At 40.5% G+C, this 54339-nt stretch carries 53 protein-coding genes, 5 tRNA genes, 1 pseudogene and 1 riboswitch (1 of these 60 cut by a window edge); of the genes and pseudogenes, 46 read left to right on the top strand and 13 right to left on the bottom strand.

Features of this window, described 5'->3' with window-relative positions; all coding sequences use genetic code 11:
- Window positions 1-134 precede the first annotated feature (134 nt).
- The 13 genes from D1B33_RS13420 (at window position 135) to D1B33_RS13360 (ending at window position 10849) form a co-directional block, all read left to right on the top strand.
- A tRNA-Glu gene (locus D1B33_RS13420) sits at window positions 135-209 on the top strand.
- Window positions 210-246: 37 nt separating this feature from the next.
- A tRNA-Val gene (locus D1B33_RS13415) sits at window positions 247-322 on the top strand.
- A gap of 13 nt (window positions 323-335) precedes the next feature.
- Window positions 336-419: transfer RNA gene (locus D1B33_RS13410), tRNA-Tyr, on the top strand.
- A 4-nt stretch (window positions 420-423) separates the two neighbouring features.
- Window positions 424-498, top strand: a tRNA-Gln gene (locus tag D1B33_RS13405).
- A gap of 257 nt (window positions 499-755) precedes the next feature.
- On the top strand, window positions 756-1661 hold the full coding sequence (gene rocF, locus D1B33_RS13400; RefSeq protein ID WP_118876907.1) for an arginase: 906 nt from the start codon (window positions 756-758) through the stop codon (window positions 1659-1661).
- Between the two features lie 161 nt (window positions 1662-1822).
- Window positions 1823-2386, top strand: coding sequence for an RNA polymerase sigma factor SigW (gene sigW / locus D1B33_RS13395; protein WP_118876906.1), 564 nt, complete (start codon window positions 1823-1825; stop codon window positions 2384-2386).
- A 12-nt stretch (window positions 2387-2398) separates the two neighbouring features.
- Window positions 2399-3013, top strand: coding sequence for a zf-HC2 domain-containing protein (locus D1B33_RS13390; protein WP_118876905.1), 615 nt, complete (start codon window positions 2399-2401; stop codon window positions 3011-3013).
- A gap of 518 nt (window positions 3014-3531) precedes the next feature.
- On the top strand, window positions 3532-4371 hold the full coding sequence (gene cdaA, locus D1B33_RS13385; protein WP_118876904.1) for a diadenylate cyclase CdaA: 840 nt from the start codon (window positions 3532-3534) through the stop codon (window positions 4369-4371).
- On the top strand, window positions 4364-5572 hold the full coding sequence (locus D1B33_RS13380) for a CdaR family protein (protein WP_118876903.1): 1209 nt from the start codon (window positions 4364-4366) through the stop codon (window positions 5570-5572). The genes cdaA and D1B33_RS13380 overlap by 8 nt, the downstream gene beginning before the upstream one ends.
- A gap of 91 nt (window positions 5573-5663) precedes the next feature.
- Window positions 5664-7016: a phosphoglucosamine mutase gene (gene glmM / locus D1B33_RS13375; protein WP_118876902.1), complete on the top strand. Its 1353-nt coding sequence runs from the start codon at window positions 5664-5666 to the stop codon at window positions 7014-7016.
- Window positions 7017-7439: 423 nt separating this feature from the next.
- The gene (locus D1B33_RS13370) at window positions 7440-7964 is read left to right on the top strand and encodes a type 1 glutamine amidotransferase domain-containing protein (RefSeq protein ID WP_118876901.1); all 525 of its coding nucleotides are present in this window, start codon (window positions 7440-7442) and stop codon (window positions 7962-7964) included.
- Between the two features lie 590 nt (window positions 7965-8554).
- Complete coding sequence (gene glmS / locus D1B33_RS13365; protein ID WP_118876900.1) at window positions 8555-10360, top strand: glutamine--fructose-6-phosphate transaminase (isomerizing); 1806 nt, start codon at window positions 8555-8557, stop codon at window positions 10358-10360.
- A 180-nt stretch (window positions 10361-10540) separates the two neighbouring features.
- Window positions 10541-10849: a hypothetical protein gene (locus D1B33_RS13360; protein ID WP_118876899.1), complete on the top strand. Its 309-nt coding sequence runs from the start codon at window positions 10541-10543 to the stop codon at window positions 10847-10849.
- Between the two features lie 328 nt (window positions 10850-11177).
- Here the strand turns inward: D1B33_RS13360 and D1B33_RS13355 are convergent, their stop codons facing one another.
- Window positions 11178-11468, bottom strand: coding sequence for a hypothetical protein (locus tag D1B33_RS13355; protein WP_118876898.1), 291 nt, complete (start codon window positions 11466-11468; stop codon window positions 11178-11180).
- An 879-nt stretch (window positions 11469-12347) separates the two neighbouring features.
- Here D1B33_RS13355 and D1B33_RS18785 point away from each other — a divergent pair.
- A complete protein-coding gene (locus tag D1B33_RS18785; protein ID WP_267897054.1) occupies window positions 12348-12482 on the top strand; it encodes a hypothetical protein in 135 nt (44 codons plus the stop codon).
- A gap of 44 nt (window positions 12483-12526) precedes the next feature.
- On the opposite strand, the gene nagZ is transcribed toward D1B33_RS18785, so the two are convergent.
- A complete protein-coding gene (nagZ, locus tag D1B33_RS13350; RefSeq protein ID WP_118876897.1) occupies window positions 12527-14302 on the bottom strand; it encodes a beta-N-acetylhexosaminidase in 1776 nt (591 codons plus the stop codon).
- A gap of 142 nt (window positions 14303-14444) precedes the next feature.
- A pseudogene (locus tag D1B33_RS13345) lies at window positions 14445-14669 on the bottom strand (serine hydrolase); the annotation flags it as partial.
- A 377-nt stretch (window positions 14670-15046) separates the two neighbouring features.
- Between D1B33_RS13345 and D1B33_RS13340 the strand changes: the two are divergent.
- A tRNA-Ala gene (locus tag D1B33_RS13340) sits at window positions 15047-15118 on the top strand.
- Window positions 15119-15368: 250 nt separating this feature from the next.
- A complete protein-coding gene (locus D1B33_RS13335; protein WP_118876895.1) occupies window positions 15369-15662 on the top strand; it encodes a hypothetical protein in 294 nt (97 codons plus the stop codon).
- Window positions 15663-15794: 132 nt separating this feature from the next.
- Here D1B33_RS13335 and D1B33_RS13330 read toward each other — a convergent pair whose 3' ends face one another.
- Complete coding sequence (locus D1B33_RS13330) at window positions 15795-16625, bottom strand: glycerophosphodiester phosphodiesterase (protein ID WP_118876894.1); 831 nt, start codon at window positions 16623-16625, stop codon at window positions 15795-15797.
- Between the two features lie 334 nt (window positions 16626-16959).
- Between D1B33_RS13330 and D1B33_RS13325 the strand changes: the two genes are divergently transcribed.
- The 3 genes from D1B33_RS13325 to D1B33_RS13315 are packed head-to-tail and all read left to right on the top strand — an operon-like array spanning window position 16960 to window position 19059.
- Window positions 16960-18255: an arsenic transporter gene (locus D1B33_RS13325; protein ID WP_118876893.1), complete on the top strand. Its 1296-nt coding sequence runs from the start codon at window positions 16960-16962 to the stop codon at window positions 18253-18255.
- 39 nt (window positions 18256-18294) lie between these two features.
- Window positions 18295-18717 carry an arsenate reductase (thioredoxin) gene (gene arsC / locus D1B33_RS13320; protein WP_118876892.1) on the top strand — a complete coding sequence of 141 codons (423 nt, stop codon included), beginning with the start codon at window positions 18295-18297 and terminating at the stop codon, window positions 18715-18717.
- 36 nt (window positions 18718-18753) lie between these two features.
- On the top strand, window positions 18754-19059 hold the full coding sequence (locus D1B33_RS13315) for an ArsR/SmtB family transcription factor (RefSeq protein WP_118876891.1): 306 nt from the start codon (window positions 18754-18756) through the stop codon (window positions 19057-19059).
- 81 nt (window positions 19060-19140) lie between these two features.
- Here D1B33_RS13315 and D1B33_RS13310 read toward each other — a convergent pair whose 3' ends face one another.
- On the bottom strand, window positions 19141-20757 hold the full coding sequence (locus D1B33_RS13310; RefSeq protein ID WP_118876890.1) for a mechanosensitive ion channel: 1617 nt from the start codon (window positions 20755-20757) through the stop codon (window positions 19141-19143).
- 161 nt (window positions 20758-20918) lie between these two features.
- On the bottom strand, window positions 20919-21887 hold the full coding sequence (locus D1B33_RS13305) for a DMT family transporter (RefSeq protein WP_118876889.1): 969 nt from the start codon (window positions 21885-21887) through the stop codon (window positions 20919-20921).
- A gap of 139 nt (window positions 21888-22026) precedes the next feature.
- On the opposite strand from D1B33_RS13305, the gene D1B33_RS13300 reads away from it, so the two are divergent.
- The 4 genes from D1B33_RS13300 (at window position 22027) to D1B33_RS13285 (ending at window position 28315) form a co-directional block, all read left to right on the top strand.
- The gene (locus tag D1B33_RS13300) at window positions 22027-22896 is read left to right on the top strand and encodes a LysR family transcriptional regulator (RefSeq protein ID WP_118876888.1); all 870 of its coding nucleotides are present in this window, start codon (window positions 22027-22029) and stop codon (window positions 22894-22896) included.
- A gap of 47 nt (window positions 22897-22943) precedes the next feature.
- Window positions 22944-25283 carry a helix-turn-helix domain-containing protein gene (locus tag D1B33_RS13295; RefSeq protein ID WP_118876887.1) on the top strand — a complete coding sequence of 780 codons (2340 nt, stop codon included), beginning with the start codon at window positions 22944-22946 and terminating at the stop codon, window positions 25281-25283.
- A 342-nt stretch (window positions 25284-25625) separates the two neighbouring features.
- Entirely contained in the window at window positions 25626-27041 is a 1416-nt protein-coding gene (locus tag D1B33_RS13290; protein WP_118876886.1) for an MFS transporter, read from the top strand.
- Between the two features lie 86 nt (window positions 27042-27127).
- Window positions 27128-28315: an amidohydrolase gene (locus D1B33_RS13285; protein WP_118876885.1), complete on the top strand. Its 1188-nt coding sequence runs from the start codon at window positions 27128-27130 to the stop codon at window positions 28313-28315.
- A gap of 63 nt (window positions 28316-28378) precedes the next feature.
- Here the strand turns inward: D1B33_RS13285 and D1B33_RS13280 are convergent, their stop codons facing one another.
- Complete coding sequence (locus D1B33_RS13280) at window positions 28379-28693, bottom strand: spore coat protein (RefSeq protein WP_118876884.1); 315 nt, start codon at window positions 28691-28693, stop codon at window positions 28379-28381.
- Between the two features lie 21 nt (window positions 28694-28714).
- Entirely contained in the window at window positions 28715-28918 is a 204-nt protein-coding gene (locus D1B33_RS13275) for a spore coat protein (RefSeq protein ID WP_118876883.1), read from the bottom strand.
- 246 nt (window positions 28919-29164) lie between these two features.
- On the opposite strand from D1B33_RS13275, the gene D1B33_RS13270 reads away from it, so the two are divergent.
- The 13 genes from D1B33_RS13270 (at window position 29165) to D1B33_RS13210 (ending at window position 38911) form a co-directional block, all read left to right on the top strand.
- A complete protein-coding gene (locus D1B33_RS13270) occupies window positions 29165-29779 on the top strand; it encodes a TetR/AcrR family transcriptional regulator (RefSeq protein ID WP_233549483.1) in 615 nt (204 codons plus the stop codon).
- Between the two features lie 17 nt (window positions 29780-29796).
- Complete coding sequence (locus D1B33_RS13265) at window positions 29797-30621, top strand: substrate-binding periplasmic protein (RefSeq protein ID WP_118876881.1); 825 nt, start codon at window positions 29797-29799, stop codon at window positions 30619-30621.
- 17 nt (window positions 30622-30638) lie between these two features.
- On the top strand, window positions 30639-31280 hold the full coding sequence (locus D1B33_RS13260) for an amino acid ABC transporter permease (protein ID WP_118876880.1): 642 nt from the start codon (window positions 30639-30641) through the stop codon (window positions 31278-31280).
- A 17-nt stretch (window positions 31281-31297) separates the two neighbouring features.
- A complete protein-coding gene (locus D1B33_RS13255; RefSeq protein WP_118876879.1) occupies window positions 31298-32044 on the top strand; it encodes an amino acid ABC transporter ATP-binding protein in 747 nt (248 codons plus the stop codon).
- A gap of 55 nt (window positions 32045-32099) precedes the next feature.
- Window positions 32100-32525: an OsmC family protein gene (locus D1B33_RS13250; RefSeq protein ID WP_118876878.1), complete on the top strand. Its 426-nt coding sequence runs from the start codon at window positions 32100-32102 to the stop codon at window positions 32523-32525.
- Between the two features lie 75 nt (window positions 32526-32600).
- Entirely contained in the window at window positions 32601-33050 is a 450-nt protein-coding gene (locus tag D1B33_RS13245; RefSeq protein ID WP_118876877.1) for a GNAT family N-acetyltransferase, read from the top strand.
- 125 nt (window positions 33051-33175) lie between these two features.
- A complete protein-coding gene (locus D1B33_RS13240; RefSeq protein WP_118876876.1) occupies window positions 33176-33313 on the top strand; it encodes a YjcZ family sporulation protein in 138 nt (45 codons plus the stop codon).
- A gap of 457 nt (window positions 33314-33770) precedes the next feature.
- A riboswitch (cobalamin riboswitch) is annotated at window positions 33771-33954 on the top strand.
- 162 nt (window positions 33955-34116) lie between these two features.
- Window positions 34117-34341, top strand: coding sequence for a glutaredoxin family protein (locus tag D1B33_RS13235; protein ID WP_118876875.1), 225 nt, complete (start codon window positions 34117-34119; stop codon window positions 34339-34341).
- Entirely contained in the window at window positions 34338-34718 is a 381-nt protein-coding gene (gene nrdI, locus D1B33_RS13230; RefSeq protein WP_118876874.1) for a class Ib ribonucleoside-diphosphate reductase assembly flavoprotein NrdI, read from the top strand. The genes D1B33_RS13235 and nrdI overlap by 4 nt, the downstream gene beginning before the upstream one ends.
- Window positions 34693-36453 carry a class 1b ribonucleoside-diphosphate reductase subunit alpha gene (gene nrdE, locus D1B33_RS13225; protein WP_118876873.1) on the top strand — a complete coding sequence of 587 codons (1761 nt, stop codon included), beginning with the start codon at window positions 34693-34695 and terminating at the stop codon, window positions 36451-36453. The genes nrdI and nrdE overlap by 26 nt, the downstream gene beginning before the upstream one ends.
- A gap of 281 nt (window positions 36454-36734) precedes the next feature.
- The gene (locus D1B33_RS13220; protein WP_325049475.1) at window positions 36735-37112 is read left to right on the top strand and encodes a hypothetical protein; all 378 of its coding nucleotides are present in this window, start codon (window positions 36735-36737) and stop codon (window positions 37110-37112) included.
- On the top strand, window positions 37100-38074 hold the full coding sequence (nrdF, locus tag D1B33_RS13215) for a class 1b ribonucleoside-diphosphate reductase subunit beta (RefSeq protein ID WP_118876872.1): 975 nt from the start codon (window positions 37100-37102) through the stop codon (window positions 38072-38074). Before D1B33_RS13220 ends, nrdF begins: the two co-directional genes overlap by 13 nt.
- 264 nt (window positions 38075-38338) lie before the next feature.
- Window positions 38339-38911: a MerR family transcriptional regulator gene (locus D1B33_RS13210; RefSeq protein ID WP_118876871.1), complete on the top strand. Its 573-nt coding sequence runs from the start codon at window positions 38339-38341 to the stop codon at window positions 38909-38911.
- A gap of 69 nt (window positions 38912-38980) precedes the next feature.
- On the opposite strand, the gene D1B33_RS13205 is transcribed toward D1B33_RS13210, so the two are convergent.
- On the bottom strand, window positions 38981-39757 hold the full coding sequence (locus D1B33_RS13205; RefSeq protein WP_118876870.1) for a 3-hydroxybutyrate dehydrogenase: 777 nt from the start codon (window positions 39755-39757) through the stop codon (window positions 38981-38983).
- A gap of 36 nt (window positions 39758-39793) precedes the next feature.
- A complete protein-coding gene (locus tag D1B33_RS13200) occupies window positions 39794-41080 on the bottom strand; it encodes a GntP family permease (protein WP_118876869.1) in 1287 nt (428 codons plus the stop codon).
- A gap of 149 nt (window positions 41081-41229) precedes the next feature.
- On the opposite strand from D1B33_RS13200, the gene D1B33_RS13195 reads away from it, so the two are divergent.
- The 5 genes from D1B33_RS13195 (at window position 41230) to D1B33_RS13175 (ending at window position 44973) form a co-directional block, all read left to right on the top strand.
- Window positions 41230-42657 (top strand): GntP family permease, encoded by a 1428-nt coding sequence (locus D1B33_RS13195; protein WP_118876868.1) that lies wholly within the window; start codon window positions 41230-41232, stop codon window positions 42655-42657.
- Between the two features lie 146 nt (window positions 42658-42803).
- Complete coding sequence (locus tag D1B33_RS13190; protein ID WP_118876867.1) at window positions 42804-43757, top strand: bile acid:sodium symporter family protein; 954 nt, start codon at window positions 42804-42806, stop codon at window positions 43755-43757.
- Window positions 43758-43898: 141 nt separating this feature from the next.
- Window positions 43899-44132 (top strand): hypothetical protein, encoded by a 234-nt coding sequence (locus tag D1B33_RS13185; RefSeq protein ID WP_118876866.1) that lies wholly within the window; start codon window positions 43899-43901, stop codon window positions 44130-44132.
- 80 nt (window positions 44133-44212) lie between these two features.
- Window positions 44213-44641, top strand: coding sequence for an SRPBCC family protein (locus D1B33_RS13180; RefSeq protein WP_118876865.1), 429 nt, complete (start codon window positions 44213-44215; stop codon window positions 44639-44641).
- Entirely contained in the window at window positions 44641-44973 is a 333-nt protein-coding gene (locus tag D1B33_RS13175; RefSeq protein WP_118876864.1) for an ArsR/SmtB family transcription factor, read from the top strand. Before D1B33_RS13180 ends, D1B33_RS13175 begins: the two co-directional genes overlap by 1 nt.
- 64 nt (window positions 44974-45037) lie before the next feature.
- On the opposite strand, the gene D1B33_RS13170 is transcribed toward D1B33_RS13175, so the two are convergent.
- The gene (locus D1B33_RS13170; protein WP_118876863.1) at window positions 45038-45283 is read right to left on the bottom strand and encodes a hypothetical protein; all 246 of its coding nucleotides are present in this window, start codon (window positions 45281-45283) and stop codon (window positions 45038-45040) included.
- A gap of 133 nt (window positions 45284-45416) precedes the next feature.
- Between D1B33_RS13170 and D1B33_RS13165 the strand changes: the two genes are divergently transcribed.
- The gene (locus D1B33_RS13165; protein WP_118876862.1) at window positions 45417-46256 is read left to right on the top strand and encodes a DUF2268 domain-containing putative Zn-dependent protease; all 840 of its coding nucleotides are present in this window, start codon (window positions 45417-45419) and stop codon (window positions 46254-46256) included.
- 824 nt (window positions 46257-47080) lie between these two features.
- Here D1B33_RS13165 and D1B33_RS13160 read toward each other — a convergent pair.
- A complete protein-coding gene (locus D1B33_RS13160) occupies window positions 47081-49645 on the bottom strand; it encodes a M14 family zinc carboxypeptidase (protein WP_118876861.1) in 2565 nt (854 codons plus the stop codon).
- A gap of 427 nt (window positions 49646-50072) precedes the next feature.
- Between D1B33_RS13160 and D1B33_RS13155 the strand changes: the two genes are divergently transcribed.
- From D1B33_RS13155 to D1B33_RS13140, 4 genes are read left to right on the top strand one after another with little or no spacing between them, the layout of a single operon-like run.
- Window positions 50073-51227: a betaine/proline/choline family ABC transporter ATP-binding protein gene (locus tag D1B33_RS13155; RefSeq protein ID WP_118876860.1), complete on the top strand. Its 1155-nt coding sequence runs from the start codon at window positions 50073-50075 to the stop codon at window positions 51225-51227.
- Window positions 51224-51868 (top strand): ABC transporter permease, encoded by a 645-nt coding sequence (locus D1B33_RS13150; RefSeq protein WP_118876859.1) that lies wholly within the window; start codon window positions 51224-51226, stop codon window positions 51866-51868. The genes D1B33_RS13155 and D1B33_RS13150 overlap by 4 nt, the downstream gene beginning before the upstream one ends.
- A complete protein-coding gene (locus tag D1B33_RS13145; protein ID WP_118876917.1) occupies window positions 51868-52782 on the top strand; it encodes an osmoprotectant ABC transporter substrate-binding protein in 915 nt (304 codons plus the stop codon). The genes D1B33_RS13150 and D1B33_RS13145 overlap by 1 nt, the downstream gene beginning before the upstream one ends.
- A gap of 17 nt (window positions 52783-52799) precedes the next feature.
- Entirely contained in the window at window positions 52800-53471 is a 672-nt protein-coding gene (locus tag D1B33_RS13140) for an ABC transporter permease (protein WP_472926578.1), read from the top strand.
- Between the two features lie 49 nt (window positions 53472-53520).
- On the opposite strand, the gene D1B33_RS13135 is transcribed toward D1B33_RS13140, so the two are convergent.
- On the bottom strand, window positions 53521-54339 hold the 3' portion of the coding sequence (locus D1B33_RS13135) for a manganese catalase family protein (protein WP_118876857.1). Its footprint extends 36 nt past the window's final position; the window shows 819 of its 855 coding nt (coding positions 37-855); its start codon lies off the right edge, out of view; the stop codon is at window positions 53521-53523.

The following is a 54339-nucleotide window of genomic DNA, read 5'->3' as shown; positions in this document are numbered from 1 at the left end:
GAGTCCTACCTTCGGAGCCATTTTTTTGCCCAAAATTACATCGTTCAATATTTTTTATAAAAGTTTTTCTAAAATAGTTGCTTTTATAATTATATGATGGTATTATAAATCTTGTCTTGTTTGAGACTTTCTTAGGCCCGTTGGTCAAGTGGTTAAGACACCGCCCTTTCACGGCGGTAACACGGGTTCGAATCCCGTACGGGTCACCAATTAAATTTTCTTATTGATTGCACTTAACTTGATTATGGAGGATTAGCTCAGCTGGGAGAGCACCTGCCTTACAAGCAGGGGGTCGGCGGTTCGAGCCCGTCATCCTCCACCATAAGTGTTAATCTGGAGGGGTAGCGAAGTGGCTAAACGCGGCGGACTGTAAATCCGCTCCTTCGGGTTCGGCGGTTCGAATCCGTCCCCCTCCACCATTTTTGGGGTATAGCCAAGCGGTAAGGCAGCGGATTTTGATTCCGTCATGCCCAGGTTCGAATCCTGGTACCCCAGCCATTTCTCTTATTAATCATCAATTATATTACATAGTAAAACCCCCTTCCTCGAAATATGAGGTAGGGGGTTCTTTTATATTGATAAAAGATAATAATCTTCTATGTTTACATTATGCCCTCGCTCAATCCCTCTCACACACGATGCCATAAGCAGGTTCCCATATTCCCTGATCATGAATAAATATTCAAATGATTGTTAGGTTGAGCCAACTAGCCTGGTCAAGATAGAATATAATTAATTGACAGAGGAGGGTAATGATGGAAAAGAGGAAAATATCGATAATTGGGGTACCATCGGATTATGGGCAGCATCGCCGTGGGGTAGACATGGGGCCAAGTGCCATTCGTTATGCGGATGTATCCGAAAGGTTGGAAAGCTTAGGTTATCATGTCAAAGATGAAGGCGATATACTCGTAAAAAAAGAAATTAAGAATTCTCAATCAAATACTAACTTGGAAAATTTAAACGAAGTTTTGGAAGTCTGTACGCAACTTTCTATTAAAATAGAAGAAGTGCTTGACCAAGGGAGATTTCCACTTATCTTAGGAGGCGACCATAGCATTGCTATCGGGACGCTTGCAGGATTAACAAAGAAGTATACTAACTTGGGAGTCATTTGGTATGATGCGCATGCAGATTTAAATACTCCTGATACCTCGCCTTCTGGAAATATTCATGGAATGCCTTTAGCTGTGGGTATGGGATTAGGAGATGAGCGCTTAGTTCAATTAGGTGGTTTAGGAGCGAAAATTAAACCAGAAAATATTATTATTATCGGTGCTCGTTCAGTTGATCCTGGAGAACGGAACCTTATTAAGGAAAAAGGCATTAGGGTGTATACAATGCACGAAATCGACCGCTTGGGAATGACGAGAGTAATAGAAAACTCAATTGCCTATTTAAAAGAGCGTCAGGTGGATGGGGTACACCTTTCGTTGGATCTAGATGCGCTGGACCCCTTATATACACCGGGGGTAGGCACACCGGTTCCAGGAGGCATTACATATAGGGAGAGCCACTTAGCCATGGAGCTGTTGGAGGAAGAACAAATGATTACCTCGGCTGAATTTGTTGAAGTGAATCCGATCTTGGATGAACGCAATAAAACTGCTGATACAGCTGTTGCTTTAATGGGTTCATTATTCGGTGAGAAGCTCGTTTAGTGTTTCCCCTCCGAGGTTCTAGTCGTAACCTTATAATAGAAAGGAAGTAGCGGAAATTCCAGATTATTTTTAACGTTTTAAATTTTATATTTTAGGATGAAACTTTTTCTGCGATGTCACGTAAATAATATGAAGCCTTAAAGGTGGAGAGGAAAATATAAATGGATGCGTTAGTGAACAAAAGAATAAAGCAAGTGCTAAAAGGCGATCAAAGCGCATTTTCAGATATTGTGAACCTCTACCAGCACAAGTTATATCAAATATGTTACCGTATGCTGGGCAATCAACAAGAAGCTGAAGATATTTCACAGGAAGCATTTGTTCGAGCATACATCAACCTTCATACATTTGATCAAAAAAGGAAATTTTCGACCTGGCTTTACCGAATTGGCACGAACCTTTGCATTGATCGAATACGAAAAAAGAAGCCCGACTATTACCTGGATGCAGAAGTGGCGGGTACCGATGGGTTGAATATGTATTCACAAATTGCATCTAAAGAGCAATTGCCCGAAGAAACGGTTCAGCAATTGGAGCTGCAAGATCGAATTCAGTATGAAATCGGCAGATTGCCGGATAAATATCGCTCAGTCATTGTTTTGAAGTATATAGAAGAATTATCTCTGCAAGAAATAAGTGAAATATTGGATATGCCTTTAGGAACGGTTAAAACAAGAATTCATAGAGGGCGTGAAGCGCTTAGAAAGCAACTTAGTAATTTGTAGGAGGGTGAAGGCATGAGTACGTGTCCACAATACATTGTTGACTATATGCACGAATACTTGGATGGCGATATAAGTCGTGAACATGAACAGCAGCTGAAGAATCATTTACAAGTGTGCTCTGACTGTCGGCAGCATATGCATGAATTAAGTGACACGATTGCTTTTGTTAAAAGCGCAGCACATATTACGGCCCCTCCGTATTTTGAGGAGAAAGTAATGAAGCGTCTGCCAAAAGAAAAGAATCGAGTAGGGATTCAAAAATGGTTTAGACGACATCCAATCATTATAGCTGCAGCTGTGTTCTTTTTATTTATGAGTGCAGCGTTGGTCAGCAGTTATCCAAATGACGAATTTTCGGTAACCACACAACCGAATTTAATTGTAAATGGCCAGACCGTGATTGTTCCGGAAGGCGAAGTCGTCAAAGGTGACATAGTTGTAAAAAATGGAGACTTAGTAATTGAAGGAGAAGTTGATGGGAATGTAACCGTTATTAACGGCGGCCAATATATGGCTTCTACTTCCGTTGTCACAGGCCAAATAAAGGAAATTGATGAAGTCTTTGAATGGCTATGGTTTGAAATGAAAGACATGGCAAATGATTTCAAAGCTTTATTTGAAGAATAGAGTGTGGAAACAGTTAGGAATGCCTAAAAAGTTGAGCGCAAACTTTTTAGGCATTTCTTTTGCTTGGAAAAGAATCTGCAGTTCAATTAAATCTGCCTGGGCGTATTGGTAAGCTCGATAAAACTCTCGTCACAAATTAAACATTTATTGAATAAAGTTTAAGGCTACTTGTATTTCTTGAAGTAAGCTTTAGATGAGCTAGTATGGTATACTTAATACTATTCATTAGCGTTTGCAGATTTCTCATTGGGGAAATATTAGATGGGTAGATTTTTAATGGGCATCGTTCTATTATTGTTGATTACCCCTGATGCAATCGGCTATGGTTTCCATTCATTTTTTCTAAAGAATGCAAATGAATACTGAAATATGTAAGCAATGTTATTCGATTTTCGCTGCATTTGCGGAAATCGAATCTTTCTAATAAAAGCAAGAAATGTATATTTTCCATTCTGCGGAATAACGTCCGTATATTAACGATATAAATGAAATAGCAAGGAAAAAGTGGGGGATGCCACGTGCAAATGATTGAACAATTTACGGACATTATGCCTGTAAATATTGTATTTAGCATTTTAGATGTACTTTTAGTTTGGTACGTAGTATATAAATTATTAACCCTCATTAAGGGAACGAAGGCCGTTCAGTTATTAAAAGGGATTTTCGTCATTATCCTAGCAAGGTTTGCTACGGTTATATTTGGGTTGGATACCCTCGGTTGGCTGCTGCAAGAAGTAATCGATTTCGGTTTTTTAGCAATCATTATTATATTTACCCCCGAAATTCGCCGAGCTTTAGAGCAATTGGGGAGGGGCAAACTGTTCCAGCGATCCACTGGCCAGCTGGAAGATGAGCAAACCCGGTTGATCGAAGCAATGAAAAAAGCTGTAAGCTATATGGCGAAACGGCGTATTGGAGCCCTTATTTCAATTGAAAATGAAACAGGGCTAACAGAGTATATAGAGACCGGTATAAAGTTAAATGCAGACCTTACATCGGAGCTGCTCATCAATATTTTTATCCCGAATACACCGCTTCATGATGGAGCTGTCATTATCCAAAAAGATAAAGTCATATCCGCCGCCTGTTATTTGCCGCTGTCGGAAAGTTCCTTTATATCAAAAGAGCTGGGTACGCGCCATCGCGCTGCAGTAGGCTTGAGTGAAGTAACGGACGCTGTTACGATTGTCGTATCCGAGGAAACGGGAGCTGTTAGTTTGACTAGAAACGGCAACTTATATCGCAATCTGTCCATAGAGGAGTTCGAGACACAATTAAGGAAATTATGGTTCGGACCTGTACAAGATTCGGATGCGGCTTCTAAGTGGACCTCTTGGAGGGGGAAAAAGAATGAATAAACTATTTGATAGTTATTGGGCTCTGCGTATAACTGCATTAGTTTTAGCTCTATTATTATTCTTCTATGCCAAAGCCCAGATGGATGTAGGACAAACTTCGACAACAAATCCGCAAATGGATATTATAACCGACGTGCCTCTTGAAGCTTATTATGATAAGGAAAATTTAATTGTTTCCGGTCTCCCTGAAACAGTGGATGTCACAATTGAAGGACCTATGCAGATAGTATTAAAAACGAAGCTGGCAAAAGACTTCACCGTGTTTGTTGACTTAAATCAATTGCTGATCGGAGAGCATAGGGTTGAAATCAAACACGAAAACTTTTCGGATAAACTGGATGTATCGATTGATCCAAAGGTTTTGGATATCGTAATTGAGGAAAAAGTAACAGAAGAAGTTAAGGTAGAGCCTGAACTCAATAACCAGATGATCGCAGAAGGTTACGAATTGGTAGGGATGTCGGCAGAGCCAAGTACCGTATTGGTAACAGGGGCAAAAAGCATTATTGATAGTATTAGTTATGTGAAAGCAACCATCAACGGCGAGGATGAAATAAACGAATCCTTTAAGAAAGAAGCAACAGTAAAGGTTCTGGATAATAACCTAAATAAATTGGATGTACTGATTGAACCTGCAACGGTGGATATATCCATTGATGTAAGGCCTTATAGCAAAGAGATTCCCATCGTATTAAGGCAAAAAGGAAAGCCGAAAGACGGTGTGGTGATTAGTAGTTTGGTAGCACAAACCAAACAGGTGGAAGTGTTTGGGCCGAAGTCTGTGATTGACCCACTCACAAGATTAGAAGTAGAATTTGATATATCGGATATCGACGAGTCCGGTACGTATAAGGTGAAGGTGCCTTTACCTAATGGAGCTTTTAAACAATCTCCTGAAACCATAGAGGTACAAGCCCAAGTTATAAAAACTGCTACTGAACCTGAAGCAGACTCGGATGCCGAAGAAGAGCCGGTAGAGGAGACAAAGCCAGCCAATAGTCCGGTTTCTAACTCAAAACCCAGTTCAGATAAGAGCCCAGTAAAGAATTCGAAACCTAATTCCGATACCAAAACAGATTCAGGATCGGAATCGCCTCAACCTGAAGCAGGAGAACCAAAAGTTGAAGAACCAGCTCCACAGGAGGAAAAACAAGCAGAAGAAGAAGAAATACCTGTAGAAGAAGAGAAAACTTTACAATAACATTCTAAACAATTAGATTGTTCCAACGTTTTAACTTTTATAAGAAATTGTATGAAGTATGGAATGTCTAGCATTGAAGGAGAGAATAGTAATGGGAAAATATTTCGGTACAGATGGCGTGCGTGGTGTTGCCAACTCAGAGTTAACGCCTGAATTAGCATTTAAACTAGGACGTGTTGGGGGATACGTACTAACAAAACATAATACAGAACGCCCTAAAGTGATTGTGGGTCGAGATACACGTATTTCAGGACATATGCTTGAAGGGGCTTTAGTAGCCGGTCTTCTATCAATTGGGGTAGAAGTAATGCGGTTAGGTGTCATTAGCACGCCAGGTGTAGCCTATCTTACACGCGTTATGAACGCTGATGCAGGAGTAATGATTTCAGCTTCTCATAATCCCGTTGCTGATAATGGCATTAAATTTTTCGGTCCGGACGGATTTAAGTTATCGGATGCACAAGAAGAAGAAATCGAAAATTTCCTGAATGTTAAGGAGGATACATTGCCACGCCCAATCGGAGGAGATTTAGGATCCGTAAGCGATTACTTCGAAGGCGGCCAAAAATATCTTTCTTATCTGAAACAAACAGTTGATGAAGACTTCCTTGGTATCCATGTTGCTTTGGATTGTGCACACGGCGCAACTTCCCAATTGGCAACACATTTATTTGCGGACCTTGAGGCAGATATTTCTTCAATGGGTTCATCGCCGAATGGCTTGAATATCAATGATGGAGTAGGTTCAACACATCCCCAAAAACTTGCTGAGCTTGTGTTGGAGCGAGGTGCAGATGTTGGATTGGCCTTTGATGGCGACGGCGACAGATTAATTGCTGTCGATGAAAAAGGAAACCTGGTTGATGGTGACCAAATTATGTTCATCATTGGCAAATACTTGAACAGCAAAGGTCGATTGAAGAAAAATACAATTGTCTCAACAGTCATGAGTAACCTAGGCTTCTACAAAGCAGTAGAGGAAAATGGCATGGCAAGTGTGAAAACAGCTGTTGGTGATCGCTATGTTGTTGAAGAAATGCGTGCAAACGACTATAACCTAGGTGGCGAACAATCCGGACATATTGTGTTCATGGACTTTAATACAACAGGCGATGGATTGCTTACTGCGATTCAATTAGTCAATATCATGAAGGCAACAGATAAGCGTTTATCCGAATTGGCAGGCGAAATGACCATCTTCCCACAACGCTTGGTCAATGTGCGTGTAGTGGATAAGCATGCAGTCGTGCAAAATGAAAAAGTTGCTGATGAGATTGCAAAAGTAGAAGCAGCAATGAATGGAAACGGCCGTGTATTGGTTCGTCCTTCCGGCACGGAGCCTTTGGTTCGTGTCATGGTGGAAGCAGCCACGGAAGAAGAATGTGAAAGCTATGTAAACCGCATTGCAAGCGTGGTACGCGAACAGATGGGGTTAACGGAATAACTTGAAAAGCGGAGGCGGCTCGTCCAGCTCCGAAAGAAACTGGCCGACAACAACGCCACATCGTGTGGCAGATGTTTTTTGCGCGAAAGCGAAGCGACAGCAGCACGTGTTTCAACTGTACCGAAAGCGGCAGCGACAGGTACATTGTCGGCACTTGCACATCCTGTGCGGCGGAGACTTCCGAGTAGCATGCATTGCATGCGTGGGAGGAAGTCGAAGTTTCGGAGGAGCTAGCCGCTGCAGCTAGACAACAGAAAAGCTAGCATTGGCGTTCGCAGCTGGACACCATTCAAAAATGTAAGCCAGTGAACTTTTGATCAACAACAGACAAAAGTTTGCTGGCTTTTTTATGCTGCGCTCTATTTTTATAGTTTATTTGCTTCATAAACGGGAAATAGTAATGTGGAAAGGAGTGCTGTTAGAATGGCAAAAGTTGCGACATTAATTACTGATATGTTTGAGGACATTGAATTTACAAGTCCAAAGGAAGCATTGGAAGAAGCAGGTCATACGGTTGTAACGATTGATACTGAAGGAAACAAGGCAATTAGAGGCAAACAAGGTGAAGCGCGTGTTGAAATCGATCATGGTATCGATGATGTAAAGCCGGATGACTTTGACGCCCTATTTATTCCTGGTGGGTTTTCTCCCGATATTTTACGTGCCGATGATCGCGTAGTAGCCTTTGCAAAGAAATTCATGAGTGACATGAAACCGGTCTTTGCGATTTGCCATGGCCCACAATTATTGATTACGGCAAGATCTCTGGATGGCCGTGACATTACTGGCTATAAATCCATTCGCGTCGACTTGGAAAATGCCGGAGCAAAATACCATGACGAAGAAGTATTTGTATGCCAAAAGCAACTTGTTTCTAGTCGTGAACCTAAGGATTTACCAGCATTCAATCGAGAAATCGTCAATTTATTAAAAGAAAAGGAACTATAACCGTTCTTTGTTGTAAGCTAACAAGTAGTAACTCTCCGCTAGAGTTATAACTCAGTTACTCTGGCGGAGAGTTTTTGTTTACAAAACCCCTTCTTACATAGAGGAATCAGCTTGTCATGATTAATTTGCTATTTGAAAGTAGTATAAACGCATGGATAATTGACGATTTGAGGCATATTCTGTATGATGAAAGTGCTTGAAAATTCGATTTGAAAAATATTCCATTTATTTTCAAGCAAGCGCAGGCAAATGGAGGGGTATTGTGCGCTATATAAGAAAAAAGGAAAACAATCAAAGCGCCTGAGCTAAGGAAATTGGACGAAACAATCCTTAGTTGACGAGGTGGAGGATAATCGAACATTCGGCGGATACCTCCCGATCGCATGCCCGGTCGATACTTTCGTTTTAAAGCAAAAAAGTGATTTTTTGGACAGAAAAACGAAAAGGCAAATAACTAAAAAGCAATACAAAGAGATGGCTTAAAAGGGACAGATGCATTAGTCAGAATTCATCCTTTCCTTAGGTAAGCTCTATTTTCTCATTGTTAATTATGGACGTTTTTGTATTGCTTATACGGAGGAAATGTAATTATGTGTGGTATTGTTGGATATAATGGTGAACTTGATGCAAAAGAAATTTTATTAAAAGGGCTGGAAAAACTCGAATATCGCGGTTATGATTCAGCGGGTATTGCTGTTCGAAACGAAGAAGGAATTACGGTATTCAAAGAAAAAGGACGCATTGCCGATTTGCGAAAAGCGGTAGACGGAGACGTAGCTGCATCCATCGGGATTGGCCACACTCGCTGGGCGACACATGGTGTACCGAACCAATTAAATGCACACCCCCATCAAAGTGTGTCCGGCCGTTATACTTTGGTTCATAACGGTGTAATCGAGAACTATCATTTATTGCAAAAAGCTTACCTAAAAGGCATTCCAATGCAATCAGATACAGATACGGAAGTTATCGTTCAGCTTGTTGACTTGTTCGCGAAAGAAGGATTATCAACGGTTGAGGCATTCCGCAAAACATTATCATTGCTTCATGGTTCATATGCGTTGGCATTGCTTGATCAAGAAGACGAAGACACAATCTACGTAGCGAAAAATAAATCGCCACTTCTAGTCGGTGTCGGGGAAGGCTTCAACGTGGTTGCTTCAGATGCTATGGCAATGCTGCAAGTAACAGACCAGTTTATCGAATTGCGTGATAAAGAAGTTGTTTTAGTACACCAAGATAAAGTAGAAATCTCCACTTTGGCAGGAACGCCTGTTGAGCGCAAACCATTCAAAGCAGAGCTGGATGCTAGCGACATCGAAAAAGGAACTTACCCTCACTATATGTTGAAAGAAATGGATGAGCAGCCAAGCGTGGTCCGTAAAATCATCCAAGAATACAGCAATGGCGATGATGAATTAACGATTGATGATAATATTCTAGAAGCTTTGAAACAAGCAGACCGCCTGTACATTATCGCAGCAGGAACGAGTTATCATGCTGGGCTCATCGGCAAACAATATTTTGAAAAAATGGCAGGCATTCCTGTAGAAGTGCATATTTCAAGTGAGTTTGGCTATAATATGCCTCTATTATCGGAAAAACCTTTATTTATCTTCATTTCCCAATCGGGAGAAACTGCGGATAGCCGCCAAGTGCTTGTGAAAGTTAAAGAAGAAATGGGCCACCCGGCATTAACGATTACAAACGTACCAGGCTCAACACTTTCCCGTGAAGCCGACTATACTTTATTGCTTCATGCAGGCCCTGAAATTGCCGTAGCATCTACAAAAGCATATGTGGCACAAGTAGCTGTTCTTTCGATCGCTGCGTATGTAGCAGGAAAATCATTAGGAAAAGAGTTTGACTTTGATTTAAAACAAGAGCTGGGAATTGCGGCAAATGGCATCCAGACGATGATTGATCGAAAAGATGAATTGGAACAAATCGCGGAAGACTATTTAAAAATCGCGCGCAACGCATTCTTTATCGGACGCAACCTGGATTTCTATGTAAGTCTAGAGGGAGCGTTAAAACTAAAAGAAATTTCTTATATCCAAGCGGAAGGGTTTGCCGGCGGAGAGCTAAAACACGGTACAATTGCATTAATTGAAGACGGGACTCCTGTTTTCGCTTTAGTGACGCAAGAGCACGTATCCTTGAATATCCGCGGAAACGTGAAAGAAGTAGTAGCGCGCGGAGCAGACGCATGCATTATCTCCATGCAAGGAATGGAAGAAGAGGGCGACCGCTTTGTGATTCCGACAACCCACCCACTGCTAACACCGCTTGTATCCGTTGTGCCATTACAATTAATCAGCTACTACGCGGCATTACACCGTCGCTGTGATGTGGATAAACCACGTAATCTAGCGAAGTCTGTAACGGTCGAGTAGGATGTAAATAACGATAACTTGTAAATGTTCAAAGACAAAAAAGTCGGGAACCAATATAGCTAAAAAAGCATGGCTTTTGCCATGCTTTTTTCTATACAACTTTTTGATTATTTCTAAAGGTATTTTACAAATAAAGGTAGAAATCAATATGAACTAGGGTTTCTATTAGGGGGATGAAATTTGTATATCGAGAATGTCAAAAACGCTATAAAACATATGACGGAAGAACAGTATAGTGATTTTATAGAGAAACTAAAGAGCCATGTTCTTTCCAATTTTGACGCTAATCCAAGACCTTCTATTATAGAAGAACAAGTAAGAAAATTTGCTAATGATCCGGAAAAAGTAATATCCTTAAGATATTTTGAAGCGTACCTTTTAATATTAGATCAGGTATCAGTAGATGGTGATATTCGTGGTGGCTTCGGATTAGAAATACAGCAATTAAAGAGTCGCATCCAAGAAGTTAAAGGTGGATATATCTATTAGTTAACTAGAAGTCCAGGACAGGCTAGTTATGATACCCACGGAAGGAAATTAGAAGAGCTGCTGGCTAATTTATTGGACGCTATTGAAAGAGATGATTCGTCTTCCGATTATATCTTTAAAAATTAAAAGCACTCTGATCGGAGTGCTTTTTTGGGGGACGGGGGGGTTCCTGTTGTGGAGAACAGGATGAAATTAGAAGGCAATTTCTCCCCTCACACCTATAGCATATGAGTTTTTTTCTAACCAACCTGGGTTTAATGGCGGAAATTCAGTGAAATAGGAAGGGGTTTCGTAGATCTGGCACAATAAATTTCTATATCGAACTTCCCTATATAAGGGGAATTTTACGGTTAGGGTCAAAGGGAGTAAAGACGGCAATATGCTCCAATGCAAAACTTAACGGCGTCGGAAATTTATAAAAAGGAGCGTTATGGAGTTTAATAATTACTGGATCTAACGTAATAAATCCGTTTGTGACTTCTATCACTTTTCCAGTGAAAATAGGACGAAAAACTTGACCTAAAATATTTAATTGTTTGCTTTGAGTCACAAGTAAAACATCTTTCCCCTTCATTTCTAGAAAGAGTTTATTTTCTGGATGAATCTGCTCCTCATTCATTTTTTACACCACCTTTCGTCATAAATCTACTCTATCTTATGCATTTTTTGGTAGATATTTATAAATATAGTAAAAAAACTTCAAAAAAGAAAAAGCACTCCGTTTGGAGTGCTTTTTCCGTTTCGGAGAAAGAAAGGAGAAAACGGTTAAGGAGGTAATGGGAAGTGAGGGGAAATCCTATGGTAAGGGGGATTTATAGGATTTTTCCTACCTCCCTCACATATATAATATGAGTTTTCCTCTAACCAACCTGGTATAATGCGGAATTTATTGAAAGAAAATTACTAATGATAAAACTAATTTTAAATCTTTTAGATTTGGAAGGGTATCTATAAGGGAAAACAAAAAATAGGTAAATTCTGATTATGAATAATGCCATCTGATATAAAATCATCGCCATCATTTATGGTGTTTTTTTTATTTGGGAAAACGGTCGCAACGTTGTCAAAGCAAATTCACTGAAAAAGCCTTGATGAATATACTGGAAAGTATGAGAAGCAAGAAGATGTTACCAGTTCTTCGGAACAAGCTGTTGAATTTCAAGACATTATTATCGGTGATGCATATGGAGTTTAATGGAATCCTAGTACCCGACTTTTTTGTAATGATGCTAAAATTGTCAGTACCCGACTTTTATTTCTGTGAATAACTTCACATAACGCAAGCATACGGGTTTTGAGCACCTCGTAGTACCCGACTTTTTTGTATATAAACAGTAAAAAAGATTGATAATACGATAAAAATGACTGATAAAAACCTCTTGCAATTAAATATTGGCGAGAGGTTTTTTAGTGTTTATGAACAGATTCTTCAAAAAATAAAAGTTTAATTTTTATGATAATAAAAGTGGTAGTTTTCTAACGTGTGGAGACATTTACATTGCATACAAAGATAGGACTTTACGCGGTGGCGGATAATGACTTGGATGCCGATGATACAACTGCTTCAGCCGTTTCAAAAGAAATCATACCCATAGAGTTTCCACGTCAAGTCCTTAATCTACAGACACAATGATAAAGGGAGTATTCTCTCAATCTTCCCACTAACCTATATGAAAATTAATGTAAATAATTATTCAGAAGACTATTGATTGAGTGATTTATCTCATTTATGTTAGGGTTAGGGTTTTCTACTTTCGTATCGTTAAGGCTATATTTTCTTTTTAGTTGGATAATTCTTTCTATACTTTCATTTATTCTTTGTTCGGAAATTTCCCCATTTTGAACAGCAGCTTTTAAAGAGGAGATAATCTTTACAACATTATTATTGTCATGCCCTACTAAAATAATATCGCTTCCTGCTTTAACTGATTCTACCGCTGCTTTACCAATATCAAAATGTTCTGTTATGGCTCCCATTGTCATATCGTCCGTTATGATTACTCCCGTAAAACCAAGTTGTTTTCTAAGAAGATCCGTCATGACCGCTTTTGACATGGTCCCTGGATTCGTTTTATCTAATTGAGGCAATAAGATATGAGCGATCATCACAACATCTGCACCTTGATTAATCGCACGTTCAAACGGTATTAACTCTAGTTCTTTAAGTTCCTTAAGGCTTTTATTTACAATTGGAAGGTCCAGATGGGAATCGACCGATGTATCTCCGTGACCTGGGAAATGCTTAATTGTCGTGATGACGTTTTGAGACTGTATCCCCCTCATCGTTTGAATTCCAAGTTTACTTACTATTTCCGCATTGTTCCCAAATGATCGATCTCCGATTACTGGGTTATTTGGATTGCTGTTAATATCGAGAACAGGGGCAAAGTTGAGATTCAAACCAAATTCCTTTAATTCTTTTCCTAAAAGTGTTCCGACTTCATAAGAAAAATCGGGATTATTTATCTGTCCTATCTGTTTATTTGGAGGAAAGTTTACAAGTCCACCCGGCAATCTAGTCACACGTCCACCCTCTTGGTCAACACCTAGTAAAAGCGGTAAACTCGAACTATTTCCAGATTTCATTTGATTCACAAGTTGAATCACTTGTGCAGGGGTTTCAAAATTATATTTGTAAAAAATAATTCCGCCGACATGTAATTGACCTATTAATTGTTTTGCGTTAGCATCCATTGTAGTCCCGGAAACCCCAGCAAGAATCATCTGGCCAATTTTATCATCTAAGCTTAGTTTAGAAACCACCTCTGAAATGGATTGATTTCCTTGTTGAATCGGTTTTTCAACTTGAGTTTGTTGATTTGGTTCCTTTTCAATCTGTGTAAAGAGTGAGATATGGTCAACTTTAGGATTTGGCTCCTGCTCTGTTGGTTTAGGTAAAATCCATAATAAATCAGTAGAAGCCGTTGCATGATAGACAAGTATCATTTGGTCAACAGTTGAATCTTTATAGTATCGAATGGCATCGGGTTGTCCACCAGTTTTCTCAATTTCATTTAACGAGATATTCTGCAGTTCAGAATCATACGATCTTATATCATTAACAGTCTGATCGGCATAGCCGATTGTAGCATGATGACTTGCGTATTCCTCATATCTGCCTTTAGCAGTTTCCGAAACATGTTCTGATTTTCCCCACACATGATTTACTTCCTTCCAATTTGTTTCACCGGAAATAAATGAAATGTTCGGAATCTTACCTTCCATGGATAAGGAAAAGGTTTCCTCAACTAAATTCTCAAGACTTGAAATCTTATCATTTCCCGAATCTACTGTTTTTTTACCGGATGGGTAGGTGATAACGGGATTCTCTTTAACTGGGGTCTTCTCGCTTCCGATTTCTTTGGTTGCATAGACGCCAATGATCAAGGCGAAAAGTAAAAGTGGAATCGTAAAAATTAGCAGCTTATAGCGGGGAGGCTTTCGTTTATTCATTTTCTAATTCCCCTTTCTTCCATTTATAGTATAAGAAAAGCGTATAATATCATCGTTCAAGGATATTATACGCCCGTTTGTCAAAGACTCCTAGAATCTTGATTGTCCAGAATAAGGTAGTAATTACAAATTTATAAATTATTTACTTTAAAACATTTAGAGCAATCTTGGCAGCCTGCGCAATTAGTGCATCATCAAATTTAGCATCCTCCGAATCATGGCGGGACATAATCGCAATGACGATGGGTTCTTTGTTTGGTGGCCAAACAACTGCGATATCATTTCTCGTTCCGTAATTTCCAGCTCCACTCTTATCACCGACCTCCCATCCCTCAGGTGCGCCTTTACGAATGAGAGTATCTCCGCTATTATCTATCACTAATTTTCTGTTAAATTGAAGATACGGAGTTTCGCTAAATAATGAGATTAGAGAAATATAAGAAGAAATTGGACATAGCCAGTGAGCTATTGCAACAATCCACGCTTTTTTGAAATAAGAAGTGTGTCTTTTTTATGAATAAGGTTATGTTGTTTAGTGAATACCGTTTTGTATTTCCAACTTTTTTAGCTATAGCTTTTTGTCGAGATTATAAAATTAGAATAAAATTTTTAATGAAATGAAGACTGGTACCTAAAAATTAAGTCATCATCATTTCATTTTTCACATATTTTATATATAATGATGTAGTACAGTTGAATGGTAAGGAATAGTTCCTGGCTCAAATTTCGAGTGGGAGCAACAACGGGGCGTTAGTTCAGCGGGAGAACGCTTCGCTGGCAGCGAAGAGGTCAGGGGTTCAATCCCCCTACGCTCCACTTAATATTATGCCGATATGGCGATATGGCGGAATTGGCAGACGCGCAAGACTCAAAATCGTATTTTTCTTCAATAAAAGACATAATATATCAGAAGTAGTTCGCTTTTATAAGAAGCGAACTTATTTTTTTAAAAAGAAACTGGAATATCTATGTTGAAGTGTTATTAATTGTATATTTATTCCTGAACTAACTAAGGGCCAGTTTAGTCATAAGGGGAAAATGATTAAAAGAAATAGGGGATGGTTGAATGACACAACTGCAAGTATTTAAAACAGCATTTATCGCACTTATAGTTATCTTTGTATTATGTATTGGCTATGCTTTCACTAAAGGAAGCGATACTAAAAGACTCGAAATCACAGAAGAACACATTTTAGAGGAAGATGGTAAACACTATCTGTTAATAGAGGATCGAAAGTTAAAAATAAGTGAAGCATCTTTTCAACGAATCGAATTAGATGAAAATAGAGAATATACTATATCGTATTCATATAATAAGTTGATTCCTAAAAAGGGAAGAGTTGAAAATATAAGTCTCTAAGAATGCTAGATACAAGTCTTTGTAGTACCGGACATAGTTGTAGTTAACCCTCCCACCGATCAATTCGATGAGAGGTTATTTTTTAATATGGAATAGACACTGCTCTCTTCCTTGATATATTTTAGGGGAATATTAATTCCTGGGATCTACATAATCCGGATAGTCGGAAATAATGGCATCAACGCCCATTTCGAATAGGAAGTCTGCTGTTTCTTGACTGCGTACTGTCCATGAACCCATTTTCATTCCCATTGAGTGGACTTGGCTCAATAATTCTTCTGTCACCATTCCATAATGGGGGTTGAACCAATCCGCATATGTCGAAATTTCTTGTAAAGATTCCAATGTTGCATCAGCTGGGTTAGAAGTTATTACACCAATTGGCACTTTAGGAAGAAGTTCGTCCATTTTTTTCATGGATTCAAAGTTAAATGATTGCACAAGGATTTTTTCATTTTGCGGTTTATCAAGATTTCGTTCTTTTAATGCTTCGGCTACTTCTTCTTCAATGCCAGGGTATAGTTCAGGAGACTTCATTTCTATAAAAATCCCAATTTTCCCTTGGTAGCGATCTAGAATCTCCTCAAAAGTCGGGATGGATTCTCCTGCGAATTGTTCACCTTTCCAGCTTCCAGCATCCAGGCTTCTAAGCTGTTCAAATGTTAAATCCCCAACTTTACCTGTGCCATCTGTTGTACGATCCACCGTTGTATCATGAATCAATACGAGCTTACCATCTTTACTTCTCTGCACATCGATTTCGATATAATCGGCTTTCATTTCTACTGCAAGGTCAAAGGCCGCAATCGTATTTTCAGGTGCATACGCTGTTGCGCCACGGTGTGCTACATTTTCTACTTGTTTTCTTTCTCCTGTTGTTGGTTCTTCCGCAAACGCTTGACTGAAGGGACTCAATAATAATGATAAGGCCATGCCTGTTCCGATTAATAAGTTTTTGCTCATCTTCTCCATCTCCTGTCTCAATTAGATTACAATTCTATTTTAGAAAAGGGATGTTAAAGGCATATGGAGAGATATTTATAGATTGGTGAATATTGTGTTAACAAAATTTTCCCTTTGTGCTTACGTATTTTTACAAAGCTACTACTTAATTGAGCGAATAGAAACAATAAAATCCCATGTTCTTCCTAACACTCTTGATTGATGCATTATTTAACAAAAAGAGTTGCAATGAATATATAAGTAAAATATTATATAAGTATTTAGTTATATATTAAACGGTCGGATGAAGATGATTGTGTAAGCTTTAGCTGATTTATTTAGGAGGAAGAATGAATTGATTACGGTTATTTTGGCGTCTGTTATTTTTTTAGCAACGCTTCTTCTCGTCATATGGCAGCCGAAAGGGTTGAATATCGGATGGACGGCCTGTGGCGGAGCACTGCTTGCCTTATTATTGGGAGTGGTGGATTTCAATGATGTGACAGAAGTGATTGGCATCACCTGGAATGCAACATTGTCGTTTGTAGCCATCATTTTGATTTCATTGATTCTCGATGAAATTGGATTGTTTGAATGGGCGGCGCTGCATATGGCCCGGGCAGCAAAAGGCAATGGGATTAAGATGTTTGTGTATGTCAGTATTTTGGGGGCCATCGTAGCGGCATTGTTTGCAAATGATGGGGCGGCTTTAATCTTGACGCCGATTGTCCTGGCTATGGTTCGCAACCTTCATTTTAAAGAAGCAATGATTTTTCCTTTTATTATTGCCAGTGGATTTATAGCGGATACAACCTCCCTGCCATTCGTTGTGAGCAACTTGGTGAACATCGTTTCAGCCGATTTCTTTGGCATTGGATTTGTTGAATATGCTTCGAGAATGATTATTCCCAATCTCTTTTCACTCGTTGCAACAGTAACGGTTCTGTTGATTTATTTTAGAAAAAGCATTCCAAAAGAATATGATGTAATCAAATTAAGAAAACCGCATGAAGCGATAAAAGATTTAAAAATGTTCCGTCTTTCCTGGTATGTTCTTGCCTTATTGCTGGTTGGTTACTTTGCGAGTGAATGGATCAACACGCCCGTATCCATTATTGCAGGGATTATCGCGATTTTCTTTTTAATAATGGCCCGAAGAAGTGCTGTCGTGGATACGAAAGCGGTTATTAAAGGGGCGCCCTGGAATATCGTCTTTTTCTCGATTGGGATGTACGTTGTTGTTTATGGGCTGGGAAATGCATGGTTAACGGAGGCATTGGCTGGTGTGATTGAAACATTTGCCCAGCAAGGGTTATTTTCGGCTACCATAGCAATGGGCTTTATTGCAGCCATTTTATCTTCTGTTATGAACAATATGCCGACTGTCATGATTGACGCCTTGGCCATTGCCGAAACGAACACGACAGGGATTGTAAGAGAGGCATTAATCTACGCCAATGTCATCGGGTCTGATTTAGGTCCGAAAATTACACCAATCGGTTCATTGGCGACATTGGTTTGGCTTCACGTTCTTTCCCAAAAAGGCGTCAAAATTTCTTGGGGAACTTATTTTAAAATTGGTATTGTGCTAACGGTACCTATTCTCTTCATTACTTTAATCGGCCTGTATATCACCCTTCTTATTTTTTAGGGACAGGCGGGAAATAGCAAACAAAGGAGAATCAACCATATGAAGAAAAAAATACTCTATTTCTTATGCACAGGAAACTCATGCCGAAGCCAAATGGCAGAAGGCTGGGCAAGAAAGGTTTTGCCTCACGATGAATGGGAGGTAAAAAGTGCGGGAATTGAAGCGCATGGATTAAACCCGAATGCCGTTAAAGCAATGAATGAAATTGGCATCGATATTTCGAATCAAACATCAGATCTGATTGATATGGGAACATTGCATAACGCGGATCTGGTTGTAACACTATGCGGTGATGCAGCGGATAAATGTCCCGTTACACCGCCGCACGTTAAACGTGAACATTGGGGCTTTGATGATCCAGCCAAGGCACAAGGAACGGAAGAAGAAAAATGGGCTGTTTTCCAACGTGTTCGTGACGAGGTTGGAGAGAGAATTAAACGTTATGCAGAGACTGGTGAATAAGGGAAATCATTCGATTAAGGAGGCGTAGAGCTGAAAATGGATTATTCATTAATGGAAAAGCAATTGAAGGCTGTTGCCGACTTAAATCGCATTAAGCTCCTTGCTTGTCTCAAGAATGGCGAAGTGTGTGTATGCGATTTTGTTGATATTCTCGGAATCTCGCAACCGGCAGTCAGTCAACAACTTCGTAAATTAAAAGAGGCCGGGATTATTACCGAGCGAAAAGTGGGAACTTGGAAGCATTATCGATTAGTGGAAGAACAAACTCCTCTAATGAGGGGGATTTTGGAAACGATTGAGCCCATGTCGCCATGCTGTTGTACCGGGGAGAAAAAGTGCTAGATTTACCAGGTATGCCAAATGACAAAAAAGCAGCTAAGAAAGATTTTTACCTTTCTTAGCTGCTTTTAGTATTCTTAGATACTATTTATTATATCCTTTATTTTCATCAATCCCGTTATTGCTTGGATTAGAGGCTGGACCTTGCTTCATATCACGCATCGATTCTTTTACGACTTGTTTTGTATCAACATCTTTATTAATGTTGGTTTCTTCAATTTTGCGATCAAGCTTTTGAAGATACTTGGCTGCAAACTCTTTTCCGCCAAGACCAAATGACAAGCCAAACGCAAGTGCCAGTGCGCCAAGCGTTAGAATAAACGCAGCATTGACAATGGAAGCGGCAAGGCCGAGCTGGTCTAATGCCATAAAGACTGAGATTGTGATAATGGCAGCCTGTGCGACATTGGCCAGGAATTTATAATGTGGTCCTTGAAGAACCGTGCTAAGCAGTTTTTTGATAAGAGTGCTGAGCCACAAGCCTACTCCAAGAATTACAAGAGCCGCAATTACATGAGGCAGATAGGCGATTACACCGGTTGCCAGAGTGACCATGAAGTCTAGCCCAAGAATATTAAGCGCCTGCACCACAAATAGTAGAACAATGATTACTTCCGCAATATAGCCAATCGCTTGAGAGAAGCTTAAACCATTGCCTGCTGCGGCAGACTTGTTTAATCCCATTCCGGAGAAATAAGAATTCAATCCGATTCGTTCCAATAAATTGGAGACAAATTTGCGAACCCATTTTCCGAGCCAAACACCAATCAGTACGAGGATAATAGCGACCGCTATATTTGGAATCATGGTCATGACATCATTAAGCATGGCAATTGCCGGCTCGGAAATGCCTTCAATATCCAGTCGCTCGAGCGCTGCAATGACCGTTGGAATAAGGATAAGAACAAATACGGCTGTACCAATGACGGATGCCAGGCTTGTCCCTGCCAATACTCGTGTCAGGCCAAGTTTTGCCGTTAATTTGTCACTCCCGATTGCCTCCAAGAAATTCGTTACTATATCACGAACGATTTTCGCAATAAACCATCCTACCAATAAGATAAGTGCTGCTGCAAGAAGCTTAGGCACAAATGCTACGATACTTTCCAGCATGCCGCTGAATGGACCAGCGATTCCAGTAAGGTTTAGTGCACCCAATACAGCTGGAAGGAATAGCAGCAGTGTCAGGTAGAAAACAATCTTAGCCACTTTATCAGCGATATTGGCGGGCTGCTCGTTATCATTAGTTAAATTCCACTTGCGCAGCTTTTCATGAACACTTAGTGTTCTTCCGCCTTTTTTGATTAGCATGCTTAGTCCGTTCGCAATAAGCCATGCAACTAATAGAATCAACGCTGCTTTTAAAATGCTTGGCACTGCCGCGGTAATGGATGAGAACATGTCAACTAGTGGTCTAGTAATAATATCAAGATCCAAGATGCTAAAGAACAGGGCAAATACGGCCACTAGCAACAGATAGTATATTATCTTACTGATTATTTTTTCAGAGGAATATTTAGGTTTTTCTTGACCGGGGAAAACCTTGTTATCGAGGCTGGTTTTTTGAAGTCCCTTTAAGACAGCCTTTTCGATTGCTTTTGCGATAATCCAACCAATTACTAATACGAGAATTGCTAATAAAAAATCAGGCAGTTTGGCCAACAGGTAGTCAAAGCCGCCCCAGTAGCGATTATTATCCAATCTATTCACTCCTTAAAAGAATTCTTGAGTTGCATACTTTATATACCCAACACTTTTGGGAGTAAACAATTAAAGAACAATAATCATTTTAAAAAAAGGATAGATAAACAGGGTATCCACTCCTGTTGATCTATCCTTTCTTCCTAAGATAAACTTCCTTTTTAAGACAAACTCTCATTATATTTGGTTTGGACATGCTCATTTGCTTCTTTCTTTTGCAGCATTCGCAAGAAAATATTGTTCGAAATTAATGAGATGATAATCAAGATAGTTCCGATTACATCAAATAAGGTTACCTTATTCCCTTGAAGAACGGCAATTGACAAGGTTGTCACGGGAACAAAGTTGATGAACAACAAGCCATTTAATGGCGATAAGATGCTGACCCCAATATTCCAGCCGAGCAAAGCAATTACCCCTGGGAAGATGATCATGAACAATAAATGAGGGCTTACGGCTTTTATGTCATCCATGGAAGGAGCAGATAAGTAGCCAAACAACGTTGCACCTATAGTAATGATAAACGCTGTAATGGTACCGAGCAGACAACTTAACGTCGAGTACCGTAAAGCGGACCAACCGCTAAACTCACTGCCTCCCATTGTATAGATAACCCATCCAATCACCGCAATAAAAATTAGCATGGACGGAATGAAGTCTTCCGTTGCACCAAGAAATGCCCCGATATCTCCTTTTGTAATGACCAGTACTGCTCCGATAAACGAGATTAGCACGCACATTAAAGTAAATGCATGTGGGCGGTGTCTATAAATCATCCATACAATCACGATTGAAATCATCGGCATAAGCGACTCCATAATAGAGGCCACCATAATTCCGGGTTGCCCGAGCAAATCTTCTCCCCAGAAAATCAATAGGTTATAGACGGTAAACGCCATTGTTCCAAAAAACCACAAATGTAAGCCTCTTCCTTCAAATCGAAAAGCCTGTTTTCCTTCTTTCCACCATAAAAAGGCCACCAAGATAATCGTCACGGCGCCATAGCGGAAAATTGTAAAATAGAAGGGATCCATATATTGAAAAGCTGCATGTGCTACAGGAAACATTGCCCCCCATGAAACGGCAGCGATAAAACATAAAAGAGCTCCTACAAATACACTATTTTTCAACTTTTTTCTACTCCTTTCACCATATTGCCATTATTTCTATTATAGTAATTTTAATTATCTCGTAAAGTGAATAAAAATAATGATTAACATCAATTTTATTGATATCATAAAAAGAGAAACATAGATTGGGGGGATATTGGTGGAATTTAAAGATTTGGAAATATTCCAATTGGTAGCGGAAAAAGGAACAGTTTCGGAAGTGGCGAAAGAGTTTAATTACGTTCAATCCAATATCACATCGAGAATTCAAAAGCTGGAAACACAGTTAAATACATCATTATTTAACCGGCATCGGCGTGGGATGAGCTTGACGCCCGAAGGAAAAACCTTGTTGGCATATAGCAAAGAAATATTAATCTTGGTTGAAGAAATGAAAAAAGCTGTTCAGAGCAATGAAGAGCCTTCCGGGAAACTGGAAGTTGGTACAGTGGAAACTGTCTACCAACTGCCTACTATATTATCATCCTTTATCAAGAAGTATAGAAAAATTGACTTGTCATTATTTACAGGGGTAACTGAAACGCTGGAAGAGGAAGTATTGAACCATAAATTGGATGGAGCCTTTGTTACGGAAGCGGACTTTCATCCGAACCTGGTATCGCAGGAAGTGTTCGATGAAGAGCTGGTATTGATTTCAGATATGCGCGACTTGACACTGGAAGAGCTGAAAAATGAGCCCTTTTTATGCTTCAGCAAGGGTTGCGGCTACCGGGCGCGTCTTGAAAATTGGTATAAAGACCAAAACATCAAACCACAAAAAGTGATGGAATTCGGTACACTGGAAACGATTTTGCGCAGTGTGGCCATGGGACTGGGCGTGTCATTTGTGCCAAGGTCTTCAGTTGCGCATTTGGTGGAAAGCGGACGAATTCAATGCCACATTCTGCCGAAAGAATATAGTAAAGTCAAAACGGTTTTTATTAGAAGGGCCGATTGCTACTTAACAGCCACAATTGAAAAATTCATCGAAACCATTGAAGCCAACAAAGAAGCCCAGAACGTATTCTAAAAGACCAGTTTTAATTCTAGTTTGCAGCAAAAAAGAGGTGAATATATATGAATCAATCATCCAGGGATTTTCAAATCTCCTTGAAGGAAATTGAATTTTTATCCCCCAGAGTGAATCAGGGATTGGAATTTGTTTTTGTCATTGATGGCGAAATAACAATCGAAATCGATAGCCGCTTTTATGTATTAAAAGAGCAGGACCTGCTGCTCATTAATCGCAATCAGCTTTATCAAGTAAAAGGAAATCCGGGAAATTGCGTATTAATGCTAAATATTTGTGATGCTTTTATGGAGCAATATTATGACGAATATCGGAATAGCCGATTTGAGTGCTTTTCGCAGGAAATTGACATAGGCAGGGAAAAATTGCTCAATCATATCAGAACACTGCTTGTTCGGTTAATGATTTCCTATTACAGAAAAGATGAAAGCTATAAAATCGAAGTTCAAAGTCATTTGAGCAAAATATTGCTGAACTTGATTCGAGGGTTTAAGAAAAAAGGGAGCGCCTTGGAAAAGGTAGACAATAATGATTTTCGCCTCACACAAATCATCGAGTATATGGAAAGAAATTATCATCAACCGATTACGCTGGAGGGCATGGCGAAAAAATCGTATCTTTCAACCGGATACTTATCGCGTTATTTCAAGAAAAAAACCGGAATGGGATTTAGCCGATTCTTGATGAATATCCGTTTAAGGCATAGTGTGAAGGATTTGCTTTATACAAATGATACTATTTCCCAAATTGCCATGAAAAATGGATTCGCCAACACAAAATCATTTACTACGGTGTTTAAGGAATCCTATGGCGTCACTCCGCACGTGTATCGGGAAAGTCATGAGAAGGAAAAAATCGATTCGTTCGAAAACTACCCGATTGAAGATGCCGAACAATTCGTCCATTCGCCAAACATTCTGGGCAAATTAGGACTCATATTAAACAATCTGGACCGCTCCTACCGAAATACCGAGTCGCGGTTTGAAGAATTATCGCTCGATGTCACGGAACCTAACCACAAGGAAATTTGCCGCCCTAAGCATACCGTCATCATTCGCGAATTGAAAGAACTGTTAAAAGAAGATGTAAGGTCTCAAATCCTGATGGTGAAAGAGGAAATGAGGCTTGATTATATAGGAATCAGCAATTTGCTAAGGGGAGAAACGATTACTGCAGATGTCGAAACTGATGAAGCGATTGCAACAAGTTCGCCTTATTTTAGATCGGATTCTGCGCTGGATTTTATATGGAAGAACAATCTTTCGCTGTTTGTCAGAATCGATTATCAAGAAATTTCGGCAAACGAAGAGAATTATTTTAAGAAACTCCAAGGTTTCCTGAAGCATTGTGTACAATTATACGGCTCTTCTTATTTAAGTACTTGGCATTTCCTTTTTTATGAGCCTTACTACACGGCAGTGGATGCGAGGGAATTGGAACGTGTGTATTCCAGAATGCACGATGTACTTAAAACCATTGTCCCTGGAATAAAGGTTGGTGTATTTTTGCCTTTTTCATTTAAGGATGAGGGCACAAGCAAGCCGCATACATGGATTTTGTCCGTTGGTGACGCAGTGGACTTTATCGGCTATCAATCCAATCAAAATGACATCGTGGATTTCCAGGAATTAAATGATCAGACCTTTTATATGGCAAAGGATTATTTAAGGGAAAAAACAGCGAAGATTAGAGCCTATCTGAAAAAGCATGGAATTGAAAAACCGTTACATCTTATTTCTTGGAATACGCTATCCGGCAATACCCGGTTTACGAACGGGCTCTTCTTCCGCGCGGCATTGGTATTGAAAAGTGTGCTGGATGTTGCGGACGAGGTGGAATCCATCGGTTTTTGGATCAATACTGCCCTGCATGAGAATGATGCCAAAGGACAGCGAATCCGAATGGAGGGATTGGAGCTATTCCATTATTTCAGCGGGAAACGGCCGGCCTTTTTTGCGATGATGTTTGCCAAGAAATTGACTGGGTCCATCATTAGCCAAGGCACTGATTATGTCCTGACGCAAAATGAACGTGGATATCAGTTGGTATTGATGAACTGCAATACGGTAAATCCGTATTATTCCATGGAAGAATCGTTTCTAAAAACGCTGAATAAAGAAATTTTGGTCAAAATCAAGGGACTGGAAGCAGGAGACTACCAAATTCGCAAATACATTTTTGACCGCGAGCATGGAGCGCTTTACACAAAGTGGCTGAGTTTAAATAGCAAGCATGGACTGGATATGGAGATTATAGATTATATCAATCGTTCAAGTCATCCGGAATTGGAATTGTTTGATGAAACGCTAACGGATGAATGGTCTTTTCATTCCTATTTAACAGTAAATGCCATTCATTTTTTTGAAATAAGAAAAGCAATTATATAAAATAGCATTTTTATAAAAATCCATGACGCAGTACAAGCGGCAATGGCTTTTTTCTTGTCTTGGAAGGTAAAAAAACGACCCTCTTTTTTTGATGTCAATAATTGTAAGTGGGAAATATAAAGTTTTATTTACCATAAACAAGCAAATAATGCCTCTCTTTTAGATGGATGTTTTTTTATAATGAATGTGTAAAAAAGAATAAGGAGGATATAACAAGTAAATTAGCAATAAACATGCATTATATTGTAATAATTTTCACATCTTAACAACGTATTTTGTCCCCAATTTAGGGAAAAGTACTAAATGCATCGTTTATTTATAATACATCAGGAGGTCCATCATATGGAAAACGGTTATAAAGGCACTAATAAGATGATTATAGGTATTGTGTTCGGGGTTATTACGTTCTGGCTGTTTGCACAGGCAATCGTGAATGTGGTACCCACGGTTCAAGAAGATTTAGGCGTCTCACTTGGAACTTTAAATATTGCCATTAGTTTAACGGCTTTGTTCTCCGGGATGTTTATTGTGGCAGCAGGCGGGCTGGCTGATAAAATTGGCCGTAAAAAAATTGCTGTTATCGGATTTATTTTAAGCATCATCGGTTCTTTCTGTCTTGTTATCGCACAAGGTGCAGTATTGTTGATTATTGGCCGTATTATTCAGGGGATTTCAGCAGCATTTATTATGCCATCAACAATCGCCTTAATGAAAGCGTACTTTGAAGGGGCAGAACGTCAGCGTGCATTAAGTTACTGGTCAATCGGTTCTTGGGGTGGTTCAGGGGTTGCATCTTTTGCCGGTGGTGCCATTGCTACATCGCTAGGCTGGAGATGGATTTTCATCTTCTCCATCATCTTCGCAATCGTAGGTTTATTCTTGTTGAGAGATACCCCGGAGAGTAAACAGCCGGCAACTGGAAAATTCCAATTTGACTACACAGGCTTAGCCATTTTTATTGTGACAATGATCGCACTGAACTTATTCATTACTTACGGTGCTGATTGGGGTTGGACAAGTGTAAAAACAATTGCGGCAATAATTGTTGCCATCATCGGATTAATTGTATTTATCAAAGTTGAAAACAACAAAGAAATCGTGTTGGTCGATTTTGGTGTATTTAAAAATAAAGCATATACAGGTGCAACCATTTCCAACTTCTTGCTGAATGCCATTGCAGGTACGCTTGTAGTAGCCAACACATATGTACAAGTTGGCCGTGGGTTTAACTCATTGCAATCGGGGATGTTATCCCTAGGGTACCTCGTTGTTGTATTGTCAATGATTCGTGTGGGTGAGAAAATCTTGCAAAAAGTTGGGGCAAAATCGCCGATGGTTTGGGGCGGTATTATTACAACAATTGGTGTAGCCATGATGGGTCTGACATTCTTGCCAGGTTTCGCTTATACAGTTGTTGTATTTGTAGGCTTTGCCTTGTTCGGATTAGGTTTGGGGCTTTATGCAACACCTTCTACAGATACATCTGTATCCAATGCCCCTTCCGACAAAGTAGGGGAAGCCGCTGGTGTTTATAAAATGGCCAGTTCCCTTGGCAGTGCGTTTGGTGTTGCGATTTCAGCAACTGCTTATGGTGCGGTAGCAGCGGGAGGAAATCTTGAAGCTGCAGCAACAGTCGGAATCATCGTCAATGTCATTTTCGGTATCCTGTCGATCATATCCGTCATGATTCTTGTTCCAAGAGATGCAGGCAAACCAGTTCCTGCTTCGTCAGACAAAAAGCTGCAAACAAACCCATAGATTTAATGCGTCTGGAAGAAATGCTTTATTTCTTTCAGACGTATTTTAAAAAAATTTCTACCATATAGAAAAGGAAGTGCATTCTCGTGAAAGCAAAGTTAATGGAAATGCTTGAATCCCGCAAAGATGAAATCATCGAAATCCGGAGACATTTACATGAATATCCGGAAGTTTCTTTCAAAGAGGAAAAAACGGCACAGTATATTAGCGACTTTTATAAAGATAAAGATGTAGAAATTCAAACGAATGTTGGAAATGGCTATGGAATTATTGTGACGATCAAAGGTGGAAAACCGGGGAAAACAATTGGATTGCGCGCGGATTTCGACGCACTTCCGATCACTGAAGAAACCGGGCTTCCATTTGCATCAAAAAACGAAGGTATCAGCCATATGTGCGGCCATGATGGACACACGGCTTATATGCTAGTGCTTGCTGATTGTTTAATTCAATTAAAAGATGAAATTCCCGGTACGATTAAAATTATTCACCAGCATGCGGAAGAAGTTCCGCCAGGTGGAGCAAAAAGTATCGTTGAGTCTGGACTGCTTGATGACTTAGATCATGCATTTGCCATTCATCTATTGCCAATGGGACCAGCTGGGCAAGTAGGCTATCGTTCAGGATATTGCTTCAACGGAAGAGCATATATGAAATTGAAAATTCAAGGCCGTGGTGGACATGGTTCCTCACCACACTTAGCAAATGATGCCATTGTCGCAGGTGCTCATTTTGTTACTGCAGTACAAACGATTGTTAGTAGACGTTTAAATCCTTTTGAAGTTGGAGTAATTACAATCGGTTCATTTGATGGAAAAGGAACTTTTAACGTTATTAAAGACAGTGTTGAGCTTGAAGCAGATATCCGTTATTTATCTGTTGAAACAAGAGAAACGATTGAAAGAGAAGTGCGTCGTATTTCAAAAGGTATCGAAGAAGAGTTTGGTGTGACTTGTGATTTAAATTACGAAAATGATTATCCACCAGTATACAACGATCCTGAATTAACCAACAAAGTCGTGGGATATTTAAAAAATGCAAATGATCCAGTCATTACAGAAGTGAAAGAATTCCCACCAATGTCACCATCTGAAGACTTTGCATACTATGCGGAAAAATTCCCATCTTGTTACTTCTTCATCTCATGTACACCAAAAGGGGTAGAAAAACCATACTTCAATCATAATCCTAAATTTGATATTGATGAAGATGCGCTCCTTGTAGCAGCAAAATCAGTCGGTCATGTTGTTTGCGGTTTTTATGAGCTAAATTAAAAATAGACAAAGCCATTAAAGCTTTGTCTATCATTATAGGACTCCGCGCTTCGGGGTCCTTTTTTAATTTTTTGCCAAGTCCAGTGCTATATCTGCTTTTTTCAAATCATGGGCCATTTGTTCATCCAAATCATACGCATGGTACATTTCGTTATCGATCATATATTGCGCAATCTTGTCATGTGTATCGATTGCAATATCCAGTTCGCGGCGCAACAACTTTTTCACGGAAGGCGTTGCTGTTTCCGTAATGGCTGTTGCCAGATTTTTTACCGCAGCCTTAGTGCTGACCAGAAAATCAGTTGCAATCGCCAAATCGTCAAGCATTGTCAGTTCGAGTTGTTCACTTTTTGTTTCTTCTGATTTATTTGCAGCCATTTGCTATTCCTCCCTGATCTTTTATTTACTTGCATCTGCAAGTACTTTACGTAAATCCTTAATCGCTTTTTTAGAAAGTTCCAGGTCCTCTTCCAGAATATCCTTTAGCTTTTCATCTTGAACCAGATTTACAAATAGTTTGTTTTTAGCAACACATGCTGTTTTGAAAATAAGTACTTCGTGAACCTCTAATTGTTCGTGCAATGCAAGTTCCTTCGTAGCCATCGAATAACCTCCCGGATCGTATTTTTTGCTCTTTTTTTGAGTACCCGAGACACTTCATTCTAAACTTCAATTTCAAAGAAACCAATGTCCTGTTTTGCAAGAAAAGCCGCCAAGAAAGGTGTTGGGAAAGCATCCTTTTAAAATATGGAATATTGCCGAAAAAATGAAAGCAAAAGTATTTGACTATTTACAAGTAAACTTGTAGGATTTACTTAACTGATGAGTCAGTCAAGGAGAGTGTTTGTGATGCAAACCGATGAACGAAGGCAAGAAAGAAAGCGGCAGTTGATTGAAATTACATTGGAACTTTTCGCGACGAAAGGTTATGAAAATACAAAAATATCGGAGATTGTTTCAAAAGCTGGTGTGTCTCAAGGGACATTCTATTGGTATTTTGAAAGCAAGGAATCGATTTGCCTGGAGGTATTGGAAGAAGGAAAACTGAAAATTCTCGAGGCAATCAGCCAAGGTTTCCGAACGACAAAAGTTGATGTAAAAGATTCCGAAAGGTCAACCATCAGTATTTTCACGCATATCTTTCAATTTGCTGAAAAAAATCCATTTTTAATGCAAATCATATTAAAAGGCATACATTCACAACGAGCCTTGCAAGAAAAAGTTGATGCAATAAAAACGGATATGGAAAAATCTTTTGCTAATAATATAAAGCAAGCACAAGATTTAAACATGATCGAGGAAAATATCGACCCTGCCATGCAATCCATCTTTATCATGAGTCTTCTTGAAGGAGTATTGTCACGCTGGTTATTTTCTTCAAATGAAACGTTGCAGCAAAAAACACTCAAACAAATTATTTCAGAAACGGTACACTTTGAATTCTTCGGGATATTCGGTGTCTAATACAGGAGGAAAACAACATGAAAAAATCAAACTGGCTAGTTTCGCTTATTGCCTTATCATCATTGGCTTTAGCCGCTTGCGGAGGCAACGATAATGCCAATCAAACAGAAGAACAGCCTTCGAATGCCCTGGAACAAATACAAGAAGAAGGAACAATGACAGTAGGGATTATGGGGACATATGCACCTTATAACTTTATGGATAAAAACAAGGAGTACGTAGGCTTTGATGTCGATATTGCAAAGGAATTGGCAGAACGTCTTGACGTGGAAGCAGAATTTGTTGCCCAAGATTTCTCAGGTTTAATCCCCGGGTTGCAAAAAGATAAATTTGATATTTTAGTGAGCCAAGTAACCATAACGGAAGATCGCCAAAAACAAATTGACTTCACGGAACCCTATATTACGAACGAAGTAAAAGTGATTGTCACTGAATCGAATAATGACATTCAATCCGTCGAGGACTTTAAAGGGCGCACAATTGGGGCTGTAATGGGAACGAACGACGAAGCATTTTTGCGCAATGTTTTAATGCCTGAAGTAGGAAAGTTTAAATTAAATACGTATGACGATGTAATTACCACATTAAAAGACTTGGATGCCGGACGTATCGACGCAACAATCAACAATGTCTATGCTTTAAAACCGATTGTTGAAGAGAATGGCTATAAAGTAAAAGCTGTTGGAGAACCTGTTAAGTCCGATCAGGCCGCGGTGGCTGTGAAAAAAGGAAATACGGAGCTTGTGGAAGCATTAAATGCAGCCCTGAATGAAATGAAGCAAGACGGCACATATGAAGAAATCTTTGTAAAGTGGTTTGATGAAGCACCACCAACAGAGTAAGAAAGTAGGACACTATAATGCAAATCGTTATTGAAAACCTTCCTTTCTTATTAAGAGGGGCTTACTATACTTTACTTATTACAGTGGTGTCTATGTTCTTCGGTTTGATCATCGGATTGCTTACAGCGATTGCCCGCATTAGGGGCAATCGCGTTCTGCGTAGCATTGCGCGGGGCTATGTATCCATCATTCGTGGAACTCCTCCACTTGTACAAATTGTCATTGTTTATTATGGGTTGGTGGATTACGGCATCGAGTTTGGTCCATTGACTGCCGCCTATATTGCCCTCAGCATCAATATAGGTGCTTATGTCTCGGAGGCCTTTCGCGGGGCAATTGAATCCGTTCCAAAAGGGCAAGTTGAAGCTGCACTGGCTACAGGAATGACAGAAAGACAGGCAATGCGCCGTATCATCGTCCCGCAGGCAGTTCGTTATGCAATCCCTCCGCTTGGGAATACATTTGTGGGCATGTTAAAAGAAACATCCCTTGTTTCGGTTATTGCGGTGACGGAGCTAATGCGTTCAGCTGAATTGTTAATCTCTCAATATTACGTGTATATGCCGTTTTATTTGGCGATTGCCGCTATGTATTGGATGATGAGTACAATGTTCACATTTGCTTTGCACAGAGTTGAAAAACGGTTGTCTGTATACTAAGGGAGGCAACAATGAGTATGATTGAAATGAAACAAGTTTATAAAAAATTTGGGGATAATGAAGTCTTGAAGGATATTTCACTCTCCATTCCGGCACATCAAGTCGTCGCGGTCATCGGTCCGAGTGGTTCGGGTAAAAGTACTTTTTTACGCTGCATTAATGGATTGGAGACGATTACGGAAGGATCCATTAGTGTAAATGGACATGAAATTCATGCAAACACATCCCCTAAAGCTCTTAAAAAAGAAATTCACGCCATTCGCCAGGAAACGGGCATGGTTTTTCAGCAATTTAACTTATATCCGCATAAAACGGTAGCAGAAAACGTGATGGAGGCTCTGCTGGTTGTAAAAAAAATGAGCAATGAGCCCGCTTACCAAATTGCCTCGAGCTTGCTTGCAAAAGTAGGGCTGGCGGAAAAAGAAAATGCCTATCCTTCCCAGCTGTCGGGAGGCCAGCAGCAGCGTGTGGCCATTGCAAGAGCACTGGCGATGGAACCTAAACTCATGCTATTCGATGAGCCGACTTCCGCATTGGATCCGGAACTGGTGGGAGAAGTATTGAAAGTCATGAAGAGCCTTGCGGAAGATGGCATGACCATGGTAATCGTGACGCATGAAATGAAGTTTGCCGAAGAAGTAGCGGACCGTATTTTGTTCATGGCGGACGGATTTATTGTGGAAGATGCAGAACCGCAGGCATTTTTCAAGAATCCACAAACAGAAAGAGCCCAAAAGTTCTTGCAGAAAGTATCCGAGTTTTAAGGTTACGAAGTAGTGAGTTTGGGACACTTCGTATGCGAAGAAAGGAAATGATAATATGCAAGTTAAAGCAAAATGGCAAGGTGGACGTGCCTTTGAAGCAGTAGGGCCTACAGGATATACAATGGCAATGGATGCAACAGCGAACTATGGAGGAGAAGGAAAAGCAGCGACACCAACCGAAATGCTTCTCGCTTCACTTGCAGGCTGTATCGGCATTGACATTACGATGATTTTAAAACCTCATTTAGATGTTATTGAAAATATTGAAATTACGGTCGATGGCGTGCGACGTGAAGAAATGCCAACAGCCTTTACAGCTGCTACTCTAACGTTTAAAGTAGACGGAGAGATCTCACCGAAAAAGGTGTGGCGCGCCATTAAGCTGGGCGAGGAAAAATATTGTGCAGTTTCAGCATCTCTAAAAGCGGAAATCACCCATAAATTAATTCTAAACGGCGAAGAAATCCAAGCCGAGGAATAACCAGTTAAAAACACTCCTGAGGGGGTGTTTTTATTTTGGTACCGATGATATGGTAAAAATAAGGGGGTTAGGAACATGGATTTTCGAGTAGCGACTGTGGATGATTTGGAAGTGTTGATTTCTTTGCGGGAACAGCTGTTAATTGATGAGGGACAAGATTCTTCAAACACGATAAAAGACGAGTTAAAAGGTTTTTTCACTAAGCAGCTGTCAGATGATTTGCTGGTTCAATGGCTAGTGGAAGACGGGGATACAGTAATGGCTACGGGAGGAGTTCAATTTATTTCATTTCCGCCAAGCTTCCAAAACCCTTCAGGACGAAGAGGATATATTTTAAACATGTATACGCATCCGAATTACAGAAAACAGGGGCTTGCCAAAAAATTATTGAACCTTTGCATAGAAGAAGCGCGCCAACGTAATGTATACCATCTTTTTTTAATCTCATCCGAAATGGGCAAACCCGTCTACAAAAAATATGGCTTTTCCGAAAATGATATTTATATGGAGTATTTTCTGAAATAGCATGAGCCTCAAGCTTTTTGGAGGACCTTCGCCCGAAAATAGGCATATGCACCAATACATTCGTCCAGAACACCGACTCTCCAACGCATATATTGTACTGAGTTGAAAATGAGGAGGTGTTCGGAATGGGTAAAAATGTTGGCGGGGAATACAGCGGCGGCTACGGCGGCAACAATTCTTGGTTCGCTTTATTGGTAGTTCTATTCATTCTTTTGATTATTGTTGGTGCTTACTACTTTAGCTGTGACGGTTACGGCTACTAATTTTAAAAAGAAAAATGGGGCCCTCTGCGATGGAGGGCTTTTTTAAATTTTTGGAACAGTGGCTAGGGGCTTGTGCGAAGAAGCGTACGAGAAGCGACTGAATGCCCGCAGAAAATCGGCTTGAAAGGAAATAGGAAATGGTCGTTTAGAGTGAATCTAAACGCCCGAATGGAGGCAACTCGAGTGAAAACAGTTGTTTAGAGTGTGTCTTAATGCCCGAAAGAAGCAAACTGTAGAGAAAACAGTCGAATAGATGGAAGTATACATCCGTTTACCGCACGCCCAAGCTAAAAATTTTCAATAAGAACAAGCCTCACCCCCTTCCTCACCAACGGACTATGCTCACTTTTTTTAATAGAAATTTGAGATGGCATATATTTAGTATCGAGAATGAGATTTTACTCATTTACATAATATTGGCGACATGCTACACTTGTTGAAGTAAACAAATCTATATGTTGTGTTTTTTTTAACAGGTACTACTATATGTAGTTTAAAAGGGAAGTTCGGTATGATGCCGGCGCTGTCCCCGCAACTGTGATGCTGACAAGGATTCGTAATCCACTGGGCTATTTATGGCCCGGGAAGGGAATCTAAGAAAGAAGCTAAGCCAGGAGACCTGCCTGTTAAAATAGTACATCATTTCTTCGGGGATTGAGAGATGGAAACGTCGCTGTTCCTTTCTTTTAAAGCGTTTCCATTTCGACTGTCTCTTTCGAAGAGATAGTCTTTTTTAATTTGTTTACACTCCTTTTGAAGTGGTATGGATTAAAAAAGCAAATAAGAGAGAAAGAGGGATTGCTATGAAATTATATACAAAAACCATTTGCCCAAAATGCATGTGGGTAAAATCAGAATTGCAAAGAGCGGGACTCCAAGTGGATGTTGTGAATATTGAACATGACGAACAAGCAAAGCAAAAGGTGCTGGACGCTGGCTTCCTTTCAGTTCCTGTATTTGAATTTGAAGGGCAGCTGATTGGAGATGTGAATGAAATCATCTCGAAAATCGAGCTGGTTGCTCAATGATTGCCTATGCAAGCCGAACTGGAAATGTACGATATATTGTTTCCAAAATTAAAGCAGAAGCCATTGAAATTCAAGATGGCCTGAAGTTGGACAAGCCCTATCTATTAATGACCTATACAGATGGTTTTGGTGATGTCCCTGAAAAAGTTGCCCGCTTTTTGGAGCAAAACGAACAGTGGTGCAAAGGGGTTGTCGTTAGCGGCAATAGCAACTTTGGGCACCATGTCTTTGGCGGAGCAGGTGAAAAAATTGCTAATGCCTATCGAATTCCGATGGTACGCAAACTCGATTTGCGCGGTATTCAAGCAGATTACGAAGCAATTCAACAGTTCTATGAAACGAGGGTATTGGATGAAAACGTATTTGAAATTAAATAACGATGTGTTGAATCGTTATAGTACAACGGGACAATTGGAGTTGGAAAAGGACCGCGAAGCAACACGCCGTTACTTTTTGGAAGATGTCAACGTACGTTTGCGCTACTTTATCGATATCGAAGAAAAGATACGCTATTTAGTGGAGGAAGGGTATTACGAGAAAGAATTTATCGAGCTCTACGATTTGGAATTTATCAAATCGTTATATAAAAAAGCGTATGATTATCATTTCCGTTTCCCTTCATTTATGAGTGCAAGTAAGTTTTATGATAGTTATGCGATGAAAAGCAGAGATGGAAAAGAGATTCTTGAAAAATATGAAGATCGCATCGTGATTATCGCGCTGTATTTGGCGCAAGGAGATGCGGCGCTTGCAGAACGTGCTGTTGAAGCGATGATGGAGGCTTACCAGCCAGCAACACCTACTGCTTTGAACAGCGGGAAAAAGGCACGCGGCGAGCTCGTCAGCTGCTTTAAATTAACAATGGATGATTCAATGAACAGTATCGCGGAAAATATCGGCTATTGTTTGGAACTTTCGCGTTTAGGCGGAGGAGTCGGTGTCAATCTTACGGATTTGCGTCCATTGGGAGATCCCATCAAAGAAATACTCAATCGTGCAAGTGGGGTCATTCCAGTTGCTAAATTGTTGGAAAATTCGTTCTCTTATTCGAATCAGTTAGGCCAGCGTAATGGTTCGGGAGTTGTCTATTTAAATATTTTCCACGCGGATATCGAAAACTTCATTTCCTCCAAAAAGCCGAACGCAGACGACAAAATCCGACTGGCTACGTTATCGACGGGCATTATCATCCCGAGCATCTTCTTTGAATTAATGAAACGCGATAAGGACATTGTGCTCTTCAGTCCGTATGATATTTATAAAGAATATGGGAAAAGAATGTCCGAAATCTCGATTACCGACATGTATTATGAGCTATTGGATAACCCGAACATTCGAAAAATCAAGCGATTAAATGCGCGCAAACTCTATACAGAAGTAAAGAAAGCGCAATTCGAATCAGGCTATCCATTTGAGATTTTCGATGATAATGTGAATGAAGTTCATCCGTTGAAAGATATTGGCCGAGTGAAAATGTCGAATCTCTGCACAGAAATACTGCAGATGCAGGAGACCAGTGTCATTACCGACCAAGATGAACCGAATGAATACGGGCTGGATGTTTCCTGTAATTTGGGGTCCATTGATATCCATGCTGTCAGCAAGGTAGAGGATTTTGGGAATTTGGTTGATACGGCAATGCGACTATTAACAAATGTCTCGCAGATGACCCATATCAAAAATGTGCCATCTGTTGCCAAGGCTAATAAATTGATGCATTCGGTAGGTCTTGGGGTCATGAACTTGCACGGCCATTTAGTGACACAAGGAATCCTATATGGCTCAAAAGAATCAATTGAATTTATCGATCATTTTATGGAAGCATTAAACTACTATTCGCTGAAAAGTTCCATGGAAATTGCAAAAGAACGTGGGGAGACTTTTTATCAATTTGAACAAAGCGAATATGCAAACGGGAATTACTTTGAGTCTTATATTAATAAAGAAGAAAAAGAGCTTCTTCCTGAAGTTTTACAAGCACTTGGAAATGTTCCCATCATAACGGCGGCGATGTGGAAAGAGTTGGCGGAGAATGTGAAAAAGTACGGTTTGTTCCATAGCTATAGATTGGCCGTTGCTCCAACGGGTAAAAACAATTGCCCCTTTATTTAGTGATAAATAAAGCAAACTTCTCGAATTGACGGGGAAGCCCTTAGAGCCTTATACACTAACTTATCATGGAGACATAGATAAGGGCGTTGCTAACTACAACGGTATAGTAAAAGAGATAAGGATTGGGCGATCCGCAGCCAAGTATCTTTAAAAGATAAAGGTTCAACGACTGACGTGGGAAGAAACTTACTAGCCAACTATGTCTAATAAGTTTATGATACAGTCTGCACTTTAGGGAAACTTAAAGAGATAGGCAGAACAGAAATGACCTATCCCTCCTAATTGGGAGAGTAACAAATTGGAGTATTTCTTACATTCGGAGCTGCACGGCTTCCATCGCACCATGCACGGAGCGCGTAGAAGTGCGCGACTATGCCGATAGCCGTACCATTTACCCAATGCCTCATTTAAATAATGACAACGCACACCTTTATGTCGAAGCATATGACGTCAATTCCTATGATTTGATCGATCTGTACGCTGCCGCCCAAAAACATGTCGATCAAGGGATATCGATGACACTTTATGTAACCGATGCCTGGACAACCGAACAACTTGCGAAAATCTACATCTACGCCTGGATGCGCGGCATTAAGTCGGTTTACTATGTGCGCCAACGTTTACAAACATTAGAGGAGTGTGTAGCATGTCAAATTTAACTTATGAGGCAGTCAACTGGAATAAACCGACGAGTGAGCTCGCGCAAATTTTTTGGGATCAGCAATGGAAACAGATCTGGTTTCCCGAAGAAATTGCAGTAAGTAAAGACGTAAAACAGTGGCAGGATTTTGAACATCAAGACACTTATAAAAAGGTATTTGCAGGCCTTACGCTGCTAGATACGGTCCAAACGAACATCGGGATGAATCAAATTGCAACGCATACACCAGATTTGCAGGAAAAAGCAGTGTTAACCGTGTTTGGCTCTTTTGAAGCCATTCACGCAAAATCCTATTCTTATATTTTTACAACGTTATGCACGAACACGGAAATCGATGAACTGTTTGAATGGGTAAAGAAAAATGAATTTCTTCAGTATAAAGCAAACAAAATTGCGGATATTTATAATGCGATTGAAGAAGGAAATAAAGAAAGCTTATGGAAGGCGATGTTTGCGTCTGTCATGCTGGAGTCGTTCTTATTTTACTCCGGCTTCTTCTATCCGCTATATCTAGGTGGACAAGGCATTTTGCGCAACTCCGCAGAAGTGATTTCGTTAATCTTGCGCGACGAGTCTATTCATGGCGTAGCAGTCGGCTTTTTTGCCCAAAATCTCTATAAGGAATTTTCACAGGAAAAGAAAGATGAGTTGAAACTATGGGGTTACGAGCTGCTGCTGGATTTATATCAAAATGAAATGAATTATACGGAAGATGTCTATGCAGAGACGGGACTCTCTCCTGAAGTAAAGTCATATGTACGCTATAACGCCAATAAAGCCCTGATGAACGTGGGATTTGATGTGATGTTCCCAGAGGAGGAAGTCAACCCGATTGTCATGAATGGCATTCGAAATGAAGGTTCGACCTATGACTTTTTTAGTCAAAAAGGCTCCAGCTATGCGAAAGCGAAAGTTGCACCTATTACAGACGATACATTCAACTTTGGAAATCGAATTTAATAATCAAAAATCTCGCAAAAGGAAATATTCTTTTGTGAGATTTTTTGTCTAGGAAGAGTGCTGCAAATAACTGTACTATATGGAGATTCGCAAATAGAAAAGCGTCTCGCAAATAGAATTCTAATTTTCGCCTATAGAGCGGCCAAACTCGCAAATAAACAACCGAAACCCGCAAATTAACCCGTACCTTGTCTATATTTGTAGAACGATTCTTAAAGGAATATAGTAATTTTCTGCGAATTATAAAGAATAGGGGGTGATTGTATGACTGAAATGACTTTAATAGCAGACTCGGAAGCAGAAGAGGAGCTGATTTACAATACAACGACGGTAAGCAAGTTGTTGGGTGTTCATGTAAAGACCCTTAGAAGTTACTGTACTTTAATGGAGAATCTGAACTATGAATTTCAAAAAAACATTCAAGGACACCGGCTCTTCTATAAAAAAGATATTGAACTTATTAAAAAGATAATCGATTTAAAAAGTTCTACTCCTCTTACTTTAAATGAAGCAGTTAAGACGGTTCTGCAAACAAATACAGATACAAAAAGCACAGCACCGGAAACGGAAGTGCAATCTCATCATCACGCTGACTTTGATAAACTTATGGATGAATTCTCGGCCTTTCGAAATGAACAGATGGAATTCAACAAAAAACTGATAGAACAGTTGATGAAACAAGAGAATTATATAAAAACGAGCATTGATGAGCGGGACAAAAAGCTTCTATTTGCAATGAAAGAATCGATGGAAACAAGAAGACAGCTTGCCGCGGCGGCCGAAATGGAAAGAGAAGAGGAAAGAAATAAGAAAGCATGGTGGCAGTTTTGGAAGTAGAATCATGTGAGCTTGGCCAATAAATAAAAGAGGACTTTGACCACTAACAGTCAAAATCCCCTAAAGAAATTATTGAGCAGTATATCCACCGTCAATGATCACGGCTTGTCCAGTAACACTTTTTGCTTTGTCGCTTGATAGATATAAAGCATAATCAGCAATTTCACTAACATTTAATAGTTTCTTTTGCGGCACTTGCGCTAAGATGACGTCTTCAAGAGCGCGCTCTTCAGGAATATTGCGGGTTTTTGCCAAGTCTGCAATTTGGCCGCGTACAAGTGGTGTATCTACATATCCTGGGCAAAGCGCGTTTACGGTAATTCCATGAAGCGCACCTTCCAAAGCAGCTACCTTTGTTAATCCAATAACACCGTGCTTGGCACTATTGTAGGCTGCTTTCCCGGCAAATCCGATAACCCCATTAATGGAGGCGATGTTAATGATACGTCCCCACCCTTGTTCTTTCATGATCGGGAATACTGTTTTCGTTAAAATGAATGGAGCCGTCAGCATGATTTTAATCATTAGCTCAAATTTTTGAGTCGGGAATTCTTCAATTGGAGAAACATGCTGCAACCCTGCATTGTTGATGACAATATCAACGCTGCCGAATTGTTCTTTCGCGGTATGCACCAAATTTTGAAGATCCGTTTCGCTTGTTACATCGGCTTTTGTGCCAATTACATTGTAGCCTTTGTTTTTTAAATTATTGACTGAACCCTGCAATTTTTCTTCATTAATATCGGAAAGGACAACTTTTGCTCCTTCTTTGGCGAAATGCTCCCCAATCTCCAATCCAATCCCACTTGCCGAACCTGTAATAATGACGACTTTATCTTTTACCATATCTTATTACCTCCCAAATTTTATATAAAAATATATTTACACGATTCCTAAACCACCCATAAGAATTCCAACAATCAAGGCGATGGTCGGAATCAATAATGCCACCATGAATACGTCTTTATAGGTTTCTTTATGACTTAGCCCAGTAACTGCAATCAAAGTGAGCAAAGCACCATTGTTTGGCAAAATTGAAGCTCCGGATGCTACTGCGGCAATTCGGTGGAAAACCTCGGGGCTGATTCCCGTTGATTGGGACATTTCATAGAACGTATCGCCCAAAGTTGTAAGGGCAATACCCATACCACCTGAAGCCGACCCTGTAACCATGGCCATTATTTGTACAGCTAACCCTTCTGCAATAAGCGGGTTGTCCGAGATGTTCAGCAGCCAGCCCGTAATATTATTGAAGGCTGGAACAACCGCAATCACCGCACCAAAACCTACTGCAGCACTAGTGTTCAAGATGGCCATAACAGAACCTGCCCCACCCTGGTTTAGAGATGGGATAAAACTTTTGTACTTTTTTATATTCAAAACCATAATACTTAAAACACCAATTAGTAAGGCATAGAGTGGTTCCAATTTAACGATGTTCAATAGAACGACAACAACCAATAATGGCAATAATGAAATAATCCAGTTTGGAGTATCTTCATCTTCATCCTCTGTATTTCCTTTTGCCTCTTCCGGCTCAGTAAACCCTTCACCTTTAGCGGAAAGTTGTTTCTGCCTATATGCCAGCCAAAAGTAACCGCCTACCGCCATGATCAATGTCGTTACAATCCCAATGATCGGACCAGCTGTTGGTGTGGTATTAAAATACTCCATCGGAATCAAGTTTTGGATTTGCGGAGTACCAGGCATGGATGTCATGGTAAATGTAAAAGCCCCAAGCGCAAATGTCGGAACAAGCAGTCTCCGCGATATATTGGCTTCGCGGAATAATTCCAATGCAATGGGATAAATCGCGAAAACTACAACAAATAAGCTGACACCACCGTATGTTAGTAATGCGGCAGCGATCAATACTCCGAGCAGTGCGCGTTTCTTGCCGATTAATTGGGTTACCTTTTGCGCTACCGATTTTGCCGCTCCTGTTTTCTCCATCAAGGTTCCAAAAATTGCCCCGAGCAAGAAGATAGGGAACCATTTTAATACGAATCCCACTAATCCTTCCATATAGGGTCCTGTATACGTGTCATATACATTCAAGCCGCTTAATAGGGCAACCACTCCCGCCGCTAAAGGGGCCACCCAGATAATGGACCACCCAAAATAGGCCAAAACCATTAGCAGCAATAAACCGATTATGATACTTAGCACACGTTTCACCTCATTTCATTTGGGTATTTGACTACAAGTTGAGTTACCAGTTTTTGATAATTATTATTACAAAATAATAACTATCTACAGGTTATATTAACAACCTGTGGAAACATTAAACATTTATGGGTGAAGAGAGGGAGGTTTGAATGGATATTTTTATTATTCTGCTAGCCTTGGGGCTCCTGATTTTTGCGGCATATCGAGGTTATTCCGTTATTTTATTTGCACCAATCAGTGCCTTGCTTGCAGTTCTATTGATTGATCCTTCCAATATCTTGCCGTTCTTTTCCGGTGTGTATATGGAAAAGATGGTTGGATTTATTAAGAGTTATTTCCCCGTGTTTTTGCTTGGTGCGATCTTTGGTGCGGTAATTGAAATGTCGGGTATTGCAGAATCCATTGCCAAAACAATTGTTCGCTTGATTGGAGCAAAGCAAGCCATGCTAACGGTTGTCTTGCTGGGAGCTATTTTAACTTATAGTGGCGTTAGTCTTTTTGTTGCGGTATTTGCCATTTACCCTTTTGCTGTTCAATTATTTAAACAAGCCGATATTCCTAAACGTTTAATGCCTGCAACCATTGCCCTGGGCGCCTTTACCTTTACGATGGATGCACTCCCGGGGTCTCCCCAAATTCAAAACGTCATACCGACAACTTTTTTTGGAACGACCATTTATGCTGCACCGATTCTTGGTGTGATCGGTGCCATTATTGTACTGGGTGCTGGACTCTCCTATCTGGAATGGAGAAAAAGGGTTGCCAAAAGAAGAGGAGAGGGGTATTACGGGTTAAACAATGAAATTGAAGAGGATGAAGTCGCGGAAGGAGTCAAAAATGATCCTGCAGCCAACTCAAATCAATCTGTGCTTATGCAGATATTGGCTTTCGTTCCACTCGCGCTGGTTGCCATCATGAATAATTTTTTAACGAAAGCGATTCCAACATGGTATCCGAACGGATTTAGCTTTGATGCGATTGGGTTGAAAGATTATCATGTAGACGTTGCTGCGAATGTTTCCATCTGGGCAGTAATGATTGCATTAGTTGTGGGCATCATTACGGCGCTTATTTATGGTTGGAGAAGAATAACGGAGACCTTCAAGGAAGGGCTGAACAAAAGTATCGGCGGCGCTTTATTGGCGGTCATGAACACAGGTTCCGAATATGGATTTGGTGGAATTATCTCCGTCCTGCCTGGTTTCGCTGTTATTCGTGAAGGAATCTCCAGTATCTTCACAAATCCGCTTGTCAATGGGGCAGTGACGACAAGCGTTTTAGCGGGAGTTACCGGTTCGGCTTCAGGAGGAATGAGTATTGCGTTAAGTGCTATGGCAGATGAATTTAACCGGGCAATAGCGGCTGCCAATATTCCCCCTGAAGTCATGCACCGTGTGGTTGCCATGGCATCCGGAGGGATGGATACGTTGCCGCATAATGGTGCCGTCATTACTCTGCTTGCCGTTACAGGTCTTACGCACAAACAATCTTATGGGGATATCCTTGTTATCACGATAATTAAAACATTGGCTGTTTTTGCCGTGATTGCATTGTACACCGTGTTTGGATTGTCTTAGTAAGAAATCTTTTAGTATTGAAGGATTTTTGGCGTGCCTAACCAAAATGTCCTTCAGGTTTTTTCTCCTTAAACTCCTTTCTTCAATTAAAATGAAAATAGGAGTATAGTAAGAGAGAGATTATATAGAGGGAAGGCCATTGCGAAATGTTAGCTACAGTAAATCAATATCTCCAAAAATTAATGCCGATTTTAACGCCGCTCAGTTTAATTATCGGCGTCTTTTTGGAGGATATTGGACGGCAATTGTTATTTCTGGTTCCATGGTTATTTGCGTTTATGACCTTTGCCGGAAGTTTAAGCATGAATTTTCAGGGGTTTCGTGAGGTTAAAAAATATCCTTGGGTCATTTTGATGACGATTGCCTTTTTACATATACTCATGCCGATTTGGGCATATTTTGTTTCAACCTTTTTATTTGACGATCATTTATTAACGATCGGATTTGTCTTATCCGTCGCAGTGCCGACAGGGGTGACGAGTTTTATATGGACAAGTATTTGCAGGGGGAATCTGCCGTTATGCTTATCGATCATCCTAATTGATACCTTTCTGTCGCCAATCGTTATGCCTGGACTCGTTCAGATTGTTATTGGTGAAAAAATCCAGATTGAAACTTTATCCATCATGATGGATTTACTGTGGATGATTGTTTTGCCATCCATCGTCGCTGTTTTGTTGAACGAATGGACGAAGGGTGAAATCAATAAAACGCTTGGAAAAACGCTCGCACCTTTTCAAAAAATAAGCTTGTTTTTAATTGTAATGCTAAATAGCAGCGCCATTGCTCCGTTCTTAAAAAATATAACGTGGGAAGTATTTTGGATTATCGTCGTGGTTTTGGTCCTTGCACTTTCGGGTTATGTGATGTGCTTGATTTTTGGACACTTTTTATTTAAGGATATGGCGATTATAACAACGGTTGTTTTTACGGGTGGTATGCGCAATATTGCAGTTGGAGTCGTTGTCGCCAGTACATATTTCCCTCCGAAAGTTGTCATGCCGGTTGTCTTTGGTATGCTCTTCCAGCAAATATTAGCTTCGCAGTTTAGTAGGATTTTAGGAAAATATGAGAGAAAGTTTCATCCGGAAATCTCTTAAACAATCATTTATTTGCAAAAACAACGTGAAAACAAGTTGAATGGCACTTATTTTCGCGTTGTTATTTTTTTACTGCAAGAAACGTTTGGACAGCATGTCGAGATACGTTATGATAACTATATTGAATAGGAGGTTATCGTAATGTTTAAAATATATCGTATCATACACATTATCTGGACAGCCATTTTTGCTTTTTATATTTCCATTCCAATCTTGGAAAGAGGCGGGTTAGAACAAGCTGTTTATGTTGATGCCTTTTTTGTAGCTTTATGGGTAATCGGCGTGATTTTTCTATTTATTAAGAAACTCACGAAAATCGGCTTTATCCTGACGGTGATGCCGTTATTGTATGCAATCTTTATTTTCATTTTTTAAAATTGACATAACACCTTTTGGTTTCATATAATAAACTTAACACCTATAGGTTATATTTGAATGAAAAAGGAGCATTTCTAATGACAAATCAGCAAAACAATTTACCGGATATTATTCAAACGGTGACGATAGAAGCGCCAGTACAGAAAGTATGGGATTATGTATCGACTGCGGAAGGCATTGCTGAATGGTTTATGCCAAGTGATTTTAAGTTGGAAGAGGGGCATGAGTTTCACATCCAATCCCCATTTGGACCCTCTCCGTGTAAAGTACTGGCGGTTGATGAACCTCATAAAATTTCCATCGAGTGGGATACGGATGGCTGGATTTTAACGTTCCTTCTTAAAGAAGTGGATCATGCGACGGAGTTTACCGTGATTCACGGAGGCTGGAAAGAGGCGGAGGCACTTGTTGCCAAGGCGAAAAGACCACAATCGGATATTCGCGACACCATGAATCTAGGATGGGCAGGTATTGTACAGAAATTAAAACAACTGGTGGAAGATTAATGCCTACAGAAGCGCAGAAAACAGATATCTTCCAAGCGCTAGCAGACCCTACGAGAAGAGGCGTCCTGCACTTGCTCTCCAAAAAGGATCAATCCATTGCTGAACTGTCATCCCATTTCGACATTAGTCGTACGGCTGTCGTAAAGCATCTCAATGTCCTAAACGAAGCCGGTCTTGTTCGAAGCGAAAAAAATGGGAGGGAGAAAATCTATTATCTTCAGCCTGAACCCCTAAAAGAACTAAAAGAGTGGGTATCCTACTATGAACAATTCTGGTATAACAAATTAACCAAACTAAAATATTCTGTTGAAAATGATACGTTAAATAAATAACATAATAGAAAAAGAATCTAGCTGGAAAGAGTCCAACTAGATTCTTTTTAGTTTGCAAAATAATCTACCACCAGTAAGGTCGAGCGAGTGCAAAACCGACGATTGCGCCAATGGCAATACCGATTCCTAACCCACCAAATCCCCAAAAGCCAATACCGTAACCGCCCATTCGGCGATCTGGCATAATCCAAACCATATTCCGATCTACCTTGGTAATCCTGCCGACATGCTTGCGGCCGTTCTTTTCCATAATGTAAGCTCTCTTCCCCATATTTCGGCAACACATATCATAAACCTGTTTTGGGTGCATTCTCTTCCCTCCTTTAGCTTGACTAATCATTAATATATGAATCTTTATTTTTTGCACACGTGTGAAGAGTCCAATAATAGATTTGAAAAGGAAATAAATTATAAAAGTAATATCTTTAAAAGGAGGAGAGCGGATGGCGGTGATCAATACTCTTGCGTATTTAAATAAAATCATAGATCTGTCTAAAGAAAAAACGGGAGAAGAGTTGCTAGAATTGCATCGGGAAATTTTATGTACCCCCGTAAAGGAGTATTTCCCCAACGCTTCACTGGAAGATTTGCATTTTGAGCTGTTGGTCCAGGGGTTATTCCATCCTTCTGAGAGCGAGGAAATCAGGGGAGTTGTCGAGAGTTTAAAAGCAATAGAAGTCTGGTTAACGATTCAAAAGGAGTTCGAGCGGCTCAAAAATCTATGGAAAGGACCGGATGTACCGGTTTATATATATCCATTAACAAAGGAACGACCTTATTTAGAGGGTTTTGAGGTAAAAAAGAATGGCGTTGCATTTAATAATGTAATCTTCCTCTTTGTGACGCCGGAATTAGAGGAGATAGAGCTTAAAGCTCTTTTCGCTCATGAATACCATCATGCGTGCAGACTTTCTTTTCTGAATAAAGCCCATCAAGAGATGGAGCTGCTGGATTCTTTATTGATTGAAGGCATGGCGGAAAGCGCTGTAGAAGAATTATACGGTGAGACTTGGTTATCTCCCTGGACAAAATGGTATTCACAAGAAGAAGGAGTTTCTTTGTGGAGAAAGTATTTTGTTAACCATTTACGCTTAGAGGGAGTGGATCGGCACCAAATTTTTTTATTTGGAAATGAAGAGGAAGGTTTGCCGAAATGGATTGGCTATTGTTTAGGCTACCAGATTGTGCAATCTTTCCTGAAACAGAATGGACTGATTCAGCAGCAGGCTTTATATAAAATTCCTTCCAAAGAAATACTGAAAAACACGGAATTTCATCTATGATAAGTTTTTTTGAAATAAAAGTGCTCCTGCGATGGTGATGATAATGTGGCATTGCAGGAGCAGAAATGTTGTTATGGATAGGGCGTCCTCCGCTTTCGTATTGTCCAGCTGCGAACGCCAGCCCCTCGAGCGTTTCGACTCCTCCTACGAAGGCATAAAGCGCCTTCTTGTCGGAGTCTCCAACGCTAGTCGGGGCTAAACGGGCGTCCTACGCTTTTCTTATTGTCCAGCTTCAGCGCCCAGCCCCTCGAGTCGCTTCAGTCCCTCGGTCGAAAGCTGAAAAGACGCTTTCGATTCGGGCCTTCCGCCGCACATGGATGTGCAAGTGCCGACAATGCTACACGACGTAGCGTTGTTGTCGGCCAGCGCTTGTCGGGGCTAGCGGGGCGCTTACGCTTTTCTGATGTCCAGCTGCGAACGCCAGCCCCTCGAGCGTTTCGACTCCTCCTACGAAGGCATAAAGCGCCTTCTTGTCGGAGTCTCCAACGCTAGTCGGGGCTAAACGGGCGTCCTACGCTTTTCTTATTGTCCAGCTTCAGCGCCCAGCCCCTCGAGTCGCTTCAGTCCCTCGGTCGAAAGCTGAAAAGACGCTTTCGATTCGGGCCTTCCGCCGCACATGGATGTGCAAGTGCCGACAATGCTACACGACGTAGCGTTGTTGTCGGCCAGCGCTTGTCGGGGCTAGCGGGGCGCTTACGCTTTTCTGATGTCCAGCTGCGAACGCCAGCCCCTCGAGCGTTTCGACTCCTCCTACGAAGGCAAAAAACGCCTTCTTGTCGGAGTCTCCAACGCTAGTCGGGGCTAAACGGGCGTTCTCCGCTTTTCTATCTAGAAGCGGCTTCTTTGGCGCCGTTTAGTCCAACGGTTTTGTTTTTATTCCAGATGGATGTCCATTGGCTTAAATTGACAGGTTGTTCGCCTTGGTATGTGGCGATTTCAATTGTTAAAGCAGGAATTCGTTTTTCTTTAATGATCCAAGCAGTGGAGTTGCCGGATCCGTATTTGTAATTATAGGTAGGACCTTTTGGTTTAATCGGCATGTAGCCTGTTAAGTTGGCAATTTTATTGACAAGCTTGCGATCCCGTGCAAGCTCGCTGCTTGTTTGAACCCCTCCCCAGTAGATGATGCTTCCCGAGGAATGGTAGGATAGATTCGTTTTAAATTGATGTTTGTTGACAAAGCTTATAAATGCCTTTGTCTCTGGTTCCGAAAAAGGAGATGGGCCTTTATAGTTGCGGTAGGCTTTTTTCGTTTTAATTTTCTCCCAGCTTTGGCCACCGAAGTTTTGGTTTAAATCCACCCCGCGGCCATTGGCTTTCCAGCTTTTAAATGAACCATTCTTTGCATACGTTTTGGCATACTTAATGTTAACTGGATTTTTTAGCGCACTGATCCCTTGCTGGACAAGCATGACGCCATCCGGATTCATCATCGGTAAAAACCAGATGGAAACCTGGTCCAATGTTTTCTTTACATTCCAGTTGCTGAACACGGCATTGCGATTGTATGAGTAACTATACGTATCAATCATTTCAAGTAATACATTCGTGGTCATATACTCACGCGCATGGAAAGAAGCATCCATTATAATTTCCTTCTTGCCGTTCCCTACGCGAAGGGCAGGAATCGCTCGTCCTTCCGCCGAATACCCAATGACTTCCCGTTCTGTAAACTCTGGATAAAGCAGCGAGAATACCTCCATATAATAGTTCATTTTGGCATGGGAAATAGTTGATTTTCCATTGACGATATCTTTATGGTAAAGCTCGTTGAATTTCACCTCGGCAAGCTGTCCCATGAAATTAATCTTTGCTTTATTGTCATTTTCCGAAATGCCCAGTAAATCAACAGCTTTGCCTTTGTAAAGAGCACCGATTTGATTTCCTTTCACATCATAAACAACAATATTTTTTTCCGGATATAACGTGATCGGATACACTGCCTTCTTCTTCGGTGTCAATGCAAGTGATTGATTCGTTGGTAAGCTATCGCTTTTTTTCACAGCATAGGTCACTTTATCTTTTGTGAATAAGTCGTATTTGGAATTGGATGAAGTCGGTTTGAATGTAAAGCCATTTTTCAATGTTCCTAGCGGATAATACGAGTCTTTTACTTTCTTGTATAAAACAGCGCTTCCACTAGTCGAAATTTCTTTGTTTAAGCCATAACTTTTTGCATATTTAGCAGGTAGATAGGCGACTGTTTCACCAAGGTGGACGATATAGTTTTGGCCTAATGTTCCTGCCACTTTCAGCTTTTGGTTGTCCGCACCATTTGTTATCAACGGTGTCCGGTTACTTGCTTCCCTGTATAATGTGAAGCCTTCTTTAGTTGTTACATGGTCGTTGCGTGTGTGATCCGCAGAAGCGATAGCATCTTCGGTAAATGTTAGATCTGCATACTCAACATAAACTTCCGTTGATCCAAAATCGATTATAAAGAACTGATGGTCACTGGCAACGCTTGAAACGGTGTAGACTGCTGAAGAATTGCTATTCACTGCCATCACTTTTGATTTACTCGTATTGTTATAGAGCTTTGCCTTCGGATTAAGCTTAACCGTAAATTTGCCGGTTGTTGATGAAATTGGTACATAGCCGATGGTTTGTCCAAGTTGAACGACATAATTGCTGCCGCTAATCTCCAAAATAGGCATTCGCGCAGCTTTTTCAATCTCTTCAGCAACTTCGGTTAAATCGCTGTTGGCATAAATTTTGCTGTTTTCTTTTAGTTGAATAATATCGTTTCGAGTGTCAATCGGTTGATCAATATTCGGACTTTGGCTTTCTTCCTGAATCATGGACTTCGGTAAGTAGGCTTTTAGATTTCCAACTTCCACGCCCCATACCTGCTGGCCTTTTTCCAGTACTTTGAATGTCTCAGCTGATGTACCGATGATGAATGGGACAGCTTGTTCAACATCTTTGAAAATAGTGAAGGTCTCTTTTGTTGCTGCATAATCAATGCCATTATTGATCGTTTGTTCGGCAGTATCGATGATTTCCACCAAATTTGCATCAATCGAAACCTTTCTTTGCCCAATAGCCACTTCCAGTGTATTTTCCGCTGTGGCGGTGCCAATCAGCTCAGCATTTTCCTCGATAGTAAGAGAACCTTCTATGTATGCCTTTATAAACTTAATTTTATAGCGCTGGCCTTTTATGAGGTTTTCAATCTTATTTTGTTCCAGGTTGCTGACGGATTGATTTAATGAGGCTTCGCTGCTTGATGGAAGCACTTGTGGTTTAGACGGATTTGCCGTAGGGACAGGAACATCCGCTGCCGCTTGTGCGTTTGCCGGGAATCCCATTAAAAGTGCTGAACAGCTTAAGAAAATAATAATCATCCAAGAGGACAACAATCGACCGACTTCCCTGTTTTTTAACATCCTTTCCTAATTCCTCCTTTTTACATATTAAGTTAATAGTATCCTAATTTTTGAGATTTTCATATAGGATTAAAATTTTTGAAAAGGGGTATAGGTTATCAAGCAAGCAAGTAACAAAGCAAGCGAATTTGCTATTTAATAGATAAATTTTCTATTAAAATGCAATTTAGTCTGTCAAGTCATTGAAGTTCAAATATTCAGATAATTTGTCTTTCCCTGATTTATTCTGGAATTTCCTGAACTCCCTCTAAATGTTTACGCAGAAGGGGATGGGCGGGAGTTTCTTGTGAAAATAAAGCAGGTTTTTGTCAGATAATTTAAATAAAAAATTCGATAAATAGACACAATTACATCTTGAAAAGTGGATTATCGTTTGATTCGCAATTGAACCCCTGTAACATTAAAGGTGGAAGGAGAGTTATATAGAATGCTTGAAATTGAAAATCTATCAAAAATTTATAGAGGCGGCAAAGTTGCTGTCGACAAATTAAACTTGGATATAAAAGAAGGGGAATTTATTGCATTTATTGGTACAAGTGGCAGCGGGAAAACAACCGCGCTGAGAATGATCAATCGGATGGTTGAACCTACCAGTGGGAAGATAACCCTAAACGGCAAGGATTTAACGAAGATGAATGCCGTTACGTTAAGAAGAAGCATTGGTTATGTGATTCAACAAATCGGATTAATGCCCCATATGACGATTCGCGACAATATTACGCTGGTCCCGCATTTGTTGAAATGGTCAAAAGAAAAGAAAGATGAAACGGCTCGTCGTTTGATTGAACTTGTCAATTTGCCGACTTCTTACTTGGATTATTATCCTGCGCAGCTATCAGGTGGCCAGCAGCAGCGAATTGGAGTATTGCGTGCGCTTGCTGCCAATCAAGACATTATTCTGATGGATGAACCATTTGGTGCACTGGACCCGATTACCCGGGATACGTTGCAAGATTTGATTAAGGACCTTCAGCAGCGTCTGAACAAGACGGTTATTTTTGTAACGCATGATATGGATGAAGCCATTAAGTTGGCAGACAGAATTGCGATTATGCATGAAGGCAAACTTGTTCAATTTGATACCCCTGATAACATATTAGCAGCCCCAGCTAATGACTTTGTAAAAGAATTTATTGGTTCACATCGACTCATACAACAAAAACCCAATGTTAAAACCGTAGACGAAGTAATGATTAAACCCATCTCCATCACGATTGAAAAAAGCTTGGACGAAGCTATTCGTTTAATGGTGGAAAAGCGGGTAGATACGCTATTTGTTACGGACGGCGATCATCGACTGCAAGGATATTTAGATGTAGAAAGCTTTACTGGTGCGCGAAAGACGAAAAAAAGTGTTTCTGAATGTTATGAAAAAGAAATCTTCTACGTGAAAACCGGTTCTAAATTACAAGATTCTGTACGCAGAATTTTAAAGCGTAACTTAAAAAATATCCCTGTTGTCGATGAAGATCATCGCTTGGTTGGTTTGATTACCCGCGCAAATATTGTGGACATTGTCTATGACACAATTTGGGGAGACGAAGAAGACGTGCAAGAGAAAAAGGAGTTGATCCTTGAATGATTGCCTTTTTCACTGAAAACAGCTCTGAAATTCTATTGAAAACTTGGGAGCATTTTTATATTTCCATGATTGCCTTGCTTTTAGGAGTAGTGATTGCCGTTCCTATCGGCATTCTTCTATCAAAAACAAAGTATCTTTCGAAAATCGTATTAAGTATTACTAGTGTTCTTCAAACGGTGCCTTCTTTAGCGCTGCTTGCCCTGATGATTCCCTTTTTCGGCGTTGGAAAGGTTCCGGCGATTATTGCCCTTTGTATCTATTCCTTGTTGCCAATATTGAACAATACGTTTATCGGAATGCGTTCCGTTAATGAAAATACAAAAGGAGCCGGAATCGCCATGGGAATGACGCCGCTGCAATCCATTCGCTTGGTGGAACTTCCCTTGGCCATTCCTGTGATTATGTCGGGAATCCGACTTTCGGCAGTGTATGTAATTGCTTGGGCAACACTTGCATCCTACATTGGTGCAGGCGGTCTTGGTGACTTTATATTTAACGGGTTGAATTTATATAAAGCCGAATTAATTATCGGTGGTGCCATCATTGTAACGGTATTGGCTTTGTTGGCGGACTTCCTGCTATCAAAACTTGAAAGATGGGTAACACCAAAAGGCTTGAGAATAGAAGGGGGTCGCTTATGATGAGAAAAAGACTCCTTTTGGCTTTGGCAGCAGTGGTGGCGCTGGTAATGGGCGGCTGCTCCATGCTTGGCAAAGAAGATGAAGAAACGATTAAAATCGCGTCGGTGGTGACAACAGAATCCCAAATTATTGCTCATATCATGAAAGGCATGATTGAGCATTATACAGATGAAGAGGTTGAAATTATCAACAACTTAGGTACGAGTACAGTTGTTCACCAAGCCATGATAAATGGAGATGCCAATATGGCGGCTACCCGTTATACCGGTACCGATTTAACAGGAGCTTTGCAGGCGGAACCAATAAAGGATCCAAAAAAAGCTATGGACTTTGTACAAAAAGAATTTGCAAAGCGCTATAACCAAACTTTCTTTGATTCCTATGGATTCGAAAATACGTATGCCTTTATGGTAACAAAGGAAACAGCAGAAAAGTATAATTTAAAAACAATCAGTGATTTAGCTTCCGTCGCAAGCGAGCTCGAAGCGGGTGTTGATACCTCTTGGATGAACCGTGAAGGAGATGGGTATAAAGCGTTCGTGGAAGAGTATGGATTCGACTTTTCACGTACGTACCCGATGCAAATTGGTTTGGTTTACGACGCGGTGAACTCCGGTGAACTGGATGTTGTTCTGGGGTATACGACAGATGGACGGATTGCTTCTTATGATTTAGTGATTCTTGAAGATAATTTACGCTTCTTCCCTCCATACGATGCAAGTCCGTTTGCCGATACAGAGTTGTTGGAAGAAAAGCCGGAAGTTCGGAAGGCGGTTGAGCGCTTGGTTGGCCAAATCTCAACGGAGACGATGCAAAAGTTGAATTACCAGGCGGATAATAACTTGATGGAACCCGCTGTGGTAGCGGAACAATTCTTGGTTGAAAATAATTACTTCGCTGGAGGTGATAAATAATGCAGGATCTATCTCAATTGTCTACAACGGAACAATTTTTTTACTATATGCAGGCAAACGGCTGGTATGTGTTTGGCCAGTTTATCGATCACTTTTTAATATCGATTTATGGTGTATTGCTGGCAGCAATTGTCGGAATTCCCCTAGGCATTCTAATTTCAAAATTTGGCAAGCTATCGGGGATTGTCATTACTCTTGCTAACATTATCCAGACGATTCCCGCTTTAGCATTGATGGCGATTTTAATGCTTGTCCTGGGACTAGGGAAAACAACGGTTGTTGTAACGGTATTTTTCTATTCCTTGCTGCCTATAATTAAAAACACGTATGTTGGCATTAAAACAATTAATAAAAGTATTACGGATGCCGGACGGGGTATGGGGATGACGAAGTGGCAAGTATTATATATGGTGGAGCTGCCTTTATCGCTTTCCGTCATCATTACAGGCATTCGCATTGCTCTTGTCATAGCCATCGGAATCACGGCAATTGGCGCCTTTATTGGTGCGGGAGGTTTAGGGGATATTATTATCCGCGGAACCAATGCAACCGATGGCACAGCCATTATTTTAGCCGGGGCGCTGCCGACAGCGTTCATGGCCATATTGGCGGATATCATATTGGGCTTCATTGAACGAAGATTGGACCCTGTAAAACGTCAGCAAAAGAAAACGATTTCTGCGATATAGCATTGATATAAAAAGCGCTGGTCCTTTTTTATAAAGGACCAGCGCTTTTTTAATTATTTAAATCCCATAATCCCGGACTATGTTCATTCGGCATTTCCGGCAGTTCGGGAACCGGGTGTGGTGCAGGAGGTTCCACGACACGCAGGTCTCCGCCATTTCGGCTTGGTGATGTACCGTTGAAGATTTCACCAGCTCGATGCCCGTCCAGCCTGAAGTTAAAGAAGGCATTATGGAAGCCCATATCAATATATTTTTGGCACTCGGGATATTTATTGATATCATAATTCGGAATAGGGAGCACTTTTCCCCAGTCAACGCCCAGTGTTTCAAGGGCTTTTGCAAAAGCGTTTTGATGGGCATTATCACGTACAATCAAGAATGCCAATGTTTCTCTAAACGTTTTATTGGAACTCATTTCATATATTCTGGTTTTTTGTAGAACACCCGTCGACTCTAGCACAAGGTTGTCGAGCAAATCAGCTACTAAATTACCGTGGCTGTAAACATAATTCCCCATCCACGGATTTCCTGCCGCATCGACAGGCAATGAACTTTGTGCGCCCATGATAAAGTGATGTGGATTTGCATGCTTGATGGCTTCATCCAATGGGGCCTGATCCTGGCCGGCATTTCCTGGATCTGATTCTCCTGCCCCATTTAATAATTGGTTGATTGTTGTTTGAACAAGTTCAACGTGACTGATTTCCTCCAGAAAGATGCCCCGAATCAAATCTCGATATTGCTTCGCTTTGCCGCGGAAATTTGCGCTCTGGAATGAGAATTGCATCATTGTCCGCATCTCGCCAAACCGTCCGCCAAGTGTTTCTTGCAGCACTTTGGCAGCTGCAGGGTCGGGCTTATCCGGAAT

Origin of the sequence: Ureibacillus yapensis (genome assembly GCF_003515775.1) — a bacterium.
In the GTDB taxonomy this organism is placed as follows: Bacteria; Bacillota; Bacilli; order Bacillales_A; family Planococcaceae; genus Ureibacillus; species Ureibacillus yapensis.
The sequence above is the reverse complement of the archived record's forward strand: the minus strand, read 5'-3'. Positions and strand labels throughout refer to the sequence as shown.

Excerpts from the sequence above, each read along its gene's own strand:
- rocF (WP_118876907.1), top strand. The coding sequence starts at position 756 with ATGGAAAAGAGGAAAATATCGATAATTGGGGTACCATCGGATTATGGG.
- sigW (WP_118876906.1), top strand. The coding sequence starts at position 1,823 with ATGGATGCGTTAGTGAACAAAAGAATAAAGCAAGTGCTAAAAGGCGAT.
- D1B33_RS13390 (WP_118876905.1), top strand. The coding sequence starts at position 2,399 with ATGAGTACGTGTCCACAATACATTGTTGACTATATGCACGAATACTTG.
- D1B33_RS13380 (WP_118876903.1), top strand. The coding sequence starts at position 4,364 with ATGAATAAACTATTTGATAGTTATTGGGCTCTGCGTATAACTGCATTA.
- glmM (WP_118876902.1), top strand. The coding sequence starts at position 5,664 with ATGGGAAAATATTTCGGTACAGATGGCGTGCGTGGTGTTGCCAACTCA.
- D1B33_RS13370 (WP_118876901.1), top strand. The coding sequence starts at position 7,440 with ATGGCAAAAGTTGCGACATTAATTACTGATATGTTTGAGGACATTGAA.
- glmS (WP_118876900.1), top strand. The coding sequence starts at position 8,555 with ATGTGTGGTATTGTTGGATATAATGGTGAACTTGATGCAAAAGAAATT.
- D1B33_RS13355 (WP_118876898.1), bottom strand. The coding sequence starts at position 11,468 with ATGAATGAGGAGCAGATTCATCCAGAAAATAAACTCTTTCTAGAAATG.
- nagZ (WP_118876897.1), bottom strand. The coding sequence starts at position 14,302 with ATGAATAAACGAAAGCCTCCCCGCTATAAGCTGCTAATTTTTACGATT.
- D1B33_RS13335 (WP_118876895.1), top strand. The coding sequence starts at position 15,369 with ATGACACAACTGCAAGTATTTAAAACAGCATTTATCGCACTTATAGTT.
- D1B33_RS13330 (WP_118876894.1), bottom strand. The coding sequence starts at position 16,625 with ATGAGCAAAAACTTATTAATCGGAACAGGCATGGCCTTATCATTATTA.
- arsC (WP_118876892.1), top strand. The coding sequence starts at position 18,295 with ATGAAGAAAAAAATACTCTATTTCTTATGCACAGGAAACTCATGCCGA.
- D1B33_RS13315 (WP_118876891.1), top strand. The coding sequence starts at position 18,754 with ATGGATTATTCATTAATGGAAAAGCAATTGAAGGCTGTTGCCGACTTA.
- D1B33_RS13295 (WP_118876887.1), top strand. The coding sequence starts at position 22,944 with ATGAATCAATCATCCAGGGATTTTCAAATCTCCTTGAAGGAAATTGAA.
- D1B33_RS13290 (WP_118876886.1), top strand. The coding sequence starts at position 25,626 with ATGGAAAACGGTTATAAAGGCACTAATAAGATGATTATAGGTATTGTG.
- D1B33_RS13280 (WP_118876884.1), bottom strand. The coding sequence starts at position 28,693 with ATGGCTGCAAATAAATCAGAAGAAACAAAAAGTGAACAACTCGAACTG.
- D1B33_RS13275 (WP_118876883.1), bottom strand. The coding sequence starts at position 28,918 with ATGGCTACGAAGGAACTTGCATTGCACGAACAATTAGAGGTTCACGAA.
- D1B33_RS13270 (WP_233549483.1), top strand. The coding sequence starts at position 29,165 with ATGCAAACCGATGAACGAAGGCAAGAAAGAAAGCGGCAGTTGATTGAA.
- D1B33_RS13265 (WP_118876881.1), top strand. The coding sequence starts at position 29,797 with ATGAAAAAATCAAACTGGCTAGTTTCGCTTATTGCCTTATCATCATTG.
- D1B33_RS13260 (WP_118876880.1), top strand. The coding sequence starts at position 30,639 with ATGCAAATCGTTATTGAAAACCTTCCTTTCTTATTAAGAGGGGCTTAC.
- D1B33_RS13255 (WP_118876879.1), top strand. The coding sequence starts at position 31,298 with ATGATTGAAATGAAACAAGTTTATAAAAAATTTGGGGATAATGAAGTC.
- D1B33_RS13250 (WP_118876878.1), top strand. The coding sequence starts at position 32,100 with ATGCAAGTTAAAGCAAAATGGCAAGGTGGACGTGCCTTTGAAGCAGTA.
- D1B33_RS13245 (WP_118876877.1), top strand. The coding sequence starts at position 32,601 with ATGGATTTTCGAGTAGCGACTGTGGATGATTTGGAAGTGTTGATTTCT.
- D1B33_RS13240 (WP_118876876.1), top strand. The coding sequence starts at position 33,176 with ATGGGTAAAAATGTTGGCGGGGAATACAGCGGCGGCTACGGCGGCAAC.
- D1B33_RS13235 (WP_118876875.1), top strand. The coding sequence starts at position 34,117 with ATGAAATTATATACAAAAACCATTTGCCCAAAATGCATGTGGGTAAAA.
- nrdI (WP_118876874.1), top strand. The coding sequence starts at position 34,338 with ATGATTGCCTATGCAAGCCGAACTGGAAATGTACGATATATTGTTTCC.
- nrdE (WP_118876873.1), top strand. The coding sequence starts at position 34,693 with ATGAAAACGTATTTGAAATTAAATAACGATGTGTTGAATCGTTATAGT.
- nrdF (WP_118876872.1), top strand. The coding sequence starts at position 37,100 with ATGTCAAATTTAACTTATGAGGCAGTCAACTGGAATAAACCGACGAGT.
- D1B33_RS13210 (WP_118876871.1), top strand. The coding sequence starts at position 38,339 with ATGACTGAAATGACTTTAATAGCAGACTCGGAAGCAGAAGAGGAGCTG.
- D1B33_RS13205 (WP_118876870.1), bottom strand. The coding sequence starts at position 39,757 with ATGGTAAAAGATAAAGTCGTCATTATTACAGGTTCGGCAAGTGGGATT.
- D1B33_RS13195 (WP_118876868.1), top strand. The coding sequence starts at position 41,230 with ATGGATATTTTTATTATTCTGCTAGCCTTGGGGCTCCTGATTTTTGCG.
- D1B33_RS13190 (WP_118876867.1), top strand. The coding sequence starts at position 42,804 with ATGTTAGCTACAGTAAATCAATATCTCCAAAAATTAATGCCGATTTTA.
- D1B33_RS13185 (WP_118876866.1), top strand. The coding sequence starts at position 43,899 with ATGTTTAAAATATATCGTATCATACACATTATCTGGACAGCCATTTTT.
- D1B33_RS13180 (WP_118876865.1), top strand. The coding sequence starts at position 44,213 with ATGACAAATCAGCAAAACAATTTACCGGATATTATTCAAACGGTGACG.
- D1B33_RS13175 (WP_118876864.1), top strand. The coding sequence starts at position 44,641 with ATGCCTACAGAAGCGCAGAAAACAGATATCTTCCAAGCGCTAGCAGAC.
- D1B33_RS13170 (WP_118876863.1), bottom strand. The coding sequence starts at position 45,283 with ATGCACCCAAAACAGGTTTATGATATGTGTTGCCGAAATATGGGGAAG.
- D1B33_RS13165 (WP_118876862.1), top strand. The coding sequence starts at position 45,417 with ATGGCGGTGATCAATACTCTTGCGTATTTAAATAAAATCATAGATCTG.
- D1B33_RS13160 (WP_118876861.1), bottom strand. The coding sequence starts at position 49,645 with ATGTTAAAAAACAGGGAAGTCGGTCGATTGTTGTCCTCTTGGATGATT.
- D1B33_RS13155 (WP_118876860.1), top strand. The coding sequence starts at position 50,073 with ATGCTTGAAATTGAAAATCTATCAAAAATTTATAGAGGCGGCAAAGTT.
- D1B33_RS13150 (WP_118876859.1), top strand. The coding sequence starts at position 51,224 with ATGATTGCCTTTTTCACTGAAAACAGCTCTGAAATTCTATTGAAAACT.
- D1B33_RS13145 (WP_118876917.1), top strand. The coding sequence starts at position 51,868 with ATGAGAAAAAGACTCCTTTTGGCTTTGGCAGCAGTGGTGGCGCTGGTA.